General features: G+C 56.5%; 49 protein-coding genes and 1 riboswitch (1 of these 50 running past the window's edge). Of the genes, 34 read left to right on the forward strand and 15 right to left on the reverse strand.

Annotated elements, in window-relative coordinates:
- Window positions 1-443 precede the first annotated feature (443 nt).
- The 8 genes from HMPREF3143_RS17065 to HMPREF3143_RS17095 all read left to right on the forward strand — a co-directional run bounded on the left by HMPREF3143_RS17065 (window position 444) and on the right by HMPREF3143_RS17095 (window position 5,727).
- Window positions 444-824, forward strand: a complete 381-nt coding sequence (locus HMPREF3143_RS17065; protein ID WP_070533785.1) for a hypothetical protein — start codon at window positions 444-446, stop codon at window positions 822-824.
- Window positions 824-1,048 carry a hypothetical protein gene (locus tag HMPREF3143_RS17070; RefSeq protein WP_070533788.1) on the forward strand — a complete coding sequence of 75 codons (225 nt, stop codon included), beginning with the start codon at window positions 824-826 and terminating at the stop codon, window positions 1,046-1,048. Before HMPREF3143_RS17065 ends, HMPREF3143_RS17070 begins: the two co-directional genes overlap by 1 nt.
- Window positions 1,041-1,373 carry a hypothetical protein gene (locus tag HMPREF3143_RS17075; RefSeq protein ID WP_070533790.1) on the forward strand — a complete coding sequence of 111 codons (333 nt, stop codon included), beginning with the start codon at window positions 1,041-1,043 and terminating at the stop codon, window positions 1,371-1,373. Before HMPREF3143_RS17070 ends, HMPREF3143_RS17075 begins: the two co-directional genes overlap by 8 nt.
- A 560-nt stretch (window positions 1,374-1,933) precedes the next feature.
- On the forward strand, window positions 1,934-2,149 hold the full coding sequence (locus tag HMPREF3143_RS25780; protein ID WP_127341375.1) for a hypothetical protein: 216 nt from the start codon (window positions 1,934-1,936) through the stop codon (window positions 2,147-2,149).
- A 2-nt stretch (window positions 2,150-2,151) separates the two neighbouring features.
- Window positions 2,152-2,529: a hypothetical protein gene (locus HMPREF3143_RS17080; RefSeq protein ID WP_070533792.1), complete on the forward strand. Its 378-nt coding sequence runs from the start codon at window positions 2,152-2,154 to the stop codon at window positions 2,527-2,529.
- Window positions 2,530-2,552: 23 nt separating this feature from the next.
- Window positions 2,553-3,590 carry a major capsid protein gene (locus HMPREF3143_RS17085; RefSeq protein WP_070533794.1) on the forward strand — a complete coding sequence of 346 codons (1,038 nt, stop codon included), beginning with the start codon at window positions 2,553-2,555 and terminating at the stop codon, window positions 3,588-3,590.
- A 78-nt stretch (window positions 3,591-3,668) separates the two neighbouring features.
- Window positions 3,669-3,866, forward strand: a complete 198-nt coding sequence (locus tag HMPREF3143_RS17090; protein ID WP_070533796.1) for a hypothetical protein — start codon at window positions 3,669-3,671, stop codon at window positions 3,864-3,866.
- Entirely contained in the window at window positions 3,859-5,727 is a 1,869-nt protein-coding gene (locus tag HMPREF3143_RS17095; protein ID WP_070533798.1) for a hypothetical protein, read from the forward strand. The genes HMPREF3143_RS17090 and HMPREF3143_RS17095 overlap by 8 nt, the downstream gene beginning before the upstream one ends.
- A gap of 42 nt (window positions 5,728-5,769) precedes the next feature.
- On the opposite strand, the gene HMPREF3143_RS17100 is transcribed toward HMPREF3143_RS17095, so the two are convergent.
- Window positions 5,770-6,441 (reverse strand): EAL domain-containing protein, encoded by a 672-nt coding sequence (locus HMPREF3143_RS17100; protein ID WP_070533799.1) that lies wholly within the window; start codon window positions 6,439-6,441, stop codon window positions 5,770-5,772.
- A 361-nt stretch (window positions 6,442-6,802) separates the two neighbouring features.
- Window positions 6,803-6,899, forward strand: a riboswitch (TPP riboswitch).
- Window positions 6,900-6,934: 35 nt separating this feature from the next.
- Between HMPREF3143_RS17100 and thiM the strand changes: the two genes are divergently transcribed.
- Genes thiM through HMPREF3143_RS17115 form a run of 3 tightly spaced genes read left to right on the forward strand, consistent with a single transcriptional unit; the run spans window position 6,935 to window position 9,291 of the window.
- Window positions 6,935-7,705 (forward strand): hydroxyethylthiazole kinase, encoded by a 771-nt coding sequence (gene thiM / locus HMPREF3143_RS17105; RefSeq protein ID WP_008500875.1) that lies wholly within the window; start codon window positions 6,935-6,937, stop codon window positions 7,703-7,705.
- On the forward strand, window positions 7,702-8,502 hold the full coding sequence (gene thiD, locus HMPREF3143_RS17110; RefSeq protein WP_070533802.1) for a bifunctional hydroxymethylpyrimidine kinase/phosphomethylpyrimidine kinase: 801 nt from the start codon (window positions 7,702-7,704) through the stop codon (window positions 8,500-8,502). Before thiM ends, thiD begins: the two co-directional genes overlap by 4 nt.
- A 42-nt stretch (window positions 8,503-8,544) precedes the next feature.
- Complete coding sequence (locus HMPREF3143_RS17115; RefSeq protein WP_008500873.1) at window positions 8,545-9,291, forward strand: GntR family transcriptional regulator; 747 nt, start codon at window positions 8,545-8,547, stop codon at window positions 9,289-9,291.
- Here the strand turns inward: HMPREF3143_RS17115 and HMPREF3143_RS17120 are convergent.
- The 3 genes from HMPREF3143_RS17120 to HMPREF3143_RS17130 are packed head-to-tail and all read right to left on the reverse strand — an operon-like array spanning window position 9,265 to window position 12,493.
- Window positions 9,265-10,218, reverse strand: coding sequence for a PfkB family carbohydrate kinase (locus HMPREF3143_RS17120; RefSeq protein ID WP_070533803.1), 954 nt, complete (start codon window positions 10,216-10,218; stop codon window positions 9,265-9,267). The two genes, HMPREF3143_RS17115 and HMPREF3143_RS17120, sit on opposite strands and share 27 nt — an antisense overlap.
- Window positions 10,215-11,219, reverse strand: coding sequence for an ADP-ribosylglycohydrolase family protein (locus tag HMPREF3143_RS17125; protein WP_070533805.1), 1,005 nt, complete (start codon window positions 11,217-11,219; stop codon window positions 10,215-10,217). The genes HMPREF3143_RS17120 and HMPREF3143_RS17125 overlap by 4 nt, the downstream gene beginning before the upstream one ends.
- The gene (locus HMPREF3143_RS17130) at window positions 11,216-12,493 is read right to left on the reverse strand and encodes a nucleoside permease (protein ID WP_032675182.1); all 1,278 of its coding nucleotides are present in this window, start codon (window positions 12,491-12,493) and stop codon (window positions 11,216-11,218) included. The genes HMPREF3143_RS17125 and HMPREF3143_RS17130 overlap by 4 nt, the downstream gene beginning before the upstream one ends.
- A 250-nt stretch (window positions 12,494-12,743) precedes the next feature.
- Here HMPREF3143_RS17130 and fbaB point away from each other — a divergent pair, with 250 nt between their 5' ends.
- Window positions 12,744-13,796 carry a class I fructose-bisphosphate aldolase gene (gene fbaB / locus HMPREF3143_RS17135; RefSeq protein ID WP_008500869.1) on the forward strand — a complete coding sequence of 351 codons (1,053 nt, stop codon included), beginning with the start codon at window positions 12,744-12,746 and terminating at the stop codon, window positions 13,794-13,796.
- Between the two features lie 53 nt (window positions 13,797-13,849).
- On the opposite strand, the gene yegS is transcribed toward fbaB, so the two are convergent.
- Entirely contained in the window at window positions 13,850-14,749 is a 900-nt protein-coding gene (gene yegS, locus HMPREF3143_RS17140) for a lipid kinase YegS (RefSeq protein WP_021241471.1), read from the reverse strand.
- Between the two features lie 141 nt (window positions 14,750-14,890).
- Here yegS and HMPREF3143_RS17145 point away from each other — a divergent pair, with 141 nt between their 5' ends.
- Window positions 14,891-15,400 (forward strand): 2-thiouracil desulfurase family protein, encoded by a 510-nt coding sequence (locus HMPREF3143_RS17145; RefSeq protein WP_070533807.1) that lies wholly within the window; start codon window positions 14,891-14,893, stop codon window positions 15,398-15,400.
- Between the two features lie 150 nt (window positions 15,401-15,550).
- Here the strand turns inward: HMPREF3143_RS17145 and yegQ are convergent, their stop codons facing one another.
- The 8 genes from yegQ to yegD form a co-directional block, all read right to left on the reverse strand.
- Window positions 15,551-16,912, reverse strand: coding sequence for a prephenate-dependent tRNA uridine(34) hydroxylase TrhP (yegQ, locus tag HMPREF3143_RS17150; protein WP_032652696.1), 1,362 nt, complete (start codon window positions 16,910-16,912; stop codon window positions 15,551-15,553).
- 168 nt (window positions 16,913-17,080) lie between these two features.
- Window positions 17,081-17,803, reverse strand: a complete 723-nt coding sequence (gene baeR / locus HMPREF3143_RS17155) for an envelope stress response regulator BaeR (RefSeq protein WP_044597928.1) — start codon at window positions 17,801-17,803, stop codon at window positions 17,081-17,083.
- Complete coding sequence (baeS, locus tag HMPREF3143_RS17160; RefSeq protein ID WP_070533808.1) at window positions 17,800-19,203, reverse strand: envelope stress sensor histidine kinase BaeS; 1,404 nt, start codon at window positions 19,201-19,203, stop codon at window positions 17,800-17,802. Before baeS ends, baeR begins: the two co-directional genes overlap by 4 nt.
- Complete coding sequence (locus HMPREF3143_RS17165; protein ID WP_070533812.1) at window positions 19,200-20,615, reverse strand: MFS transporter; 1,416 nt, start codon at window positions 20,613-20,615, stop codon at window positions 19,200-19,202. The genes baeS and HMPREF3143_RS17165 overlap by 4 nt, the downstream gene beginning before the upstream one ends.
- Complete coding sequence (gene mdtC / locus HMPREF3143_RS17170; RefSeq protein WP_070533814.1) at window positions 20,616-23,693, reverse strand: multidrug efflux RND transporter permease subunit MdtC; 3,078 nt, start codon at window positions 23,691-23,693, stop codon at window positions 20,616-20,618.
- Window positions 23,694-26,816: an MdtB/MuxB family multidrug efflux RND transporter permease subunit gene (locus tag HMPREF3143_RS17175; RefSeq protein ID WP_070533816.1), complete on the reverse strand. Its 3,123-nt coding sequence runs from the start codon at window positions 26,814-26,816 to the stop codon at window positions 23,694-23,696.
- Window positions 26,816-28,018, reverse strand: coding sequence for an MdtA/MuxA family multidrug efflux RND transporter periplasmic adaptor subunit (locus HMPREF3143_RS17180; RefSeq protein WP_070533818.1), 1,203 nt, complete (start codon window positions 28,016-28,018; stop codon window positions 26,816-26,818). Before HMPREF3143_RS17180 ends, HMPREF3143_RS17175 begins: the two co-directional genes overlap by 1 nt.
- Before the next feature lie 268 nt (window positions 28,019-28,286).
- Window positions 28,287-29,639, reverse strand: coding sequence for a molecular chaperone (gene yegD / locus HMPREF3143_RS17185; protein WP_070533820.1), 1,353 nt, complete (start codon window positions 29,637-29,639; stop codon window positions 28,287-28,289).
- Between the two features lie 130 nt (window positions 29,640-29,769).
- Here yegD and alkA point away from each other — a divergent pair, with 130 nt between their 5' ends.
- Complete coding sequence (gene alkA / locus HMPREF3143_RS17190; RefSeq protein WP_070533822.1) at window positions 29,770-30,648, forward strand: DNA-3-methyladenine glycosylase 2; 879 nt, start codon at window positions 29,770-29,772, stop codon at window positions 30,646-30,648.
- Here the strand turns inward: alkA and HMPREF3143_RS17195 are convergent.
- Window positions 30,607-33,936 (reverse strand): diguanylate cyclase, encoded by a 3,330-nt coding sequence (locus tag HMPREF3143_RS17195; protein ID WP_070533883.1) that lies wholly within the window; start codon window positions 33,934-33,936, stop codon window positions 30,607-30,609. The two genes, alkA and HMPREF3143_RS17195, sit on opposite strands and share 42 nt — an antisense overlap.
- Window positions 33,937-34,282: 346 nt before the next feature.
- On the opposite strand from HMPREF3143_RS17195, the gene udk reads away from it, so the two are divergent.
- From udk to asmA, 3 genes are all read left to right on the forward strand, one after another.
- Window positions 34,283-34,924 carry a uridine kinase gene (gene udk, locus HMPREF3143_RS17200; RefSeq protein ID WP_008500855.1) on the forward strand — a complete coding sequence of 214 codons (642 nt, stop codon included), beginning with the start codon at window positions 34,283-34,285 and terminating at the stop codon, window positions 34,922-34,924.
- Between the two features lie 91 nt (window positions 34,925-35,015).
- Window positions 35,016-35,597: a dCTP deaminase gene (gene dcd, locus HMPREF3143_RS17205; protein ID WP_008500854.1), complete on the forward strand. Its 582-nt coding sequence runs from the start codon at window positions 35,016-35,018 to the stop codon at window positions 35,595-35,597.
- Window positions 35,598-35,619: 22 nt separating this feature from the next.
- Entirely contained in the window at window positions 35,620-37,470 is a 1,851-nt protein-coding gene (gene asmA / locus HMPREF3143_RS17210; protein WP_070533824.1) for an outer membrane assembly protein AsmA, read from the forward strand.
- Between the two features lie 90 nt (window positions 37,471-37,560).
- Here asmA and HMPREF3143_RS17215 read toward each other — a convergent pair whose 3' ends face one another.
- Entirely contained in the window at window positions 37,561-39,144 is a 1,584-nt protein-coding gene (locus HMPREF3143_RS17215) for a TerC family protein (protein WP_008499412.1), read from the reverse strand.
- A gap of 684 nt (window positions 39,145-39,828) precedes the next feature.
- Here HMPREF3143_RS17215 and HMPREF3143_RS17220 point away from each other — a divergent pair.
- From HMPREF3143_RS17220 to wzxC, 17 genes are all read left to right on the forward strand, one after another.
- Window positions 39,829-40,968, forward strand: a complete 1,140-nt coding sequence (locus HMPREF3143_RS17220; protein WP_008499413.1) for a polysaccharide export protein — start codon at window positions 39,829-39,831, stop codon at window positions 40,966-40,968.
- Window positions 40,969-40,974: 6 nt separating this feature from the next.
- Window positions 40,975-41,418 carry a low molecular weight protein-tyrosine-phosphatase Wzb gene (gene wzb / locus HMPREF3143_RS17225; protein WP_021241460.1) on the forward strand — a complete coding sequence of 148 codons (444 nt, stop codon included), beginning with the start codon at window positions 40,975-40,977 and terminating at the stop codon, window positions 41,416-41,418.
- 2 nt (window positions 41,419-41,420) lie between these two features.
- Window positions 41,421-43,583, forward strand: coding sequence for a tyrosine-protein kinase Wzc (wzc, locus tag HMPREF3143_RS17230; protein ID WP_070533826.1), 2,163 nt, complete (start codon window positions 41,421-41,423; stop codon window positions 43,581-43,583).
- A gap of 65 nt (window positions 43,584-43,648) precedes the next feature.
- Window positions 43,649-44,491 carry a colanic acid biosynthesis glycosyltransferase WcaA gene (gene wcaA, locus HMPREF3143_RS17235; RefSeq protein WP_021241458.1) on the forward strand — a complete coding sequence of 281 codons (843 nt, stop codon included), beginning with the start codon at window positions 43,649-43,651 and terminating at the stop codon, window positions 44,489-44,491.
- The gene (gene wcaB / locus HMPREF3143_RS17240) at window positions 44,491-44,982 is read left to right on the forward strand and encodes a colanic acid biosynthesis acetyltransferase WcaB (RefSeq protein ID WP_008499417.1); all 492 of its coding nucleotides are present in this window, start codon (window positions 44,491-44,493) and stop codon (window positions 44,980-44,982) included. The genes wcaA and wcaB overlap by 1 nt, the downstream gene beginning before the upstream one ends.
- Window positions 44,979-46,196, forward strand: coding sequence for a colanic acid biosynthesis glycosyltransferase WcaC (gene wcaC, locus HMPREF3143_RS17245; RefSeq protein ID WP_045418611.1), 1,218 nt, complete (start codon window positions 44,979-44,981; stop codon window positions 46,194-46,196). The genes wcaB and wcaC overlap by 4 nt, the downstream gene beginning before the upstream one ends.
- On the forward strand, window positions 46,171-47,391 hold the full coding sequence (wcaD, locus tag HMPREF3143_RS17250; protein WP_008499419.1) for a colanic acid polymerase WcaD: 1,221 nt from the start codon (window positions 46,171-46,173) through the stop codon (window positions 47,389-47,391). Before wcaC ends, wcaD begins: the two co-directional genes overlap by 26 nt.
- A gap of 16 nt (window positions 47,392-47,407) precedes the next feature.
- Entirely contained in the window at window positions 47,408-48,154 is a 747-nt protein-coding gene (wcaE, locus tag HMPREF3143_RS17255) for a colanic acid biosynthesis glycosyltransferase WcaE (RefSeq protein WP_008499420.1), read from the forward strand.
- Between the two features lie 15 nt (window positions 48,155-48,169).
- Window positions 48,170-48,718 carry a colanic acid biosynthesis acetyltransferase WcaF gene (wcaF, locus tag HMPREF3143_RS17260; protein ID WP_008499422.1) on the forward strand — a complete coding sequence of 183 codons (549 nt, stop codon included), beginning with the start codon at window positions 48,170-48,172 and terminating at the stop codon, window positions 48,716-48,718.
- 24 nt (window positions 48,719-48,742) lie between these two features.
- Entirely contained in the window at window positions 48,743-49,864 is a 1,122-nt protein-coding gene (gene gmd / locus HMPREF3143_RS17265; RefSeq protein ID WP_003863514.1) for a GDP-mannose 4,6-dehydratase, read from the forward strand.
- Between the two features lie 2 nt (window positions 49,865-49,866).
- Complete coding sequence (locus HMPREF3143_RS17270) at window positions 49,867-50,832, forward strand: GDP-L-fucose synthase (RefSeq protein ID WP_013097874.1); 966 nt, start codon at window positions 49,867-49,869, stop codon at window positions 50,830-50,832.
- 2 nt (window positions 50,833-50,834) lie between these two features.
- Window positions 50,835-51,314 carry a GDP-mannose mannosyl hydrolase gene (locus HMPREF3143_RS17275; protein ID WP_008499425.1) on the forward strand — a complete coding sequence of 160 codons (480 nt, stop codon included), beginning with the start codon at window positions 50,835-50,837 and terminating at the stop codon, window positions 51,312-51,314.
- Window positions 51,311-52,534: a colanic acid biosynthesis fucosyltransferase WcaI gene (wcaI, locus tag HMPREF3143_RS17280; RefSeq protein WP_021241456.1), complete on the forward strand. Its 1,224-nt coding sequence runs from the start codon at window positions 51,311-51,313 to the stop codon at window positions 52,532-52,534. Before HMPREF3143_RS17275 ends, wcaI begins: the two co-directional genes overlap by 4 nt.
- A gap of 3 nt (window positions 52,535-52,537) precedes the next feature.
- Complete coding sequence (gene cpsB, locus HMPREF3143_RS17285; protein WP_008499427.1) at window positions 52,538-53,974, forward strand: mannose-1-phosphate guanyltransferase; 1,437 nt, start codon at window positions 52,538-52,540, stop codon at window positions 53,972-53,974.
- Window positions 53,975-54,085: 111 nt separating this feature from the next.
- Window positions 54,086-55,456, forward strand: a complete 1,371-nt coding sequence (gene cpsG, locus HMPREF3143_RS17290) for a colanic acid biosynthesis phosphomannomutase CpsG (protein WP_070533828.1) — start codon at window positions 54,086-54,088, stop codon at window positions 55,454-55,456.
- Window positions 55,457-55,502: 46 nt separating this feature from the next.
- Window positions 55,503-56,897 carry an undecaprenyl-phosphate glucose phosphotransferase gene (wcaJ, locus tag HMPREF3143_RS17295; protein WP_008499429.1) on the forward strand — a complete coding sequence of 465 codons (1,395 nt, stop codon included), beginning with the start codon at window positions 55,503-55,505 and terminating at the stop codon, window positions 56,895-56,897.
- Window position 56,898: 1 nt separating this feature from the next.
- Window positions 56,899-57,671, forward strand: partial view of a colanic acid undecaprenyl disphosphate flippase WzxC gene (gene wzxC, locus HMPREF3143_RS17300; RefSeq protein WP_039025004.1) — the 5' portion only. 706 nt of this gene lie beyond the right edge of the window; 773 of the gene's 1,479 nt are visible here — the first part of the coding sequence; it begins with the start codon at window positions 56,899-56,901; the stop codon falls past the right edge of the window.

Raw genomic sequence — 57,671 nt, forward strand, 5'->3', positions numbered from 1 at the left:
CTAACGCGGTGGCCAGTTTTTGTTGACCACTTCAAATGACGGTAAACGCCTACCAAAAAGAATTGAGGAGAGGTTAGAGGAACGCTTTGAACAACTTCACCCGCATCTTTATTCAAGATTCGACCCAATACCATTTTAACCAGGAGGATTATGAATAGCCTATACCTATTGAACGAAGATACAAAGTTTCAACTCGGATGCAACGAAGTATGCAGACGAATCTATAACCACCTTGCAAGACTCCACCGTGAGAATGGAACATTCCGTTCCAGCGTCAAAACCCTGGCGTCTGCCCTGGGCTACTCGGAAAGCGGGATCAGATATTGGCTTTCGCTCCTAAAAGACGCGAAGGTGATCACCATTACTCGCAGGGGCGGGTATTACGATTTTGACGTTAACCATAACGTTTCTTTCATCACCTCGAATCACTAAGACGAGGTGCAATGTCTAAGAAAGAACGGAACACGCTCACACGCATTGAGCGAGAGAACACCACCAGAGTTAAGCCTTCCCGCCTGTACGTAAAGTCTCTTGAAGAAATCCCTGGTGAACTAATAGAACACGTTGAAGAAGTGCATTCACAACCGCCCTCTGTGGAAGAGTGGGCTGCTTTGAATGATATCCTCACTTCCTGTCCTGGTGCGTATTACCGCCCACGTAAACGGAAGGTTTACACCTGGGATGATAGCCAGCTTAAAAAATGGCAGTGCCTCGGTTTCACCTCTTTACGTCATTACCTCACATTCAACGCAATGAATAACACCGTGGCGGGAGTCAGGGATTTTGATGAACTATTTAACATCGGAGACAGCAACACAGAATAATGCACACACAGACAACACAAACTAAAAGATTCGCGCAGCACGTTAAATGTTGCGAATGGTATTACGATGAAATCGAGAATGTCATCAATGATGCTTTTCTGACAGATGAAGAAAAAATAATGGCACTTGATGACCTTGAAAACAGAATCCTTACTCTCGCAGCGCCTTTCCTGGCTGCTGCAAATAAAATCAAAATGACAATGGAACAAATGAATAATGACTAAAATCGATATTGACCTAATGCTACAGGAATTTCACGACCAGCTACACATTCCGCTTCTTGAGGCAGTGAACGCCGTATATAAGGCAAGCCCTGAGAACGCGCCTGAGAGCCTCTCTGACGCTGTTAAAATGCTTCACCTGTCAGCGGTGGCGCTGGAAGGGATTATTCTCTCTGTAGAGCGCTCAGACAGTCTACGCGAGGATCAGGAACTGATAGGAGAGGTTACACAGTCGGCGCTGTCTCTGGAAGCGTGTAAGGATGAATTAAGCGACCTGCTCGCACAGCGTGATGAAAATAATTCTCAATGTGATAATGATTCCTATTGACATTCGTAACGAAATCGGTTATACTTAGATATGGGTGAGATAAAACTCATTCCTCTGCTTCATCTATAGATTCCCTGGTAGCTCCAGGTGAGGGGATGGCTACGAAATTAGCCCTCTTCTCTAAAATCGTTACTTCTCTCTTACGGTTTTGTTATGTGTCGTTTCACTTTCCTTGATATCGGTCTAACAAGGGGAGAGCGCTGCCCTGTTCCGGGATGATCCGGGGATAATCCGGCGCTCTCTTCCTTCCTCTGAGAACTCATTATTTTAGAGAAGAGCATTCCGCTCTTTAACTCTCATTCACTCCGTTAGGGTGGATGTAGTCAGACAAAACTAAGCGTCAATGATGTTTCTACGTTACGTCTGGCATTCTCCTATTGTTGTTTCCAGCAATGATATTGAGATTCCATTGATCACATCTGCCAGCGTGAAAGCAAATCACGTGATAGTGATCAGCGGGGTTTTCTCCTAAGATTATTCCCCCGCTATAATAGAGCCGACCGTAACAAGTTGGCTTTATTTTTATTTCGGTCATAACAAGATTAGTTAGGAGGAACGATATGTTCCTGATGAACTCTACTACGCATATTAACAAGCTGGCTGATGAAATAACATCTTATACAGATGATCAGCTTTCAGTTATTGCCAAATGTGCAGGGTGCTCAGTTGAAGAATTAAAATTTTCACAGCACACCATAACCAAAAATTTAAATACTCCTGTTAATCCTCTTGAAGGACTACAGGCACGATTAAAAACATTAGCTCAAGGAAAATAATAATGCAGTTTGGAACATTTCAAACCCTGAACGGGGATAACTCCCACGCTCGATACAAAGTGATCGCATATACAAGCGATGCCATTCTCCAGGACAAGCTGATCCGTGTGGAATCCGGTATTCCCGATTCTCTCATTGTTGGCGACCTCGTAACCGCAACAGGTGCAAAAGCTGTCACCCCTGGTGACATTGCTTACGTAGTGGTCGAGCCAGTCAAAGCAGGAAGCAAAGCCTTTATTGTGGCTTCCCCTGTACACGTCATTCTATCCCTTGCGGGGATCGAGTTTGGCGGTCTGGATGATTCATTAGCTCAGGCTCAGCTTGCAACGCTCGGCTTCACTTTCTCAGACTTCGACACTGTAGCGCTTCGCACTACGTAATAACCTCAAGGATAATAATAACAATGGCAAAAGATTTATTTAGCGGCGCTATTTACGAATCATTTACAAGCCCGTTCGTATTCAGTACCCAACTCAACACCATCATCACCAACCTCGGATTATTCCGAGAGGAACACCACGCAGTCAATACAATCGCGCTTGAAAAAATAACCGATGTAAAAAATCTGGTAGCGAAGGAAAATAGCCCATACGCTCAATCAGACTGGAACAGCGCACAGCGTCCAGAGTTTACTAACTCATTGTACACCATGAAATATTTCGGTGTTTTGAACAGCGTCACCAGTTTAGATCTGCAACAGTACGCCTCAAGAGGTGTTAGTGACACAGCCGATCAGGTGAGCATTGCTCTTAGTGATTTCTCCGATTCACAATACAGCATGGCTAATAACGCCGTTGAAGTGGATTTGGTTAACGCTTTGCTTGGTCTGCGTGTTGATAGCGAGTTTGCCGGACAGGGTGATCTTGATTTCCTCGCTGGCGGTAGTCGCACAGAATACACCCTTGACGTGAGCGGCACGGCGAACATCTTCGAGCAACTAAGCGAAATCACACGTATTCAGAATGTGGCGCTTGGTGATGGTCTGGCACAGCAGAAACAAGGGACAGTGATCCTGGCGGCTGGTAAGGCTGCTAAAGCCCTTCGTTATCACCCATCGGTGAAAGATTTCATGGTATACACACTGCCACTTCAAAGCGGTGAAAACTTCGCTACACGTACAGCGTCAGCAAATCCGGCCTATGAAGTTTGGACTCTGAACGGTGTTACGGTGATCGATCTCTCTGGTTACAGCCTCATCACTGACAAAATCGGTGTGGACGGTTTCGCCGTTATTCCTCGTATGTCTGACAGCGCCAACGCGCTTGTTCTACACACCGGAATCGGGGTGCGTCACCTGACGTTAGGTAAAGAGGCAGGGTTACATCACCAATACGTGATTGCAGATGCTAAATGGCAGTTCCCATCTATTGCAACGGAATCCAGCTTCCTACCGATCAATAATATTCCTACGGCTATTGTATTCGGATCTCTGTCTGAGTAATCCCGATTAAAGAGAAAACCACGAGAGGGGGAGGGCGTAGAAATACGCTTTCCCCTTTTTTTGTTTAAGAGGTAAATAATGGAACTAATCGTAAAGAGTGCCACATCAGGTACAGTGAAAATAGACGATGCTACTGAGTTATTAACATTAGCTCAGATCTGCAAGATTTACGGCGTGAGTTATAACGGAGTTCGTCAGCGTATGCACCAATACGGCGAATCCCCGTCAAAAGCTATCGACTTCTTTATTGAGAAACAAGGCGGTGGTAATGCTTGAGATTCACACAAGTTCTATCGTCAACACGGTACGTTTTCAAGTTTCGAAAGAGGACATTGCAGAGGCGAAGAAAGCCGCTGATGATCTTCAACGCCATTTTTCTAAGATTAAAGACCCGAAAATTCGGTTTCAGGCTCAAAAGCAGCGCAGACAAGCGATACGTGAAAAAGTGGCAGACGCAAAATCCGCCCCTTCTAAAACGCCTAATGATCTAAAACAGCAACAACGCCAGGCAGAAAAAGCAGGGAAAGCACAGGCGAGAGAATCGGCAAAAATTGCGAAGCGTAACGAGACAGCAGACCTGAAACGCAGATCATCCATTCTCCAGATGAAAGGCATTGCAGGCAAATACGGCCTTGATCCGGCGAAGCAATACCAGTTTGCCAAATTCGCTCACGAGCAGACTGAGCTTTTCCGTAATAACCAGATTAGTAGCGCGAAGTTAAACTATGAACTACGTGAAAGAATCACCCTTATGCGCCGTGAGGCGGCTCTTCAAGCGAAAGTGACGGCATCCACACAAGCACAGGCGGCAGCATTACGCCATGCTAAGAAAACCGACTATGCAGGAGCGGCGGCTGGTATCAAAGGAGGACATACTTTGATCGGAGGTGGTGCTGGCTTTATTGGCGCAACAGCGGCTTTAGCTGGCGGCGCTGGCATCCTGTCCCGTATCCGTGACAAAGGGAATGAAAATCTTGAGCTTGTCCGTATGTCGGAACGCACGAAATTGAACCCAAATGCAGTGAAATCGATTGTCTCCTGGGGGCAACAACACGGTGTTCAGAGCGCCAATGTGGACAAGATCACAGATGGCTTCGGGAAAGATACCCGCGAGAAAATCAGTGAAACCCTGATGAACAGCCAATTCGATCAGAAGAGCGGAAAATGGAAGGGCGGCAACGCCAACATCGAGGAAATACTTAACAAGTTTGGTTGGAACAAATCGCAGCTTTCTCCTTTCGAGGATAATCCCCTGGATCTCATTCAATCTACTGTTAACGAAGGGCAACGTCGCGGATATTCAGATGGGGAGATTGCTCACCTGCTGGAGAACATTTTCGATGATGGGGCGCACTATGTAGACCTGTTCAAGAATAATGGCGAGCAGTTTATTTCTACCCTGAAAAGCCTTATTGATAGCGGTCAGACGCTGAACAACGAGCAGATCAAGCAAACTTACGCTTACGGCGATCTGTCCGTTGCGATGGGTAACTTGATGAACGGCGTTGATAACAGCATTTTTACAGGCTTTATGAAAGGATTTGCTGATGGTGGTGATGAGCTGGTGAAAAATACAGAGGTAATCAATCAGAGTGCAGGGCTATTAGGTGAGGGATTAGGTAATCTGGCATCTCAGATGACAGGATTTGTTTCTGAAATCTCCGGTGTAGTGTCCGATCTGAATTCTGGGCTTCGCGCTCGTTTCCCTGAATGGTTTGCTGAAAAAGATAAACCAGCGGCTCAGGCTCTCTATGATGGTGCTGTTACAGGCTCTGCCAATGATGCTGCGCAGTGGATCGCTGATAAGACGGGCTTCGATACCCGTTCAGTGGCTCCGGCTATCAAAGATTGGCTGGGCTTAGGTAATCAGCAAGCGGGGACTGCGGCGAATCAATATAACCTTGCAGGTGATTCTCTGCGTGATTCTGCAATGTCACTCAGCAGCGGCAATGCACCAGCGTATAATCTGAATCCTACATTTAACCTGACGGTTGCACCGTCCGTACCACTGACGATCCAATCTGACACAGGCAGATTAGCCGACTATGTAGACTTCCAGGCGAGAGCCTCACAAGCCAGCTTCGCACAGTCGTTAACGCTTTCAATGAGTAGCGGTCAAAGTAGTATAGGCGGGTGATACATTAAAGGGGCGTAAGCCCCTTTTTTGATGTTTTCATCACTACAGCAATAAATCCACGTTTTTAAAGGGGACAGATTTAAAAAGATACCCCTGTAATCCCCAAATCCCCACCTCACGCAGTATTCCCAAATATTCTCGATTCTCAATCCCTTCGATAATAACTTTGCCGCAGTGTTTTTGAATGGAAGCAATCAGCGGGTAGAAGGTTGGTTTCTGCACCTGCTGATTAAAGAAGCAGCGATCTACCTTTACAACCTCAAAGTATCCTTCCATCAAACTAACAACATTCGCGTTTCCTGCGCCAAGGTCATCGAGCCATAGTCCATTCACACCCTGGCTCAGCGATTTTAACAAAGGGCTTTTTAATCCCTTATCCAAACCAGGGAAATGCTCAGAAAGCTCAAGTTTGACGAATGGCATAGATTCAAACGCTTTTATCAATATGTGATCGTGCCGAACGAGAAAAGCCATTTGTTGATCAATGTTTAGTGTGCAAAACAGATTATTCCTTTCAAACCACTTTTGTTTGCTGGCAATGAAACCGCATTGCTCGTACAGAAAGAGTCGCTTCCTATCCAAATCCCAGGATGAAATCACATACTCCGGATGATGTGAGCGCCCTTCACTGGAAATGAAACGAGTGAGAAGCTCAACCCCCAGTAATCTCTCGTCAATGCTCATTATTGGTTCTGCGATAAATTCAGTCTGCATGAGTCTTCTCCGTGAGTGTAACAGGCTGATAATGCTCCATTTATAAAAATTGATCAATAATAACGATCAATAAGCAATATATGATCGATAAAAACGATTGATATATCCATTTGATTTATATAAATAAAAATAAATACAGACTATTCCTAATTGCTGTGGCGGAGTGCTTTTCTGATGGTTTATGTCTTGTTGAGAGGGAAGCGATGCTTATGACCTTTTTTGCTATCTGGGGTGGGGGTCAAAATGGGGGTTAAATTAGGGGTTATGCTTATTTTCAAGTTGTAGATGCGATGACCGGAAAGGCGGGGCTTGCAACAGCAACCCACTTCCCCTAAGCTGGCAAAAAGTATAGAGATTCAATCTTCATGACTCGGGGTGCCCTTCTTTGTGAAGGCTGAGAAATACCCGTATTACCTGATCTGGATAATGCCAGCGTAGGGAAGTCAGATGCCTTCCCGGTCATCGCTTCTTCACGCAAGGCAGGAGCGAACCCATGCAGCCTGACCTGCTCGATTTACACGTTTTACACCACTTCCGAACCCGTTCTCCGCTGACCCACTGCATGACCAATGACGTCGTACAGACCTTTACGGCCAACGTTTTGCTGGCGCTTGGCGCATCCCCGGCGATGGTGATCGAGGCCGAAGAGGCCGAGCAGTTTGCCGCGATAGCCGATGCGCTGCTGGTTAACGTTGGCACGCTGACCGCGCCGCGCGCCCAGTCGATGCGTCGTGCTATTGAAAGTGCGGTAGCGGCAGGCAAACCCTGGACGCTGGACCCGGTTGCCGTGGGCGCCCTGGCGTTCCGCACCCGGTTTTGCCATCAAATCCTTGCCCTGAAACCGGCCGCCATTCGCGGCAATGCTTCCGAAATCCTTGCCCTCGCCGGGATGAGCGCGGGCGGGCGCGGCGTCGATACGACCGATACCGCCGCCAGCGCGGTGCCTGCTGCCCAGGCGCTGGCCCGGCAGATCAATACGATTGTGGTGGTCACCGGCGAGGTGGACTACATCACGGACGGGCAACGTACCCGAACGGTAACCGGCGGTGACCCGCTGATGACGCGCGTGGTGGGAACCGGGTGCGCGCTCTCTGCCGTTGTGGCGGCGAGCTGCTCGCTGCCGGGTGACCGGCTGGATAACATCGCCGCCGCCTGCGGATGGATGAAGCGGGCCGGAACGGTGGCCGTTGCGCACTCGCGCGGCCCGGGCAGTTTTGCCAGCGCGTTCCTCGACGCGCTCTACACGCTGGAGGAGCAGGCATGAAGCGGATTAACGCCCTGACCATTGCCGGCACCGATCCCAGCGGCGGCGCGGGTATCCAGGCAGACCTGAAAACCTTCTCGGCGCTGGGCGCGTACGGCTGCTCGGTCATCACCGCGCTGGTGGCGCAAAACACGTGCGGCGTGCAGTCGGTCTACCGCATCGAGCCAGATTTTGTTGCCGCGCAGCTGGATTCGGTGTTCAGCGACGTGCGTATTGATACCACCAAGATCGGCATGCTGGCCGAAACGGACATTGTGGAAGCGGTGGCCGAACGGCTTAAGCGCTATCAGGTGCAAAACGTGGTGCTGGATCCCGTCATGCTGGCAAAAAGCGGCGATCCGCTGCTCTCCGCCTCCGCCGTCGAGACGCTGCGCAATAAGCTGCTGCCGCAGGTAGCGCTCATCACGCCCAATCTGCCGGAAGCCGCCGCGCTGCTGGGCGCGCCACACGCGCAAACTGAACGGGAAATGAAAGAGCAGGGCAATGCGCTGCTGGCGATGGGCTGCGGGGGGGTGCTGATGAAGGGCGGGCATCTTGATGATCCGGAAAGTCCGGACTGGCTCTTCACCCGCGACGGCGAAGTACGCTTTACCGCGCCGCGCGTGCAGACCAAAAATACCCACGGCACGGGCTGTACGCTCTCGGCCGCGCTGGCGGCGCTGCGCCCACGTCATGAAAGCTGGGCCGATACGGTTAGCGAAGCAAAAGTCTGGCTCTCGGCGGCGCTGGCAAAAGCCGATACTCTGGAAGTCGGTCACGGTATTGGGCCGGTACACCATTTTCATGCATGGTGGTAAGCCAGTATACTGGCAGAATACATCACGCCTGAGAAAACAGAGATGGAACAAGCGCATACCCGGTTAATCGCTCAACTGAATGAACGGATCGCCGCGCCCGATAACACGCCGCTGTACCTGAAGTTTGCCGAAACGGTAAAAAACGCGGTGCGCAGCGGGGTGCTGGAGCACGGGAATATTTTGCCCGGCGAGCGCGATCTGAGCCAGTTGACCGGGGTGTCGCGCATTACCGTGCGTAAAGCGATGCAGGCGCTGGAAGAAGAGGGCGTGGTGACGCGCGCCCGTGGCTATGGCACGCAAATCAACAATATCTTCGAATATTCGCTTAAAGAGGCGCGCGGTTTTTCCCAGCAGGTAGTGCTGCGCGGCAAGAAGCCGAATACGCTCTGGGTCAACAAGCGGGTGGTGAAGTGTCCGGAAGAGGTGGCCAACCACCTGTCGATCTCCCCGGACAGCGAGGTCTTTTTGCTCAAGCGCATTCGCTATGTCGATGACGATGCGGTGTCGATTGAAGAGTCCTGGGTCCCCGTCGGGTTAATTCCCGACCCGGATGCGATTGGCATTTCGCTCTATGACTACTTCCGCAGTCAGAATATCTTCCCGCAGCGCACCCGCTCAAGGGTGAGCGCCCGCATGCCCGACAGCGAGTTTCAGGCGCACATTAAGATGGACGAAAAAATACCGGTGCTGGTGATCAAGCAGGTCGCGCTTGACCAGCAGCACCGGCCGATTGAGTACAGCATCAGCTACTGTCGCAGCGATCTATACGTCTTTGTGTGCGAGGAGTAGTGCCTCGCGCGTCGGGGCGCAATCCCCGCCTCGGTGGCTGACCACCCATGACGCCACGGCATTCCCCAGCAGAACGGCATCTGCCAGTGACCATCCCGCAGCCAGCCCGGCCAGCGTGCCGCCCGCGTGGCTGTCGCCTGCACCAATGGTATCCACAACCGTCGCCGGAAACGCCGGAACAACGCCCGAGGCGTCACCGTCATACCACGTAGCACCGTCTTTATCATGGCGCACGATCAGCGCGGCGCCAAAGCGCTGCTGCCACACTTCACCCAGGTTTTCAGCCTCCACACCCAGTCTTTCAGCCGCGAGCCCCGCTTCCTGACGATTGAGCGACACGATTGGCCTGCAGGCCATGATTCTCTCCATCAGCGCATCAGGAACATCCGCGATGCGTGGGCCGAAATCGATAAAGGCCGTCACGTCCTGTAATCCCTCCAGCCAGCCTGTCAGCAGCTCGCCGCACGGCGAGGCCAGCTGGTAGCCGGAGAGATAAACCAGGCTGTTTTGCGGAACGTGAAGCGCATCCAGCCAGCGCTGCTGCCACTGGTTTTCCACGCCGCTAAAGGACATAAAGGTGCGCTCGCCGTCAGGCTCTACCAGCGCCAGACACCAGCCGTTGTCGCCGGTTTCAGCCTCTACGGCGCTGTGCAGATCCTGCTTCGCCATGGCGTTGCGGATAATATCCGCCCACACGCCATGGCCGACGGGAAGGGCATTTTGCGCGGCGATCCCGAGGCGTTTCAGGGCGATGGCAATGTTCAGCGCGCAGCCGCCAATATTCACGCCCTGCTGCTTAAGTTCGATATCGCACCCGCGCCAGGGCAGGGCGTAGGCGTCGGCGATGACGTCAATCACCGCGGCGCCCAGCACCGTCACCGAGCGCGTGGCGTGCAGATTTTCGAGACGTTGGGCAAATGCCTTCATACGCCCTCCCTTTGCTCCCTGAAGTGCAGCAGTTTCTCGCAATAATGGCCGAAGTTGAGCTGGTTGACGGCGTCGAGTTCGGCTTTGAGCGCCGGATCAATCGCCTGCACGCCGTGGAGCGCGCCGCAGATGGCCGTCGCCATGGCGCCAATAGTGTCCGTATCACCGCCCAGATTGGCGCATAAGATGGCGCAGCGGTTCGGGTCGGTTCCTGCCAGTTCCACCATCGCAATGGCCGCCGGAACGGACTCAATGGTGCTGGTTCCCGCGCCAATCAGCTGATAAACCTGCTCGCTGGCGGACTCAATACCGTTGGCTTCCCGTACGGTCTTAAGCGCCAGCTCAATACGCGCCGCCAGCGACGCGCTGAAGGTGGTGGTTTTCATCTCCTGCGCATAGCGGGCGATCCCCGGCAGGGCATAAACGATGTTCTGCCAGCTTTCGCCGTCGATGGCGCGGGAAACCGCCCAGGCCATCACCACCGCGCCGGCAATCGCGAGGTCCGATTTATGGGTCGGGCTGGAGGCCTGCGCCACCTGTTCAACAAAGTGTTCCAGCCGCGTCGCCGGGAGCAGGCAGCCCAGCGGGGAGGCGCGCATCGCCGCCCCGTTGGTCACGCCGTTGTTTTCCAGCGCGCTGACCGGCTTCCCGTCACGAATCGCATTCAGCGCGATTTTGGAAGTGGGGCCAAGCACGTTCTTGTTGAACGCGTCGAAATCGAGCGCCCAGTTAAGGATATGCTTGCCGATAACGTCTGCGTTAATCTCCCCGTCGCACTCGATGATCGCATCGGCCAGGCACAGCGCCATTGAGGTATCGTCTGTAAACTCTGCCTGCCTGAAATAGCAGGCCGCGTTATTTTCTGCCGGGCCGGGTAAAAAGCGGTCGATCCAGCCGAAGTGCGCCTTGACGCGCTTTCTCGGCCACAGCTCCGACGGCATGCCCATCGCATCCCCTAACGCCTGCCCGTAAAGGGCACCGAGAATACGTTCTTGTTTCATTTAACTTCCCCTTGTGTCAGCGCGGCATCGCCATCAACCACCGCAATTGCAGCGATCTCTTTGTCCGATTCGCGGAAAAACAGCATAAACAGCACGGCAATCACGGCAATCATGATCGCGCCAAATGTCCACATTCCGGCCCAGTTGAAGGTCAGCCCCTTCACCGGCTCTTTGTAGGCGAACATTTTTTCCATCATCACGCCGCCCAGGCGGTAACCCAGCAGGCTACCAAAGCCCTGACAGCAGAGCGTAATCAGGCCCTGCGCGGCGGTGCGCATATGCACCGGCGCTTTTTTATCCACGTAGATATATGCGGTGACGTAGTAGAAGTCGTAGCTCACGCCGTGCAGCAGAATGCCGAGGAACAGCAGGGCGTAGGTGAAGTACTGTTCCGCACCGCCGTAAACGAAGAACCCGTAGCGGATGGCGGCGGTAATCAGACCCAGCAGCAAGACCTTCTTAATACCAAAGCGTTTGGTAAAGAACGGCAGCGCCAGCATAAAGAAGATTTCAGAGAACTGGCCGAGCGTCATCCAGCCGGTGGCGTTTTTCATCCCCACTTCAGTGAGATAGCCGTTGGCGAAAATGTAGTAGAAGGCCAGCGGCATGGCGAACAGGAACGAGCAGAAGAAGAACACGAGGAAGTTTCTGTCGCGCAGCAGGATCAGCGCGTCCAGCCCCAGCATCACTTTGAAGTCCAGCTTGCCGGTACTTTTCGGCGGCGTGTTCGGCAGGAAGAGGGCAAACACGCCGAGCAGGGCGGAGCTGGCGGCGGTCATCAGCAGGGGAATATTGGTATCGGAGATATCGCTATAGCCCAGCATCTGCGGCAGGAAGCCGCACGCCAGCCCGGAGGCGATCCAGCCGATCGTACCCATCACGCGGATGCGCGGAAAATCGGCCTCGACGTCGTCCACGTTCGCGAAGGCAATGCTGTTGGTCAGCGCGATGGTGGGCATATAGGTCAGGGAGTAAACCAGCAGCAGCGGGAAGAAGGTGCTGAACTGGGTTTGCTGTGCCGCGAAGTACATCAGAATCGCGCCGGCAAACATCAGCACCGCCAGTACTTTCTGTGCGGCGAAGAAGCGGTCCGTCAGCGATCCGACCAGAATTGGGGAGAGGATAGCGGCAATGGCGGTACAGGCATAAGACCAGCCGATTTCCCCGGCGGTAAAACCGCTTTTGCTCAGCCACAGCCACAGCGGCACAAACCACGCGCCCCAGATAAACCATTCAACAAACATCATGAATGACAGTTGGACTTTCGTTTTCATTTTTTAATCCTGCATGTCAGAGAGGGTACGCCTTTAACATACCATTCAATAATACCTTTTAAATACCTTTGTGGCGATTGTTTGATCAATGTAACAGTTTTGTTGTACACGAATCGAGCCAGCAGATTGTGCTGAAAAAAAATGCAAAGGGTGGAAAATCTGTTAAGTCGGTACCAGGCTTAGTCTGCCCATAAAAGATGGGACTGGATAAACGCACACCGACATGACGTCGAACTTACGGGAGTATCACATGACTGATATTGCGCAGTTGCTTGGCAAAGACGCCGACAGCCTTTTACAGCATCGTTGTATGACCATTCCAGCCGACCAGCTTTACCTGCCTGGTCATGACTACGTTGACCGGGTGATGGTCGATAACAACCGTCCGCCTGCCGTGCTAAGAAATATGCAGACGCTCTATAACACCGGGCGGCTCGGCGGCACCGGATATCTCTCTATTCTGCCGGTAGACCAGGGCGTTGAGCACTCGGCGGGCGCCTCCTTCGCGGCGAATCCGCTCTATTTCGATCCGAAGAACATTGTTGAGCTGGCGATTGAAGCGGGCTGTAACTGCGTGGCGTCCACCTACGGCGTGCTGGCCTCCGTCTCGCGTCGCTATGCCCACCGCATTCCGTTCCTCGTGAAGCTGAACCACAATGAAACCCTGAGCTACCCCACCGAATATGACCAGACGCTCTATGCCAGCGTCGAGCAGGCGTTCAATATGGGGGCGGTTGCCGTTGGGGCGACCATCTATTTCGGTTCAGAACAGTCTCGTCGTCAGATTGAAGAGATCTCTGCGGCGTTTGAGCGCGCGCACGAGCTGGGTATGGTGACCGTGCTGTGGGCGTACCTGCGCAACTCGGCGTTCAAAAAAGACGGCGTGGATTACCACGTGTCGGCTGACCTGACCGGCCAGGCGAACCATCTGGCGGCGACCATCGGCGCGGATATCGTGAAGCAGAAAATGGCCGAGAATAATGGCGGATATAAAGCAGTGAACTTTGGTTACACCGATGACCGCGTTTACAGCAAGCTGACCAGCGATAACCCGATCGACCTGGTGCGCTACCAGCTGGCGAACTGCTACATGGGCCGCGCAGGGCTGATTAACTCCGGCGGCGCGGCGGGCGGCGATACTGACCTGTCAGACGCGGTGCGTACTGCGGTTATCAACAAGCGCGCGGGCGGCATGGGGCTGATCCTGGGCCGTAAGGCGTTTAAGAAATCGATGGCTGACGGCGTGAAGCTGATCAATGCGGTGCAGGACGTTTATCTGGACAGCAAAGTCACGATTGCCTGACCTGAGGGCTAAGCGTAGGCCGGGTAAGGCGTAGCCGCCACCCGGCAATGCCATCAGCGCAAAAGCACACAGTCTGGCGGCAACCGACACTGCAGCGCGCCGGGCAACACCTCAATGCGGAACTGCGTCCCGCTGAGCGGTTCCCCGTCGAGGTTAAAGGTCATCCCGTGCGGAGCATTTACCTCAAACCATGCGGATTTCCCGTCAATGATATTCGGACTCTCTTCCGGCTGCGTCAGCGTGGTAAACAGCGCGGGCAGCAGGCCGTCACCCGTGAAAATCCGCAGCTGTAGCTGACCGTCATTGATCAGCGCCTCCGGGCACAGCTGCTGCCCGCCGCCGGCCTGACGCCCATTGCCAATGCCAATCACCAGCGCGTCGCCCTGCCACTGAAAATCCTCGCCGCGAATTTCGCAGCGGTCAGGCTTGAGGGTATCCATGCGCATCAGACCGTGGATCAGATACGACACGCCGCCCAGCGCCGCCTTGAGTTTTTCCGGCGTTTCGCTGGTGATGCGCGTGCCGAACCCGCCGGTGGCCATATTGATAAAGCAGGTTTTGTCATTCACCTGCGCAATATCTACCGCGGTCGCTTTACCGAGGATCGCCAGCTGAAGCGCTTTCTCTAACGCCTCGGGGATCCCGGCGCTGGTGGCAAAATCATTGGCGGTGCCGAGCGGTAAAATGCCCATCACCGGGCGGTCTGCCGGGGGCAGGTCGATCAGCGCTGACGCGATCTCATTGATGGTGCCATCGCCGCCGCCGGAAATGATGGTCTCAACGCCAAGCCCGAGGGCTTCATTGATATAGCGTGCCGCGTCGCCTTTTTCCCATGTCACTCTGACGTGGATGCGCGCGCCGTCGTCACGCAAACCCTGAATGGCCTGACGCAGCAGATCGTTGCCTGCACTTTTGCCGTTGAGAATCAATAAACTGTCTGGATAGGTTGCCATCCTCGCTGCTCCCTTTTTTAGCGTTAGTAAGAGTGTATAGCAGAGAGGGAAAAAGCGGGTAAGAACAGGATGAAAGGAACAAAACAGGCACAAAAGCGCGTTACACTTCAGCGATGAGATTAATGTAATCACAGGAAAGTGATGATGAATAAAATTTTGGTAAGCGCGTGCCTGATGGGCTTCAGGGTCCGTTATAACGGAAGTGAAAAAGCGCGAATGAACGAGCAACTCGCTCGCTGGCAACAGGAACAACGTCTGGTTATCCACTGCCCAGAGCTTGCAGCCGGGTTGCCTGTGCCTCGTCCACCGGCAGAGATTATGTCTGCTGATGGGAAAAACGTGATGCTCGGGCAAGCCAGAATTATGGAAAATACCGGGCAGGACGTGACCGCACATTATCAGCTTGCAGCCTGGCTCGCGCTACGCGCTGCTCAGGCGTCGGGGTGTAGCGCTGCATTGTTAACCGATGGCAGCCCAACGTGCGGCAGTGAGTTTATTTATGACGGATCGTTTCGCGGTATACAGAAAGCGGGGAGGGGGGTTGCTGCGTCGTTGCTCGCAGAGCATGGGATCGCCGTGTTCTCAGAGAAGCAAATCGACGAACTCATTGCCTGGATTGAGGAGAAAGAAGGCAAAAATAAGCCCGCGTAAGGGAGATTACGCAGGCTAAGGAGGTGGTTCCTGGTACAGCTAGCATTTATGGGTTATGTTTTTCAGCGGGGGATAATACCCGTATTGAACGAAGCGGTATGTGATCCGATTCTAAGAATTATCCCAGCGCGAAAAAATTTCCCTGATTGACTATTTGCCGTGTGGGTTTCGGGTGCTTTCACCGTTGAAGTTACGCATCAGCAGCGCGAACTTCAGCTCCACTTCTTCCGGAACCGGCAGCCAGACGGTATGGCCGTCACCCGGCGCCACGTCAATCGCTTCGCCTTTGCCGTTTTCCAGATGCTCCAGCGTAAAGTTCATGTTGCCCTGCGGGGTCATCAGCTCCAGGCTGTCGCCTTTGGTGAACTTGTTTTTCACCGCGACGGCCGCCAGCGCGCCTTTGCGCTCGCCGGTGAAGTCACCGACAAACTGCTGGCGCTCGGATACGGAGTAGCCGTGCTCGTAGTTCTGGTAGTCGTCGTGGGTATGACGGCGCAGGAAGCCTTCGGTATAGCCGCGATGCGCCAGGCCTTCCAGAGTTTCCAGCAGGCTGGTATCGAACGGTTTGCCGGCGGCCGCATCGTCGATGGCTTTGCGGTACACCTGCGCGGTACGCGCGCAGTAGTAATAGGATTTGGTGCGACCTTCAATCTTCAGGGAGTGCACGCCCATCTGGGTCAGGCGCTCGACGTGGGCGATGGCGCGCAGATCTTTCGAGTTCATGATGTAGGTGCCGTGCTCGTCTTCAAAGGCGGTCATGTACTCGCCCGGACGTTTGGCTTCTTCAATCATGAACACGCTGTCGGTTGGCGCGCCGATGCCCAGCGTTGGCTCAACGTTGGTCACCGGGATCGGCTCATGCTTGTGGACGATGTTGCCGATGTCATCCTCTTTGCCTTCCTGGACGTTGTATTCCCAGCGGCAGGCGTTGGTGCAGGTGCCCTGGTTCGGGTCGCGCTTGTTGATGTAGCCAGAAAGCAGGCAACGGCCGGAATAGGCCATGCACAGCGCGCCGTGAACGAAGATTTCGATTTCCATATCCGGCACCTGGGTGCGGATCTCTTCGATCTCTTCCAGCGAAAGCTCGCGAGACAGGATGACGCGGGTCAGCCCCATCTGCTTCCAGAACTTCACCGTTGCCCAGTTGACGGCGTTAGCCTGTACGGAGAGGTGGATATCCATCTCCGGGAAGTTCTCCCGAACCAGCATGATTAAACCCGGGTCCGACATGATCAGCGCGTCCGGCCCCATATCCACCACCGGCTTCAGGTCACGGATGAACGTTTTCAGCTTGGCGTTGTGCGGCGCGATGTTGACCACCACGTAGAATTTTTTACCCAGAGCGTGCGCCTCGTTGATGCCGAGCTGCAGGTTCTCGTGGTTGAATTCGTTATTACGTACGCGCAGCGAGTAGCGCGGCTGGCCCGCATACACGGCGTCGGCGCCATAGGCGAAAGCGTAACGCATATTTTGCAGCGTTCCCGCCGGGGAAAGGAGTTCCGGTTTAAACATGTTTGTTCTCGTTCTGATGACAGGTCAGATCCGCGTGCACCAGGTGCAGCGGTAAGGGGAGATCCCCCACTTTAAGGGCGGGCATTGTAGCGCTGCGGGGCAGGGAGGTAAAGTTATTGTGCCGGGCGGCGGCTTCGCCTTACCCGGCCTGGATTGACCCTCTGCTGGCTAGGCAATCCTGCACGCATCCGCTTCCCAGCGATACCCCACACCATACACCGCGCGAATAAACGACTGCTCGGCGTCCAGCGCCTCCAGCTTGCGGCGCAGGTTTTTGATATGGCTGTCGATGGTGCGGTCGGTCACCACGCGGTAATCGTCATACAGGTGGTTCAGCAGCTGTTCGCGGGAGAAGACTTTGCCCGGCTCGTGGGAGAGGGTTTTCAGCAGGCGGAACTCCGCAGGCGTCAGGTCCAGCAGCTTGCTGCGCCAGCTCGCCTGGAAGCGGCTTTCGTCGACAATCAGCGGGCTTTCGGCGTCCAGCACCTGAAGCTCGCGCTGCGGCCTGCAGCGGCGCAGAATGGTTTTTACGCGGGCGACCACCTCGCGCGGGCTGTAGGGCTTGCAGATGTAGTCGTCCGCGCCGATTTCGAGCCCCAGCAGGCGGTCAATCTCTTCAATTTTGGCGGTGACCATGACGATCGGTACGTCGGAGAAGCGGCGAATTTCCCGGCACAGGGTCAGGCCATCAACGCCAGGCAGCATTAAATCCAGCAGGATCAGATCCGGCGGAGTCTGGCGCACGTAGGGCAGCACTTGGTCGCCGTGGCCGATCAGTGACGGGGCATAGCTGGCCGCGCGTAAATAGTCGATCAGCAGCTGTCCCAGCTTGGGTTCGTCTTCGACGATCAAAATGCGCGGCGTGTTTTCGTCAATCGGTAACTCGGTCATACTTCTCTCGATAAATCCCGTTCCAGAGGTAACTCTACTGTAATGCTAACCCCGCCAAAAGGCGAATGGGCGGCGCGGATCGTGCCATTATGCGCCTCGACGATGTTAACGCAAATCGCCAGCCCCAGACCGGATCCGCCGCTGGCGCGATTGCGGGAGCCTTCGGTACGATAAAAACGTTCAAACAGTTTTTCCAGCTGCGCGTCCTGCACGCCCGGTGCGGAATCCGCGAAGGTGAGGGCGAAGCGCCCGTTGTCCTGCCTGCCGGAGATATGCAGCCCGCCGCCGCTGTCGGTGTAGCGCAGGCTGTTTTCCAGCAGGTTGTTGAACAGCTGCATCAGCCGATCTTTGTCGCCAAACACCACCGCGCTGTCCGGCAGGGAGAGGTCGATTTTCAGGTTGCGGCTGGCAAAGCGCTCGCGGAAGGCACCGCTCGCCACTTCCAGCACGTTAATGACGTCTACGGGCGCCTTCTGGTAGGCCAGCGCGCCTTCGTCGGACATGGAGAGCTGGTGGAGATCGTCCACCAGCTTGGTGAGCGTGCCCACCTCCGCCTGCAGGGAAGCCACCGATTCGGGCGTAAACTGGCGCACGCCGTCCTGAATGGCTTCGAGCTCGCCGCGCAGCACCGCCAGCGGCGTACGCAGCTCGTGTGAAATGTCGGCCATAAAGTCGCGGCGCATCTGCTGGTTCTTCTCCAGGGTGCTGGCGAGCTGGTTAAAGTCCTGCGCCAGCTTGCCCAGTTCGTCCTGGCTGCGGGTATCGACGCGGGTGGTGAAATCCCCGGCGGCCAGCTTGTGCGTGCCCTCCACCAGCCGTTTCACTGGGGCGAGCAGACCGCGCGCCAGCGGGAAGGTGGCGAGCGCGGCGAGCAGCGTGGAGAGGGCGACAATCAGCCAGCTGGTCCGGCGCTGCTGGCGGTCAAAGTTGATGTCGGTGTTGCGCGTCAGGCGCTCCACCGCCGAGGCGATCACCCAGCCTACGGTCGCGTTATTCACTTTAATCGCCCGACGGGTGCCGTCCGGCGGTATCGGCGCGCGCGGGCCAACCAGGGGGCGCATGTCCTGGTCGATCACCCAGAACTGGGTGCGCCAGCCGTGCGGCGGCATGCCCGGGCCCGGACGGTCGTCACCGGTATCGTGCTCCAGCGAGCGGAGGATCTGGAAAATAAAGCGGTCGTTATTGCGCAGAAAACGCCAGTTGCCGTGCTGGGCGTACTGTTCACTCAGCGCATCGCTTAAGCCCTGCAAACGCTGCTCATTGCCATGCTTGATGTAATCAATAAAGCCGCGCTCAAAGCTGACCCGCACCGCCCAGTGCATGGTGATCAGCAAAACGATACAGGTGGCAAAAATCGCCAGAAAGAGCTTGCCGGTAATACCCGGACGCCAGAATTTCATGAGCCACTCCTTTTGCCGCGCCTAATCACGACGTTCTTGCTGGTATCATCCGGCACGCGGGCGAAGATGAACGCGGGCAGGGCGATGATGACCGCCATGCTGAGGTAGGTATACATAAAGACCTGATGCGCCACCGGCGTGTCGACGCTGAGATGGTGCTGGCCGTACATGCCGAGCAGCAACCCCGCGATCGTCACGCCCACGCTCATGGAGAGCTGCATAATCATCGACAGCAGGCTGTTGCCGCTGCTCGCCAGATCGTCCGGCAGGTCCTTCAGCGTCAGGGTATTCATCGACGAGAAGCGCATGGAGTTGATGATCCCCTGGCAGAACAGCACCAGCGGCAGGACGTAGTACCAGCCCATCAGCGCCACGGCCATAAACAGCAGGCTGACCAGCGCCAGCCCCAGCGTGGCGGTCACCAGCACGTGACGGTAGCCAAAGCGGTTCACCACCTGCACCACCATACGCTTCATCCCCATGCTGCCCAGCACCATTGGGATCATCATCAGGCCCGCGTGGAATGGCGAAAAGCCCATGCCAATTTGCAGAAAAACGGGCGTCATAAACGGCAGCATGCCGCTGCCGACGCGTCCGGCAAAGCTGCCGAACAGCCCGAGACGGTAGGTAGGGTTTTTAAACAAGTTCAGGCTGAACAGCGCCTGGTCATTGCCGCGAGCATGCCACAAATACCCTGCAATGGTGGAAATGCCGATAACCACCAGCAACCCGAGCATCAGGGTGGAAATCCCCAGCCCCTTTTGCCCGTCGAGTGCCAGGGTAAGCGTGGCCATGCCCGCCGCCAGCAGAATAAAGCCGAAGAAATCAAAGCGCCGGGTCTGCATTTTGTAGTTCGGCATCAGCGTCAGGGTGGCGATGGCGCCGATGATGCCAACAGGAAGATTGATTAAGAAGATCCAGTGCCAGGAGGCGTACTCCACCAACATACCGCCCAGCGCAGGCCCAAGCAGCGGCCCCACCTGGCCGGGCAGGGTGACAAAGGTCATCGCCGCCATGTACTGCTCGCGCGGCACAATCTTCATCACCGTTAGTCGCCCGACGGGCACCATCATCGCCCCACCTACGCCCTGCAGCACGCGCGCCATGACCAGCTGGTCGAGGGTGTTGGCCTGCGCGCAAAACAGCGAGCCGGTGGTAAACAGCACGATGGCGGTGAAGAAGATATTCCGCACGCCGACCTTATCGGCCAGCCAGCCGCTGGCGGGCAGCATCACGGCAACCGTCAGCACGTAGGAGACAATCACCATGTGCATATGCAGCGGGCTTTCCCCGAGGCTTTTCGCCATGGAGGGGAGGGCGGTATTGACGATGGTCGTATCCAGCGACTGCATAAAGAAGCCGAAGGCGACTATCCATAATTGCCAGCGAACGTTGCTGGGAAGCTCTGTCATTTACCCGTTTACCGTTTCTCTGTTTTTACGTGAAAAGCGCAGCCGCAGGCGGTCGAAGAAGAGATAGACCACCGGCGTGGTGTACAGCGTCAGCAGCTGGCTCATCACCAGGCCGCCGACAATGGTGATCCCCAGCGGCTGGCGCAGCTCTGAGCCGTCGCCGCCCGAGATCACCAGCGGCAGCGCGCCAAACAGCGCCGCCAGTGTGGTCATCATGATCGGACGGAAGCGCAGCAGGCAGGCCTGGAAGATGGCCTCTTCCGGCGAGAGGTTGCCGTTGCGCTGGGCGTCCAGCGCGAAGTCCACCATCATGATGGCGTTTTTCTTCACGATGCCGATCAGCAGCATGATCCCGATGAGCGCGATAAGGCTGAACGGCGCGCCGAACAGCTCCAGGGCCAGCAGTGCCCCCACGCCCGCGGACGGCAGCGTCGAAAGGATGGTCAGCGGGTGCACGTAGCTTTCATACAGCACGCCCAGCACAATATAGACCGTAGCGATGGCGGCCAGAATTAAAATCACCTGCGAGTTCATCGTCTCCTGGAATACCTGCGCGGTCCCGGCAAAGCTGCCGCGCACGGTGGACGGTACGCCAAGCTGGGTCATCGCGCGGTTGATTGCGTCGCTGGCCTCAGACAGTGACGAACCGGCGGGCAGGTTAAAGGAGATGGTCGACGCCGCCGACAGCCCCTGATGGTTCACCGACAGCGGCGCGTTGGCAGGCTGCCAGCTGGCAAAGTACGAGAGCGGAATCGCCTTGCCGTCGTTGTTGATGACAAACATTTTGTCCAGGGCGCTGATGTCCTGGGTGTAGCGCGGGTCAACCTCCATCACCACCTTGTACTGGTTCATCGGCTGGTAGATGGTGGAGATCTCGCGCTGGCCGAAGGCGTTGTTCAGCAGGCTGTTGGCGGCTTCAACGTTAATGCCCAGCCGCGACATGGTTTCGCGGTCGTAGGTCAGGGCCATCTCGGCACCGTTGTCCTGCTGATCGGAGTTCACGTCCGCCAGTTGGGGCAGGGTGGCCAGCGCCTTGCGGATCTTCGGCTCCCACTCGCGCAGGGCGGCTAAATCATCCGAGAGCAACGTGTACTGATAGCTGGCGTTCGCCTGTCGCCCGCCGACGCGGATATCCTGAACGGCCATCAAAAACAGGTTGGCTCCGGGCTCTTTGGCGAGCTTCACCCGCAGGCGGTCAATCACCTGCTGGGCGGTTTCGTTGCGCTCGCCGCGCGGTTTCAGGGTAATAAACATCATCCCGCTGTTGACGCGCGACCCGCCGGTAAAGCCGGTAACGTTATCCACGGCTTTGTCTTCACGAATGATCTTCATAAAGTCCTGCAGCTTGCCGCGCATCGCCTGGAAGGAAATGCTCTGGTCCGCCTGAATGCCGCCCATCAGCACGCCGGTATCCTGCTCCGGGAAAAAGGTTTTCGGGATGGAAATATACAGCCACACGTTGAGCACGATGGTGCCCATCAGCACCAGGCCGACAAGACGCGTATGGTTCAGCACCCACTTCAGCGATTTACCATAGCCTTCCTGCAGTGCCATCAGGAAACGGCCAAAGCCTTTGCGGCGCGGCTGAGAATGGGGTTTGCTGCGCTTGAGCATCCAGCCGCACATCATTGGCGTCAGCGTTAAGGAGATGACCAGCGAAATGCCGATGGCGACGGAGAGAGTGACGGCAAACTCGCGCAGCAACCGGCCCGGCAGCCCGCCCATCAGCAGCAGCGGCAGAAAGACCGCCACCAGCGACAGGCTCATGGAGAGTACCGTAAAGCCCACCTCGCGCGTGCCCTGCAGCGCGGCCTGCAGCGGTTTCACGCCCGCTTCCAGATGGCGGGAAATGTTTTCCAGCACCACGATGGCGTCATCCACCACGAAGCCGGTGGCAATCGTCAGGGCCATCAGCGACAGGTTGTTGAGGCTAAACCCGCACAGATACATGGCGGCAAAGGTGCCGATCAGCGAGACCGGCACGGCCACCGCCGGGATCAGCGTCGCGCGGCCGGATCGCAGGAACAGGAAGACCACCAGGATCACCAGCGCGACGGAGATCACCAGCGTTTGCTCCACCTCTTCCAGCGAGGCGCGAATCGTCGGGGAGCGATCCTGAGCAATTTGCAGATCGATTGCTGCCGGGATGGTCTCCTGCAGCTCCGGGAGACGGGCGCGAATGCTGTTCACTGTCTCGATAATGTTCGCTTCCGGCAGCTTGCGGATCATCAGCAGAATCGCCGGCTTGGCGTTGGTCATCCCGGCGTTGCGTACGTCCTGCACCGAGTCGGTGACGCTAGCCACGTCGCTTAAGCGCACCGCCGCGCCGTTGTTGTAGTGAATAATGAGCGGCTGATATTCCGCCGCGGTTTTCAGCTCGTCGTTGGTGTGGATCTGCCAGCGGTGGCTGTTGTCCTCAATCGCCCCCTGCGGTTTGCGCACGTTGGCGTTGCTGATGGCGGAGCGCACGTCGTCCAGCGACACGCCCTGGTTGAACAGCGCCTGCGGGTTTAACCCCACGCGCACCGCGGGCAGGGAACTCCCGCCGACGCTCACGTCCCCGACGCCGTTAATTTGTGAGATGGTCTGCGCCAGCTGGGTGGACGCAAAGTCGTACAGCTGCCCCTGCGAGTACGTATCCGAGGTCAGCGTCAGGATCATGATCGGCGCATCGGACGGGTTGGCCTTGCGGTAGGTCGGGCGGCTCGGCATCCCGCTCGGCAGCAGGCTCTGTGCGGCGTTAATGGCCGCCTGCACGTCGCGCGCCGCGCCGTTGATATCCCGGTCGAAGCTGAATTCCAGAATAATGCGCGTGCTGCCCAGCGAGCTGCTGGAGGTCATCTCGTTGACCCCCGCAATCCGCCCGAGCGAACGCTCCAGCGGCGTGGCAACGGACGAGGCCATGGTTTCCGGCGAGGCGCCCGGCAGCGAGGCGCTGACCATGATCACCGGGAAATCCACCTGCGGCAGGGGGGCCACCGGCAGCAGCCGGAAGCCCAGCACGCCGCAGAGGGTAATGGCGAGCGAGATTAAAATCGTCGCCACCGGGCGATAAATGAAGAGGGCGAAAAACTTCACTTATGCCTCCTCTTCACGTTTCGGGAAGCGGCTTTTGGTCCACAGCGCCAGGCGGTCAAACAGCAGGTAGATCACCGGCGTGGTGAACAGGGTCAGCACCTGGCTCACCAGCAGACCGCCGACCATGCCGATACCCAGCGGACGGCGCAGCTCCGCGCCGACGCCCGTGCTGAGCATCAGCGGCAGCGCGCCCAGCAGGGCGGCCAGCGTGGTCATCAGGATGGGGCGAAAACGCAGCAGGCAGGCCTGGAAAATCGCATCGCGCGGCGACATGCCCTGCTCGCGCTCGGCGGCCAGGGCGAAGTCGATCATCATGATGGCGTTTTTCTTCACGATCCCGATGAGCAGGATGATACCGATGATGGCAATCACGTCCAGCTCGCTGCCTGCCAGCATTAATGCCAGCAGTGCCCCCACGCCCGCCGTCGGCAGGGTAGAGAGGATGGTGATCGGGTGGATAAAGCTTTCGTACAGCACGCCGAGCACGATGTACATCGCCACGACCGCCGCCACGATCAGCCAGATGGTGTTGCCCAGCGCGGCCTGGAACGCCAGGGTGCTGCCCTGGAACTGGGTCTGAATATCAGCCGGGAAGCTTACCGCTTTTTCCGCCGCCTGAATGGCCTCCACCGCTTCACCCAGAGAGTAATTGTCCGGCACGTTAAAGGAGATGGTGGTGGACGGGAACTGATCCAGATGGTTAATCGACAGCGGGGTATAGCGCTCCTCCACCGTGGCAATCGCGCTCAGCGGCACAATGCCGCCGTCTTTGCTGGTCAGGCGCACCGAGTCCAGCCCCGCCAGGCCGGGCGTGTTGTCGGTGTTGTGCTCCAGCACCACGCGATACTGGTTCGCCTGGGTATAGATGGTGGAGATCAGACGCTGACCGAAGGCGTTGTACAGGGCGTTATCCACGTCCGCCATGGTGATGCCCAGACGGCTGGCGGCGTCGCGGTTGACGTTCACATACGCCGCCAGCCCTTTGTCCTGCCAGTCGCTGCTGACGTCGGCCAGCTGCGGCAGGGTGTTAAGCTTATTCACCAGCTGCGGCACCCAGGTGCTGAGGGCATCCAGCGTGGTGGCCTGCAGCGTGAACTGGTACTGCGTGCGGCTGACCTGGGTATCGATGGTCAAATCCTGAATCGGCTGCAGGTATAGCTCAACGCCCGGCACGCGGGCGACGGCGCTTTGCAGCCGCTCAATGACGGCGTTGACGCGATCGTCACGCTCATCCAGCGGCTTGAGGTTGATCTGCAGACGCGCGCTGTTGAGCGACGGATTGGTGCCGTCCACGCCGACGTAAGCGGTCAGGCTCTCTACCGCCGGATCCTTCATGATGATGTCAGATACCTGCTGCTGGCGCTGCGCCATATTGGCAAAAGAGACCGACTGTGGGGCCTGAAGCGTGCCCTGAATAATGCCGTTGTCCTGGATCGGGAAGAAGCCTTTCGGAATGAAAATCCACAGCATCACGCTGAGCGCTAGCGTGCCGAGCGCCACGCCGAGCGTGGCCCAAGGGTGGTTGAGGACTTTCGCCAGCACGCGACCGTAGGCGGCAATAATGCGCTCGAACATGCGCTCGGAGGCGCGCGAGAAGCGGTTTTGCTTGCGCAGGGACTCATGGCTCAGCATCCGGGCGCACATCATCGGCGTCAGGGTCAGCGACACCACGGCGGAGATCAGAATGGCGACCGCCAGCGTCACGGCAAACTCGCGGAACAGACGCCCGACGATATCGCCCATAAACAGCAGCGGGATCAGCACCGCAATCAACGAGAAGGTCAGCGAGATAATGGTAAAGCCGATTTCCCCTGCGCCCTTCAGCGCGGCGGCCAGCGGTTTTTCGCCTTTCTCGATATAGCGCGAGATGTTCTCGATGACGACGATGGCATCGTCCACCACGAACCCGGTGGCGATGGTGAGCGCCATCAGCGTCAGGTTGTTGATCGAAAAATCGAGGAACACCATCACCGCAAAGGTGCCGACCAGCGAGAGCGGTACGGCGACGGCGGGAATAATGGTCGCCTGAACGTTGCGCAGGAACAGATAAATGATCATCACCACCAGCGCAATCGCCAGCATCAGCTCGAACTGGGTGTCGGTGACCGACGCGCGAATGTTGGTGGTACGGTCGGAAAGCACCTTCACGCTGACCGACTTCGGCAGGCTTTCGATCAGCTGCGGCAGCATGGTGCGGATGCTGTCGGCGGTTTCGATGATGTTTGCGCCCGGCTGGCGCTGCACGTTCATCACGATCGCCTGCTGCTTGTTGGCCCAGGCTCCCAGCCAGCTGTTCTCCGCGCCTTGTTCTACGGTTGCCACGTCGCCCAGACGCACCGGCGCGCCGTTCTGGTAGGCGATAATCAGCTGACGATATTCGTCGGCGGACTGCATCTGGTCGTTCGCCGAGAGCGTGACGGCGCGGGTTGGGCCGTCCAGCGAGCCCTTCGCCGAGTTGACGTTGGCATTGCTGATGGCGCTGCGGATGGTTTCGCTGGTGAGCCCCAGCGCAGCGATGGCCTGCGCGTTAAGCTTAACGCGCACCGCCGGACGCTGTCCGCCCGCCAGGGTGACGAGGCCGACGCCGGAGACCTGAGAAATTTTCTGCGCCACGCGCGTTTCGACCATGTCTTCGACCTGGGTCATTGGCATGGCGGAGGACGTGACGGCCAGCGTCATGATCGGCGGATCCGCCGGGTTCACCTTGCTGTAGACCGGCGGGTTAGGCAGGTCTGACGGCAGCAGGTTGGTGGCGGCGTTGATGGCGGCCTGCACCTCCTGCTCGGCGACGTCCAGCGACAGCGTCAGCTGGAACTGCAGCGTCACGACGGACGCCCCACCGGAACTCTGGGAGGACATCTGTTTTAGCCCCGACATCTGGCCGAACTGGCGCTCCAGCGGGGCGGTGATGGCGGACGTCACGACATCCGGGCTGGCGCCGGGATAGAGCGTCACCACCTGAATGGTGGGATAGTCCACCTCCGGCAGCGCCGAGACGGGCAGAAAGCGATAGCCGATAATCCCGGCGAGCAGGATCGCCACCATCAGCAGCGTGGTGGCGACAGGACGGAGGATAAACAGGCGTGACGGCCCACCTGTGGAGCCTGGCGGCAGCACCTGCATCAGGAGGTCGCTCCCTGTTTCGCCGGTTCCACCACTTCCACTTTGGCCCCTTCGGTCAGACGGTCAATGCCGTCGGTGACCACGCGGTCGCCTGCGGAAAGCCCGGCGCTGATGACCACCGTCTGGCTGTCCTGAATCCCGGTTTTCACCAGATGCTTGCTGACCTTATTGTCGCTGTTAAGCACCCAGACAAAGTTACCTTCGTTACCCATCTGCAGCGCAGCGGTGGGGATCACCACCGCGTTTTCTTCGGTCGCCACCAGCATGCGCGCATTGACGAACTGGTTCGGGAAGAGGGCATCGTCCTGGTTATTAAAGCGCGCCTTCAGCTTGATGGTGCCGGTGGTGGTGTCGATCTGGTTATCCAGACTGAGCAGGGACCCTTCACTCAGCTTCTGCGTGTTGGTGCGGTCCCAGGCTTCCACCACCAGGCCTTTACCGGCTTTTTGCGCCTGCATGACGGTCGCGATATCGCTTTCCGGCAGGGTAAAGACTAAATCAATCGGGTGGGTCTGGGTGATCACCACGATGCCCGTGGTGTCGCCGCTGGAGATTTGGTTGCCGATATCGACCTGCTTCAGGCCGACGCGTCCGTCAATCGGCGCGGTGATGCGGCTCCAGTCCAGCTGCAGCTGGGCGCTGGCCACCGCGGCTTCGTCCGCTTTGATCGTGCCCTGCGTTTCACTGACCAGCGACTGCTGGGTATCCAGCTCCTGACGGGACACCAGGTTTGTTTTCACCAGCTGCTGGTAGCGGGCTAAATCGCGCCGGGCGTTGGCGAGGGTCGCGTTGTCTTTCGCGAGCTGTCCCTGCGCCTGGGCAAGGGCGACCTTAAACTGGCTCGGGTCGATTTCCGCCAGCAGATCGCCCGCTTTGACCTGCTGACCTTCCTGGAAGTGGATCGCGATGAGCTGGCCGTCGACGCGGCTGCGCACCGTGGCGGTGTTGGCAGCGGTGATGGTCCCGAGACCGGTGAGATAGCGAGGAACGGCTTTATTCACCGCCGTCGCCGCCTGAACCGGCGCCAGCGCGCCGCCGCGCATGCCGTGACGACCTCCACCCGTTGGGCGCTGGGTCTGGCTTGTGGCGCCGGCCGGTGCGGCGGTGTTCGCGGATTGACTGTGCCAGTACCAGGCGGCGGCAAGGGCCACCACAATGATGCCAGCGGCGATTGCCCAGCGGGATTTGTTACTGCCTTTCATCGTTATACGTTCTCATCCTGAATACTTCGGGGAATGATACTAGTTTAGTCAGGCAATACAGCGGAAAAATGGAGGAAATATGGAAGACTGTCGGGAATTGTCTGAGTGTTGCCGGGTGACGCTTCGCTTACCCGGCCTACAAGGTAAATGCGAACGGCAACGGATGTTGCCGTTTTTGGTGTTTTGTGGGAGAGGGCACCAGACCGCACTACAACAACACACGTTTTGTAGGCCGGGTAAGGCGAAGCCGCCACCCGGCACAACCGCACTAGCTAAACATCACCTGCGCCCAGCGCGCCAGCCCTGCGGTAACGGAGCCAAAGTCATCGCCACCCGCGATAGGTATTCCCGGCAGCTGTTCGGCCAGCGCTTTCTTGATCAGCGGTGAACGAGCGCTACCGCCGGTCAGGTAAATCACGTCCGGCTTCTCTTTGCCGTTCTCCAGCGCGAGCTGCACCTGTTCCAAAATGCGCTGTAGCGGCTGTGCGAGCGCCGTCTCCAGCCCGTCCTGCGAAATGGCGGTGGCCAGTTCGTCACTGATAAACGGCAGGGAGACCGCATGTTCAGCGCGGTCGGACAGGGCAATTTTGCTCTCTTCCGCCGTACGCACCACGCGGTAGCTCAGACGCTGACGCCACACTTTATAGAGCAGGGCGACCTTTTCGCCGTCCTGGGCATCGCGCACCAGATCGTTAAGGAAGCGGCCGTTGGCGGTGCTGTAAAAATCACTCTGCGCAGGCACGTCGTTGATGGCTATCGCGTTCCACCACGGCAGGATCGGCAGGGCGATGCCTTTTTCGGTTTGCCCCCCCATGCCGAGCAGCGGCATCAGGCTCTTGAAGGCCAGGGCGATATCCAGATCGTTACCGCCCACGCGGCAGCCGCTGTGCCCGAGCAGGCTGTTTTCACGATCGCGACGGTGATGCCACTGCGGCCCCATCAGCAGCAGCGAGCAGTCCGTCGTGCCCCCGCCGATATCCACGACCAGTACGCGCTTCTCTTCCGTCAGCGTGGCTTCGAAGTCCAGCCCTGCGGCAACCGGCTCATACTGGAATACCACGTCGCGGAAGCCGGCACGGTGCGCCGCGCGCTCCAGGATCCCCTGCGCCTGCTGGTTGGCCTCGTCGCCGCCCAGCCCCTGGAAGTTGATCGGGCGGCCAATCACCGCCTGGGTAATCGCATCGGAGACCTGCGTCTGCGCCTGCTGGCGAATATGCAGCATCATCGCGCACACCAGGTCTTCGAACAGCGCGACCTGCTGTGGCTTCAGGCCGCTGGCGCCGAGGAAGGATTTTGGCGACTTAACGAAATAGACCTCTTCGGGGTCTTCAATGTAGTGCCCGAGCGAGGAGAGGCCGAACTGCACGCTGGAGGGCGTAACGTCGATATCTTCCTCGCGGTTAAAGCTGACCGCCCGGCGCAGCAGCGCCTGGGTCTCCGCCGCCGTGGCCGGAACCTGATGGTGGCGGAACAGCCATTCGCTCACGGCTTCACGCGTCGGTGCGCAGAGCATTGACGGCAGCAGCGTGCTCTCTTTTTCCATCTTCAGGAGCCGTGGCTGCCCGTCTTGCATAATCGCAACCGAGCAGTTTGCCGTACCGTAGTCAAATCCAATAAACACGATGAATCCCCATGCCGGTGAGAAGGGGCGAGACTTTAACGAAATGTCTGCATGGCGACAACAGGAATATGAAAGCAAGGCAAAACAGGGTCTTTACGTTTATGCTGATAACACTAAAAAAGGAGCAACGATGTATACCCTCACCTGGCTTCCCCCTTATGACTGGCAGTGGATGTTTGGTTTTCTTGGCGCGCGCGCGGTAACGGGTATTGAAACCGTCACCAACGATTACTATGAGCGCAGTTTTGCCTGCGAGGGGCATCAGGGGATTTTCCGCGTGACGCCGGATATCGCCAGCCATACGCTGAGCGTGACGCTCAGCCCGGGGTTAATTCCGGTTGCGCAGGCCTGTCTTGAACGCATCGAACGCCTGTTCGATCTCCGCTGTAACCCGCAGCAAATAGCAGAAACGCTGGGCGAACTCGGTGCTGCAAGGCCAGGCTTGCGTTTACCGGGGGCGGTGGATGCGTACGAGCAGGGCGTCCGGGCGATCCTCGGGCAGCTGGTGAGCGTGGCGATGGCGGCGAAGCTGGCGTCACGCGTGGTGGCGCTCTGTGGCGAACCGGTGGCGGATTGTCCGGGCTATCTCTGCTTCCCCACGCCCCAGGCGCTGGCGGCAGCGGACCCGCTGGCGCTGAAGGCGTTGGGTATGCCGCTAAAGCGCGCGGAGTCGCTGATTCATCTGGCGCAGTCGGTTATCGACGGAACGTTTCCGCTTTCCCCGCCCGCGAATACAGAAGAGGGGATGAAGGCGTTACAGCAGCGGCCGGGGATAGGGCGCTGGACGGCAAATTATCTGGCCCTGCGCGGCTGGCAGGCGAAAGATGTGTTTCTGCCGGATGATTACCTGATTAAACAGCGCTTCGCCGGAATGACGCCCGCGCAAATTCGTCGTTATGCCGAACGCTGGAAGCCGTGGCGCTCCTACGCGCTGCTGCACATCTGGTATACCGACGGCTGGGCACCGTCAGTTGATGGCGAAATAGCTGGTGTTGAGCAGAAGATCTAATGGCTGCGGCTCGGCGATGGTGTCACCAAAGATAAAATCGATGCCGATGCCGGAGAGCGTATCCATCATGATGGGCTGGTTACAGGGGCCCGCGATAGTTTTCATTCCCACACGCTGGGCGTGGCCCTGAACAATGGTCACCATCATCTCATCCATCAGATTGCCATACACGTTGGTTACCACCTCTGCATCCAGCATCAGATAGTCGGCCATATTCGCGGTCAGGTGGGTAAAGACGTTCATGTCGCGTCCCACCTGGCTGAAGATCACGCGGCAGCCCGCCTGGCGAAGCTTTTGCAGACCCCTGTGTAGGTTCTTATCCGGGTTGCACACCACATCGGCAGAGATAACCAGATGCAGCAGGCGGCCCGGCATCGGGCTTTTATCCAGCAGGTCGAGCAGTTCATCGACCAGCGTCACGCTGGCTAAACCGGCCTCCGAGAGCGGCAGCGCCACGCCCATGCCTTTGCTGGCGATCTGGGTGGCATAGGTGCGGAAAAACTCGCTAAAGATCCGTCTGTCGAGGGCGTGCAGAAGCTCAGGCTCCGCCAGACCCGAGCGGAAGGCATGCTCTTCCTGAACTTCGCCCTGGCTGGTCCACAGGCGTAACGACAGCAGCCAGAAATTACTGCTCTCCGGGATGCGCGGGGAGGCGACGCTGCGGGCAATCATCATCAGATGATTGTCTTTAATCATGTGCCACTGTTCATCAAGCGACATCATGCTGCGCGTGTGATGATCCCGCTCCTGCTGGGGTTCATACACCGTCACCATGCCACGCCCGCTGTTTTTTGAGGCGTAACAGGCAATGTCCGCCTGCGACATGATCTCCGACGCCTGATGGTTATTTTCATCAATCAGCGTGATGCCGGCGCTGGCGCCGATCCGGTGCAGGCGGCCTTCCCACATAAAGTGATAGTCGTTGATGGCATGAATCAGGCGACCGGCGATATAGCGCGCGCTTTCCAGGTTGCAGTCCGGTAACAGTAACCCGAACTCGTCCCCGCCCAGACGCGCCAGCACGTCGCTGGAGCGGAGCATGGTCAACATCAGGGAAGCCAGTTCCCGCAGCAGGGCATCACCCGCGGCGTGGCCAGCCGTGTCGTTGACGGCTTTGAAGCGATCGAGGTCGATAAACACCAGGGCATGGCGCTGGCGCGTTTCGCGAACGGTCTGCAAGAGCCGTTTGAGATGGTTTTCGAAGCTGACCCGGTTTGCCAGATGGGTCAGGGCATCGTGGGAGGCGCTGTAGCTTAGCTGGCGCAGCATTTTGCGCGACTCGGTCACGTCCTGAATCACGATCACCGAGCCAATATTCTGTCCATCCAGCGTGCTGAGCGGCGTAATGCTGTAGTGGATATCATAATTGCCGCCGGTACGGCAGTTCAGCACCACATCCTGATCGATATCGGAACGGGACATATCGCCGCTGTGAATATTCTCCATCAGCGGCCCTTTTTCGCCGAAGGTAATGTGTAACACCTTCAGGATCGGCTGGCCGATAGCCTCGGTCTGGAGCCAGCCGCTCATTTTCTCCGCGACCGGGTTCATAAAGGTGACGTTCATGTTGATATCGGTGCACAGCACCGCTTCACCGATGGAGTCGAGGGTAATGTGCAGACGCTCTTTTTCCTGGAAGAGGGCCTCGTTAAGCTGCTTAACCTCGGTCATGTCCATGTTGATGCCGAGCAGCCGTTCAACTTCCCCCTGCTTATTGAGCACCCGGTTCGCCAGGGATCGAATATGACGCACGCCTTCCTTCACGCGGATGCGGAATTCCAGCTTAAACGGCAGACGGGAAATCAGGGAGTCCCGCAGCACCTGCTCAGCGTGGACGCGATCCTCCGGCAGCATCGTGTCGTGCCAGAGCTGCCAGGTGGGCTTGATGTGCGGCGGTATTTCATAGAGCTCAAACATCCGCTTATCCCAGCTGATAATGTCGGGTTCCAGATCCCACTCCCAGATGCCGATGCCCCCGGCTTCGTTAGCCAGCGTAATGCGCTCCATCAGGCGCTTATTGACCCACTCGGTCTGCTTCAGATCGTTAATGTCTTCAATCTGGGCAATAAAATAGAGCGGCGAGCCGTCGGCATGGCGCACCACGGAGACGGCAAGAAGCGCCCAGACCACTTCCCCGTCGCGGGTGTAATAGCGCTTTTCGAGGGAGTAGGTATTGATCTCGCCGTTGACCAGCTGTTCGAGCTGCTCGAGGTCGGTATTCAGATCTTCTGGCCAGGTGAGCTGCTGGAAGGTCAGCGACTGAAGCTCCGTCTGGCTGTAGCCGAGGAAATTGCACAGCGCCTTGTTAGCCTGAAGCCATTTGCCTTCAATGCTCACCAGCGCCATGCCGATGGCGGAATATTCCATCGCGTTACGAAAGCGCTCTTCGCTTTCGGTGATATGTTTGCGTTCGGCGCGGAAGGCGTACATCACCATGGTCATCACGTTAGCGGGCAGGAGCAGCATCAGGAACGGCAGCCAGGGGGCGTTCAGCATCGGCCCGGCGTGCTGGGTGGTCAGCGCCAGAGGATTGCGGGCAATCATCAGCGACACCACCATCACGGTGACCAGAAACACCATGAACGCTTCCATTCGCGGCAGGCGCACGGCGCTCCACATCAGCAGAACGATCACGCAGGTGAAGGGCCACGGCAGCCAGGTGATGGCTGCCCAACTGAGGGCTAACGTCACGGCCAGCGTGGTCAGCGTTTCCAGCAGCAATCGCGGGTCACGGTGGCGCAGCAGATAATGCGGCTTAAATAACAGCCCCAGTGGCACCAGCGCCAGTGCGCCAATGGCTTCTGACAACACCCAGACGAAGAAATTACGCAGGGGCTCAGAGCCGGGTGCCAGCAGAGACACCAGAATGCCGCCCATCAGTGGCGGCACCAGCGCGCTGCCGATGGCCACGCGGATCCAGTCATTCAGATTCTGCAGCGGGTTGTACCACGGGAGCCATTTACGCAGGAACAGCGCGCCGATAACGGCCTCAATGACGTTGACCGTAGGGTAGATGAGGCTGACCGAACCCCAGGAGAACAGCATCCATGAGGCCAGAATATTGCCGAACGAACAGGCCAGGGCAATGCCCGGCCACATTTTTCCGGCATGGCGGTAAAACGCCACCATCATAATGGCGGTGGGAAACCAGAGCGGGGCCAGCAGGGTGCCGAAGCGGGTGAGCTCCAGCGAAAATAAGGTAAAGATAAAGGTGACCAGGCCCAGACAGACAAGTCGTAATAAAGGATGTGGGGTGGTCACCAAAACCCGCTGGTATTGTTTATTCATTACCGCTTTATCCAGAGACGCCATGCCGTCAGGGAAGAAGATGTCCGAACGCGTGAATTTGATAATTTGGTTTATGCTAGTACAAACAATTTACAATTCATATGGTGACCGCTCAGAATTTGACAACACAGACTTATTAAATACTTACTCCGTGAAAAAAATCGGGTAAGCGGCGAAAAAATGCGCACTTAAATTTCATTCAGGGAATAACTCGTCACTTTTCGGTCAGTCTCGCAGAACCTGAGTATTCGACTGGTATCACGCCCGCGAAATCCCTATAATTGCCGCGTTTGACGCTCCGGCGTCGTCCTTCCTTTACATCCAGGTTAATCAGGTCGCTAAATTTATGACTGATAAGTCTCATCAGTGCGTCATTATAGGCATCGCCGGCGCATCGGCTTCAGGTAAAAGTCTAATTGCCAGTACGCTTTATCGCGAACTGCGTGAACAAGTAGGTGATGAGCATATCGGCGTCATTCCCGAAGACAGCTATTACAAAGATCAATCCCATCTGTCGATGGAAGAGCGCGTTAAAACGAACTATGACCACCCAAATGCGATGGATCACAGCCTGCTGTTCCAGCATTTAGAAGCGCTTAAGAGCGGCCAGGCGATCGAACTGCCCGTTTACAGTTACGTAGAACATACCCGCACCCAGGAAACGATCCGCATCGAGCCGAAAAAGGTCATTATCCTTGAAGGCATCCTGCTGCTGACCGACGCCCGCCTGCGTGAATCCATGAACTTCTCGATTTTCGTCGATACCCCGCTGGATATTTGCCTGATGCGCCGCATCAAGCGTGACGTTAATGAACGCGGCCGCTCAATGGACTCCGTGATGGCGCAATACCAGAAAACGGTCCGCCCGATGTTCCTGCAGTTTATTGAGCCCTCCAAACAATACGCCGATATCATCGTGCCGCGCGGGGGTAAAAACCGCATCGCGATCGATATCTTAAAAGCGAAAATCAGCCAGTTTTTTGAATAAGCCGCGTGAATTGTGTACCGTTCAGAGATAACCTGGTTTTACCCTGAGCGCTTACCGGCTCAGGGTACGATGCATGAAAGGAGAAAAAGGCATGCGTCTTTGTGATCGCGATATTGAAGCCTGGCTGGATGAAGGCCGTTTGTCTATTACCCCACGTCCACCTGTTGAGCGTATCAATGGGGTGACCGTCGATGTCCGGTTGGGGAATAAATTCCGCACCTTTAGCGGCCATACCGCACCGTTCATTGACCTCAGCGGACCGAAGGACGAAGTCAGCGCCGCGCTCGATCGCGTGATGAGTGACGAAATCGTAATCGAAGATGGCGAAGCCTTTTATCTGCATCCGGGTGAACTGGCGCTGGCGGTAACGTTTGAATCCGTCACCCTGCCTGCGGACCTCGTCGGCTGGCTTGACGGCCGTTCTTCGCTGGCGCGACTGGGACTGATGGTACACGTGACCGCGCACCGTATCGATCCAGGCTGGTCGGGCCGTATTGTGCTGGAATTCTTCAATGCCGGTAAATTGCCGCTGGCGCTTCGTCCGGGGATGATGATCGGCGCGTTAAGTTTTGAACCGCTGTCAGGCCCGGCAGACAGGCCGTATAACCGCCGTCAGGACGCAAAATATCGCGACCAGCAGGGTGCGGTTGCCAGCCGTATTGATAAAGACTGATCGTTAGTCCATTGAGGATGCCATGAGAAGAGTTCTGACAACGCTGATGATTTTGCTGGTGGTGCTGGTGGCTGGCCTTTCGGCGTTGGTTCTGCTGGTTAACCCTAACGACTTCCGCGCGTATATGGTGCGGCAGGTTGAGGCACGCAGTGGTTATCAACTGAAGCTGGACGGGCCGCTGCGCTGGCACGTCTGGCCGCAGCTCAGCATTCTCTCTGGCCGCATGTCGCTCACGGCGCCGGGGGCGTCCCAGCCGCTGGTGTCCGCAGACAACATGCGCCTTGATGTGGCGCTGATCCCGCTCATTTCCCATCAGCTGCTGGTGAATCAGGTGATGCTGAAAGGCGCGGTGATTCAGCTCACCCCACAAACTGAAGCTGTCCGTGATGCCAACGCGCCGGTGGCACCGCGTGAAAATACCCTGCCTGATGAACCGTCTGATACTGGCTGGTCCTTTGATATTGGCAAACTGAAAGTGGCCGATAGCGTGCTGGTTTTCCAGCATGAGCACGAAGAGCTGGTCACCGTTCGCAACATTAATCTGCAGATGGAACAGGATGAGCACCATCTTGCATCGGTGGAATTCAGCGGGCGCGTGAACCGCGATCAGCGGGATCTGACGCTGTCGTTGAATGCTAATGTAAATGCGTCAGACTATCCGCATCAGCTCACGGCGAACATCCAGCAGCTTAACTGGCAGCTGACGGGGGCCAATCTGCCCACCCAGGGGATCGCCGGTCAGGGGACGCTGCAGGCCGTGTGGCGTGAGGAACAAAAACAGCTGGAGCTGGATAATCTCAACCTGCAGGCAAATGACAGTAGCCTGAAGGGACAGGCGAGCGTCACCTTTGAAGAGAAGCCGAAGTGGGTGCTGAATCTGCAATTTGACAAGCTCAACCTGGAAAACCTGTTGCCACCTCTGCCAGCCAGCGCCACGGACAGCGAGGCGACGCAGACGGGGCAAAGCCAGGCACCGGTATCACGTCCGGTTATTTCGTCGAATCTCGATCAACCTGACTATAACGCTCTGCGCGGATTCACGGCGGATATTCTGCTGAAAGCCACCAGCCTGCGCTGGCGCGGCATGGACTTTACCGACGTGAGCAGCCAGATGTTTAACCATAACGGTTTGCTGGTGATCTCCGAACTGAGCGGCAAGATGGGCGCAGGACACCTCTCACTGCCCGGCACGCTGGATGTCCGTAAAGACGTTGCCAGCGCCGAATTCCAGCCGCGTCTCGATAACGTTGAGATAGGCACCATCCTGACCGCGTTTAACTACCCGATCTCTCTGACGGGGCAGTTGACGCTGGCGGGGGATTTCTCCGGCACGAAAATTGATGCCGATGCTTTCCGCCGCGAGTGGCAAGGGCAGGCGCATCTTGATCTGAAAAACTCCCGTATGGAAGGGCTTAACTTCCAGCAGCTGGTGCAGCAGGCGGTAGAGCGCAGCAGCGATGTGAAGGCCCAGGAGAACTACGACAGTGCCACGCGCCTCGACAGCTTCACCACGGACCTGACGCTGAACAACGGACAACTCTCTCTCGACGGAATGCAGGGTACCTCTTCACTCTTATCAGTAACGGGCGAGGGTAAGCTGGATCTGGTCAAAGAGACGGCGGACACGCGCTTTAACGTGCGGGTACTTTCCGGCTGGCAGGGGGAAAGCAAGCTCATCGACTTCCTGAAACAGACGCCGGTCCCGCTGACCGTATACGGCAAATGGCAGGCCCTGAATTACAGTCTGCAGGTGGATCAGATCCTGCGTAAGCATCTGCAGGATGAAGCGAAACGTCGACTCAGCGGCTGGGCGGATCGTAATAAAGATTCACAGGACGGCAAGGATGTGAAGAAGCTGCTGGATAAGCTTTGATGCCTGTTGCGCCGGGTGGCGGCTTCGCCTTACCCGGCCTACAAAAACCGAATACCGCAGGCCGGGTGAGCGAAACGCCACCCGGCTTTTTCACACCTCAAAATCCAGTTCTTCCTCTTCCCGCAGCGGTATCAGCTGAACCTTCTGCACGCGATGGTTTTCAATCTGGAGCGTTTTAAGCCGATAGTCGCCGACCTGAACCTCTTCCCCCGGCTGTGGGATACGCTGCAAATACTCCATCAGCAGACCGGCAATGGTGTGGTATTCCCGTTTATCATCCAGCGGCAGCGGCACATACTGCACCAGGTCTTCCAGCGGCATATGGCCGTTAGCCGTCCACGAGCCGTCGGCGTTTTTCTGAATGTCGTGGCGGGCGTCAATCTCATCCACCTCGTTTGGCAGATTACCGGCAATGGTTTCCATCACGTCGCTGAGCGTGACCAGCCCTTCCACCGAACCAAACTCATCCACCACAAAGGCAAAGTGGGTGCGCGCGTTACGGAATTGCTCAAGGGCGGAAAGCAACGGCAGCCCCTCCGGGAAGACCAGCGGCTGGCGAACCAGAGCGCGGAGATTGAGCGGCTCACCGTGGAGCTGCTGCTGGAGCAGATCAATGACGTGTACCACGCCCAATAGCTCCTCTTCCGCTTCCCCGCCGGTCACCACCACGCGGGTGTGCTGGTTTTTATCCAGCAGGGCGCGAATGTGCGCTTCCGGGGCCGTCAGGTCAATATGCTCAATGTCATGCCGCGACGTCATAATGCTGCTGACCGTACGCTGGTTCAGATTGAGCACTCGCTCAATCATCCGTCGTTCCTGCGGGTCAAAGATCTGCCCGTCGCTGTGGTCGGCCAGCATGGCGGAGGATTCGGCGTCCAGCTCCGCATCCTCTTTCTTGCCGCTTAACAGACGCATGACCGTGTCGGCTGTGCGCTGACGCAGAGTCTGATTGGCGGAAAGGAAGCGACGGCGGTTGAATATCGCCAGCTGGTTAAGCGCTTCAATCATGACGGAGAACCCGATGGCGGCATACAGGTAGCCTTTCGGAATATGGAAGCCAAAACCGTCGGCCACCAGGCTGAAGCCAATCATCAGCAGGAAGCTCAGGCAAAGGATAACGATGGTCGGGTGACTGTTCACGAAGCGGGTCAGTGCCTTGCTGGCCATGACCATCAGCGTGATGGCAATAATGACCGCGGCCATCATCACCGCAAGGTGGTCCACCATCCCGACGGCGGTGATCACCGAGTCCAGGGAGAAGACCGCATCCAGCACCACGATTTGCGCGACCACCGGCCAGAATTTTGCTCCGCGGCGCTGGGTCGGGTTCTCGCTGTCTTTGCCTTCCAGCCGCTCGTTGAGCTCCACGGTGGCTTTGAACAGCAGGAATAGCCCGCCGAAAAGCATGATCAGATCGCGGGCACTAAAGCTCAGACCGTGAATGGAGAACAGAGGCTGAGTGAGCGTGACCAGCCAGGAAATAGAGGCCAGCAGCAGTAAGCGCATCACCATCGCCAGCAGCAGCCCCGTTACGCGCGCGCGATCGCGCTGGGAAGGGGGCAGTTTTTCAGCGAGGATGGCGATAAAAACCAGATTATCAATCCCGAGCACCAGCTCGATGACAACCAGCGTAACCAGCCCGGCCCAGATTGAGGGATCGGCAATCCATTCCATAGTAGTAGCAATACCTTCTGTAATATGACTAATGACACAATTCGATCATGGATAAAGCTGTGGGAAAATGCAATGTCAGTATGAGATTTCTCTCAATAATCATTAAATTAAAACTGGCGGGTATAATAGTTTTAATTTATCCAGAAAATCTGTATTTATCCGAAATAACAAAATTAAGAAATATCGCATTAAAAGATGGTCAATCATAACGCTGTCAACATAAAGAAATTCTTAAAAATAAAGTGCATTTCTAAATAAATTCTTAAAAGTTGACGTTCGGAACCCGTTTTCTTGCCTGTTTTGGGATTAACTGTTACAAGATTATTAGCCTAAAAAAGGATATCTCCCGTTAAGGATTGATGTTTTTTTTGGGCGATTAACGAAATAGTGCCTGCGTATTTTGAATGCTTCATTTATTTCACCAGCAAAAAATTCTTGCGGTTTTTTGCCTGTAATTCATTGTGTTATAGCGTATTGGTAGCTGGAAGCCAAGGGCGGTAGCGTGCCTGAATGTGTGTGGGTGGGCCATGATTACGTTGTCAACAGTGACTGGCCAAATAGCGTTTTTTTTAGGAATGATGCCACTTATATTTTTATTTAATTAGCTACATTCTTAATGCATTTTAGATTCACACGTATTTAAATTGCACAGGATAATTACTCTGCCAAAGTGATAAATAATCAATGATGAACTCCAAAATGAAATTGATGCCATTATTGGTGTCTGTGACCTTGATGAGCGGTTGCACGGTCTTTCCCGGAAGCAATATGTCTACAATGGGCAAGGATGTGATCAAGCAACAGGATGCCGATTTTGATCTCGACAAAATGGTGAATGTTTATCCACTTACGCCTCGTCTGGTCGAACAATTACGCCCACGTCCAAACGTTGCCCAGCCAAATATGTCACTGGACCAGGAAATTGCTTCCTACCAGTATCGCGTAGGGCCTGGAGACGTCATTAACGTGACCGTCTGGGATCACCCCGAACTGACCACGCCAGCGGGCCAGTACCGTAGCTCAAGCGACACCGGTAACTGGGTGCAGTCAGATGGCACCATGTTCTATCCCTACATTGGTAAAGTCCATGTAGCAGGGAAAACGCTTGCCGAGATCCGCAGTGATATTACCGGCCGCTTAGCGCAGTACATCGCCGATCCGCAGGTGGACGTTAATATCGCCGCATTCCGCTCGCAAAAAGCCTATATCTCCGGCCAGGTGAACAAATCTGGTCAGCAGGCCATCACCAACGTTCCTCTGACCGTGCTGGACGCCATTAACGCCGCAGGCGGGTTAACCGACGGCGCCGACTGGCGCAACGTGGTACTGACCCACAACGGGAAAGAGCAGCGCATTTCGCTGCAGGCGCTGATGCAAAACGGCGATCTGACCCAGAACCGCCTGCTTTATCCGGGCGACATCCTCTATGTACCACGCAATGACGATCTTAAAGTCTTCGTGATGGGTGAAGTGAAGAAACAGAGCACCCTCAAGATGGACTTCAGCGGTATGACGCTGACCGAAGCGCTGGGCAATGCTGAGGGTATCGATCTGACGACCTCTAACGCGACCGGTATCTTCGTGATCCGTCCGCTGAAAGGTGAGGGCAGCGCGAAAGGCAAGATTGCCAACATCTACCAGCTGGATATGTCCGATGCGACCTCTCTGGTGATGGCGACGGAGTTCCGTCTCCAGCCATACGACGTGGTGTATGTCACTACCGCACCGGTTGCCCGCTGGAACCGTCTGATCAACCAGTTGCTGCCAACCATCAGTGGCGTTCGCTACATGACGGATACGGCGCGCGACATTCATACCTGGTAATCCGCGATGTTTAACAAAATTCTGGTGGTATGCGTGGGGAACATTTGCCGTTCCCCTACGGCTGAACGGTTGTTGAAACACTACCAGCCCGAACTGACCGTTGATTCGGCAGGGCTGGGTGCACTGGTCGGTAAAGGTGCCGATGAGCGCGCAATGAGCGTGGCGCGGGACCATCACCTCTCTCTCGACGGGCATGTTGCCCGCCAGGTCACTGGCCGCATGTGCCGTGAGTATGACCTGATTCTGGCGATGGAAAAACGCCATATTCAAGCGCTGTGCGATATCGCTCCGGAGATGCGCGGTAAGGTGATGCTGTTTGGACACTGGGACAATGAGCGTGAAATTCCCGATCCATATCGCAAAAGCCATGAGGCTTTCGAGGCGGTTTACACCTTACTTGACCAGTCTGCCCAACAGTGGGCGCAGGCACTGAAAGCTCAGCAGGGATAACAATGACAGAAAAAACAAAACCTTCTGCCGCCCCGACTTCGGGCAGTGATGAAATTGATATTGGGCGCCTGGTTGGCACGGTTATCGAGGCAAAGTGGTGGGTGCTGGGCATTACCGCCGTGTTTGCCGCGGCGGCCTTCGTCTATACGCTGTTCGCCACCCCTATCTACAGCGCCGATGCGCTGGTGCAGATCGAGCAGAATACCGGTAACTCGCTGGTGCAGGACATTGGCTCCGCGCTGGCGAACAAGCCGCCGGCCTCTGACGCTGAAATCCAGCTCATCCAGTCACGTCTGGTGCTGGGTAAAACGGTTCACGACCTTGGGCTCGATATCTCCGTCACCAAAAATACCTTCCCAATCTTTGGTGCGGGCTGGGATCGGCTGATGGGCAGAAGCAACGACACGGTGAAGGTCACTGACTTCGTGCTGCCTAAAGGGGCAGCCGATCAGACCTTTACCCTGACGGTGCTTGGCCCGAAACAGTATCAGTTGACCAGCGACGCGGGCTTTAGCGCGCGCGGTGAAGTCGGACAGATGCTGAGCAAAGACGGCGTCAGCATGATGGTCAGTGCGATCAACGCCCAGGAGGGCGGGGAGTTTACCGTCACCAAATTCTCAACGCTGGGGATGATCAACAACCTGCAAAACAACCTGACCGTCACCGAAAACGGTAAGGACACCGGCGTGCTGAGCATGACCTTTACCGGGGAGGATAAGGATCAGATCCGCGACATCCTGAACAGCATTACCCGCAACTACCTTGAGCAGAACGTTGAGCGTAAGTCGGCTGAAGCGGCGAAAAGCCTGGCGTTCCTGTCGAAACAGCTCCCGGAAGTGCGCGCCCGCCTGGATGATGCCGAGAACAAGCTGAACGCCTACCGCCAGGATAAAGACTCTGTCGACCTGCCGCTGGAGGCGAAATCGGTCCTCGATTCGATGGTCAACATTGACGCTCAGCTCAACGAGCTGACCTTCAAAGAGGCGGAGATCTCCAAGCTTTACACCAAACGTCACCCGGCTTACCGCACGCTGCTGGAGAAACGCCGCACGCTGGAAGAGGAGAAGGCGAAGCTCAATGACCGTGTGACCGCGATGCCGAAAACGCAGCAGGAGATCGTGCGTCTGACCCGCGACGTGGAGTCAGGACAGCAGGTTTACATGCAGCTGCTGAACAAGCAGCAGGAGCTGAAAATCACCGAGGCAAGCACCGTGGGTGACGTGCGCATCGTCGACCCGGCGATTACCCAGCCTGGCGTGCTGAAGCCGAAGAAAGCGCTGATCATTCTCGGCAGCATTATTCTCGGCCTGATGCTCTCCATCGTTGGCGTGCTGCTGCGTTCGCTGTTCAACCGTGGTATCGAAAGCCCGCAGGTGCTGGAAGAGAACGGTATCAACGTCTATGCCAGCATTCCGCTGTCTGAGTGGCAAAAATCCCGTGACAGCGTGAAAACCATCAAAGGCGTTAAGCGTTACAAACAAAGCCAGCTGCTGGCGGTGGGTAACCCAACCGACCTGGCGATTGAAGCGATACGCAGCCTGCGTACCAGTCTGCACTTCGCCATGATGCAGGCTAAAAACAACGTCCTGATGCTGACCGGTGTTAGCCCGTCAATCGGTAAAACTTTCGTCTGCGCCAACCTGGCGGCGGTCGTTAGCCAGACCAACAAGCGCGTGCTGCTGATCGACTGCGATATGCGTAAGGGCTACACCCACGAGCTGCTGGGCACCAACAACGTCAACGGTCTGTCAGAGATCCTGCTTGGCAAAGGTGACATCAGCCAGAGCGCAAAACCGACTACCGTGCCGAAATTTGACCTGATCCCACGTGGTCAGGTACCGCCTAACCCGTCCGAGCTGCTGATGAGCGAACGCTTTACCGAGCTGGTGGAGTGGGCGAGCAAAAACTACGACCTGGTGCTGATCGATACGCCGCCGATTCTGGCCGTGACCGACGCTGCCGTTGTGGGTCGCCATGCGGGTACCACCCTGATGGTGGCGCGTTACGCGGTGAACACCCTGAAAGAGGTGGAAACCAGCCTGAGCCGCTTCGAGCAGAACGGGATTGAGGTGAAAGGGGTGATCCTGAACTCCATCTTCCGCCGCGCGACCGGGTACCAGGATTACGGGTATTACGAGTACGAATATAAGTCTGACAGCAAATAACAATCCCCCTCACCCTAACCCTCTCCCGAGGGGAGAGGGGCGGGGTGAGGGATCAGGGGAAGATCATGACCACACAACGCCCTTTAGTTTCAATCTATATGCCGACATGGAATCGTCAGCAGCTGGCGATCCGCGCAATCAAGTCGGTGTTACGTCAGGATTACGATAACTGGGAGCTGATCATCGTTGATGACTGCTCTTCCTCGTATGAACAGCTGCAAAAATTCGTGACTGACCTCAACGACCCGCGGGTGGTCTATACCCACAACGAGATTAACTCTGGCGCCTGTGCTGTACGTAATCAGGCGATTATGCAGGCCAAAGGGCAGTATCTGACCGGCATCGACGACGATGACGAATGGACGCCGAACCGCCTGTCTATTTTCCTGTCGCATAAAGAGCAGCTGGTCACGCACGCGTTCCTGTATGCCAACGACTATGTCTGTCAGGGCGAGGTGTACTCGCAGCCTGCCAGCCTGCCGCTCTATCCGAAATCACCGTACTCTCGACGCCTGTTTTACAAGCGCAACATCATTGGTAACCAGGTCTTCACCTGGGCGTGGCGCTTCAAGGAGTGCCTGTTCGATACCGAACTGAAGGCCGCGCAGGATTACGATATCTTTCTGCGGATGGTGGTGGAGTATGGCGAGCCGTGGAAAGTGGAAGAGGCCACGCAGATCCTGCACATCAACCACGGGGAGATGCAGATCACCTCGTCGCCGAAGAAGTTCTCGGGCTACTTCCATTTTTACCGCAAGCACAAGGACAAGTTTGACCGTGCCAGCCGTAAGTATCAGCTCTTTACCCTCTATCAGATCCGCAATAAGCGCATGAACTGGCGCACGCTGCTGACGCTGTTGTCCATACGTAACGGCAAGCGCCTGGCTGATGGACTTCGGGGGAAATAATGTTTCTGGAAGATTGCCGCGCTAACAGCTGGAGCCTGCGCCCTTGCTGCATGGTTCTGGCGTACCGCATCGCGCATTTTTGCTCGGTGTGGCGTAAGAAAAATATCCTTAACAACATCTGGGCGGCCCCCGTGCTGGTGCTGTACCGCATCATTACCGAATGCTTTTTTGGCTATGAAATTCAGGCCGCTGCCACCATTGGCCGTCGCTTTACCATCCATCACGGCTATGCGGTGGTGATCAACAAGTTCGTGGTCGCCGGGGATGATTTCACCATCCGCCATGGGGTGACCATTGGCAACCGTGGGCCAGACAGCCTGGCCTGCCCGGTCATTGGCAATAACGTCGAGCTGGGCGCGAACGTGGTGATCATTGGCGACATTACGATTGGTAACAACGTCACGATTGGTGCGGGCAGCGTGGTGCTGGACACCATTCCGGATAACGCGCTGGTGGTGGGAGAGAAAGCCCGCGTGAAGGTGATTAAATGAATATTCTGCAATTTAACGTACGCCTCGCAGAAGGCGGAGCGGCAGGGGTGGCGCTGGATCTGCACCAGCGCGCGCTGCAAAAAGGACTTCAGTCTCGATTTATTTATGGCTATGGCAAGGGCGGCAAGAAAAGCGTCAGTCACGATAACTTCCCGCAGGTGCATAAGCACACGCCGCGCCTGACCTCGATTGCCAACATTGCGTTGTTCCGTCTGTTTAACCGCGATCTGTTTGGCAACCTGAATACGCTTTATCGCACGGTGACCCGCACCACCGGCCCGGTTGTGCTGCATTTTCACGTGCTGCACAGCTACTGGCTGAATCTGGAAGAGGTGGTGGCGTTTTGTCAGAAGGTGCAGGCCCACAAGCCCGACACCCGCTTCGTCTGGACGCTGCACGATCACTGGAGCGTAACCGGCCGTTGCGCGTTTACCGACGGCTGCGAAGGCTGGAAAAACAACTGCCAGAAATGCCCGACGCTGAGCAACTATCCGCCGGTGAAGGTGGATCGCGCGCACAAGCTGGTGGCCGGAAAGCGCCAGCTTTTCCGCGACATGCTCTCGCTCGGCTGTACGTTTATCTCCCCGAGCCAGCACGTGGCCGATGCCTTCAACAGTCTGTACGGGGCAGGGCGCTGCCAGATTATTAACAACGGCATCGACGTGGCGACGGAAGCCATTCTCGCCGACCTGACGCCGGTGGCGCAAACCACGGGCAAACCGAAAATCGCTATCGTTGCGCATGACCTGCGTTACGACGGGAAAACCAACCAGCAGCTGGTGCGCGACATGATGGCGCTGGGTGACAAAATTGAGCTTCACACCTTCGGCAAATTTTCACCGTTCGAAGGGGCTAACGTGGTGAACCACGGGTTTGAAACCGATAAGCGCAAGCTGATGAGCGCGCTGAATGAAATGGATGCGCTGGTGTTCAGCTCCCGCGTGGATAACTACCCGCTGATCCTCTGTGAAGCGCTCTCCATCGGCGTGCCGGTGATTGCCACCCACAGCGATGCAGCACGTGAGGTGCTGGAAAAATCCGGCGGGAAAACTTTTGCGGAGCCGGAGGTTCTGCCGCTGGTGCAATTGCCGAAGGCGCAGATCGCTCAGGCCGTTTTTGGCACCGACCTGGAATCGTTCCGCAACCGCAGCCGCAAGGCCTACAGTGGACAACAGATGCTGGAGGAGTATGTCTCGTTCTATCAGAATCTGTAGTTATCTGCTGCTGCCGCTGATTTACCTGCTGGTCAACGTTAAGATTGCCCAGCTCGGCGAAAGCTTCCCGATAACTATCGTCACCTTCTTGCCCGTTCTGCTTCTGCTGTATGTCGATAAAATCAACCTGAAGAAGCTGATGATTGCCTTAGGGTTGGGTACGGGTCTGACGCTGTTTAACTATATCTTCGGCCAGTCGCTGGATGCCAGTAAATACGTCACCTCGACCATGCTGTTTGTTTATATTGTCATTATTATCGGCATGGTCTGGAGTATTCGCTTTAAAACGATTTCTCCGCATAATTATCGGAAAATCCTCAGGTTCTTTTATATTGCCGTTGCGTTAATTGTTATGCTTGCTGCTATGGAGATGGCGCAAATTATTCTCACCGGCGGCAGCAGCCTGATGGAGATAATTTCGAAATATCTCATTTACAGCAACAGCTATGTATTGAACTTCATCAAGTTCGGCGGGAAGCGTACCACGGCCCTCTATTTTGAACCGGCGTTTTTCGCTTTGGCGTTAATCTCAATTTGGCTCAGCATCAAACAGTTTGGTATCAAAACGCCTAAGACCGATGCTATGATTCTTGCAGGAATCGTTCTGTCTGGATCGTTCTCAGGGGTAATGACATTTATCCTGTTTTACCTGCTGGAATGGGCGTTTCAGTACCTGAACAAAGATGCGATTAAGAAAAAACTGCCGCTGGCGATTATCTCCCTGACGGTATTTATGGTGGGCGTGATATTTGCCTTCCCCTACATCTCAGAACGTCTGGGTGATTTGGGAACGGAAGGATCCTCGTCCTATTATCGCATCATTGGACCACTGGTGATGGTGGGTTATTCCTTAACCCATATTGATGGTGTAGTAAGATTCGGCTCACTTTACGAATATGTTGCATCATTCGGAATCTTTAACGGTGCGGATGTCGGTAAAACCATAGACAATGGTCTGTATCTGTTAATTATTTATTTTTCGTGGTTCGCCGTACTGTTGACGCTGTGGTATCTGTTTAAAGTTTTCAAAATGATGATTAACGCGTTTGGTGATAACCAGAACTTTCGCGTGCAACTTTATCTGTTTACGCCGGTGTCGCTGTTTTTTACCGGGTCAATATTTAGCCCGGAATATGCTTTCTTGATTGTCTGTCCGTTTATTCTGCGCAAAGCGCTTAATATTACGCACGTATGACGAAATGAGGTGATTTATGTTTCTTAGCGTCATTACTGTCGCTTTTCGTAATTACGAAGGGGTGGTAAAAACCTGGCGCTCGCTGCGCAACCTGGCGCGCGATCCAAGCCTCACCTTTGAGTGGATTGTGGTCGACGGCGGCTCGAACGATGGCACGGCAGAGTTTCTGGAAAAACTCAACGGTGAGTTCAACTTACGCTACATCAGCGAGAAAGATAAAGGCATCTACGATGCTATGAACAAAGGCATTAACATGGCGCAAGGCCGTTATGCCATCTTCCTGAATTCGGGTGATATCTTCCATGACGACGTGGCGCTGTTTGCCCGCCAGCTGGCGCGCCAGAAAGAAGACGCCATGTATATTGGCGATGCGCTGCTTGATTTTGGCGACGGACATAAAGTGTGCCGCAGCGCGAAGCCGGGCTGGTATATCTACCACAGCTTACCGGCCAGCCATCAGGCCATTTTCTTCCCGGTAAAAGGTCTGAAAAAACAGCCTTACGATTTGCAGTATAAAGTATCATCCGATTATGCACTGGCCGCCAGTCTGTATAAGTCAGGTTACCCGTTCCGCCGAATTAAAGGGCTGGTATCTGAGTTTTCAATGGGGGGGGTGTCAACCTCGAATAATCTGGAGTTGTGCCAGGATGCCAAAAACGTGCAGCGTAAAATATTACGCGTGCCGGGATTCTGGGCGGAATTATCTTATTTTTTACGCGTGCGCACCACGAGTAAAACGAAAGCCTTATATAACAAAGCCTGAATATAAGGAAACGTAATGCAGGATCTGAACGGTTTCTCCGTACCGAAAGGTTTTCGGGGGGCGGGCGGTATTAAAGTGCAGCTATGGTGGGCCGTTCAGGCCACCCTATTTGCCTGGTCACCGCAAATACTGTACCGCTGGCGAGCATTTTTATTGCGTCTGTTTGGCGCAAAAATAGGAAAAAACGTAGTCATTCGTCCTTCGGTGAAAATTACCTATCCCTGGAAATTAACGCTTGGGGATTACGCCTGGGTAGGGGATGACGCGGTGTTATATACCCTGGGCGAGATTACGATTGGCGCGAATTCGGTAGTTTCACAGAAATGTTATTTGTGCACCGGCAGCCACGACTTTATGAGTCAGCATTTTGATATTACCGCTTCGCCTATTGTGATCGGTGAAAAATGCTGGCTGGCAACGGATGTTTTTGTTGCACCGGGTGTTTCTGTTGGCGATGGCACGGTAGTCGGTGCCCGCAGCAGCGTTTTTAAATCGCTACCGGCAAATAAAATTTGTCGTGGCAACCCCGCAGTGGTGATACGCGAACGCGTTGAAACTGATTAAATTCATAAGTAGAGGAATATAAACATGTCTAAAGTCGCTCTCATCACCGGCGTTACCGGGCAGGATGGTTCTTACCTGGCAGAGTTACTGCTGGAAAAAGGTTATGAAGTACACGGTATTAAACGTCGTGCGTCTTCATTTAACACCGAACGTGTCGATCATATTTATCAGGATCCTCACGCGGCGAACCCGAAATTCCACCTGCACTACGGCGACCTGACCGATACCTCCAACCTGACCCGTATCCTGCAGGAAGTGCAGCCGGATGAAGTGTACAACCTGGGCGCGATGAGCCACGTTGCGGTCTCCTTCGAGTCTCCGGAATACACCGCTGACGTGGACGCCATGGGTACCCTGCGTCTGCTGGAAGCGATCCGCTTCCTGGGTCTTGAGAAGAAAACCCGTTTCTACCAGGCATCCACCTCTGAGCTGTACGGCCTGGTGCAGGAAATCCCACAGAAAGAGACCACGCCGTTCTACCCACGTTCTCCGTATGCGGTAGCGAAACTGTACGCCTACTGGATCACCGTGAACTACCGTGAATCCTACGGCATGTACGCCTGTAACGGCATTCTGTTCAACCACGAATCTCCACGTCGCGGCGAAACCTTCGTGACCCGCAAAATCACCCGCGCTATCGCCAACATTGCGCAGGGTCTGGAATCGTGCCTGCACCTCGGCAACATGGACTCCCTGCGTGACTGGGGCCATGCCAAAGACTACGTGAAAATGCAGTGGATGATGCTGCAGCAGGAACAGCCAGAAGACTTCGTGATCGCCACCGGCGTGCAGTACTCCGTTCGTCAGTTCGTTGAAATGGCTGCCGCTCAATTGGGCATCAAGCTGCGCTTCGAAGGCACCGGCGTGGAAGAGAAGGGCATCGTGGTTTCCGTGACCGGCCATGACGCACCGGGCGTGAAGCCAGGCGACGTGATTGTGCAGGTTGACCCACGCTACTTCCGTCCTGCTGAAGTGGAAACCCTGCTGGGCGACCCAACCAAAGCGCACGAGAAGCTGGGCTGGAAACCAGAAACCACTCTGCAGGAGATGGTTTCCGAGATGGTAGCCAAAGATCTTGAAGCAGCGAAAAAACACTCCCTGCTCAAGTCTCATGGCTACGAGGTTGCCATCGCGCTGGAGTCCTGAGAATGACAAAACAACGTATTTTTGTCGCCGGTCATCGCGGAATGGTGGGTTCCGCGATTGTTCGCCAGCTCGAACAGCGCGGTGACGTCGAAGTGGTTGTCCGCACGCGCGACGAGTTGAACCTGCTCGACAGCCGTGCGGTACAGGACTTCTTTGCGAACGAACGTATTGACCAGGTGTATCTGGCGGCGGCGAAGGTGGGCGGCATTGTTGCCAACAACACCTACCCGGCGGATTTCATCTACGAAAACATGATGATTGAGAGCAACATCATTCACGCGGCGCATCTGCACAACGTGAACAAGCTGCTGTTCCTCGGCTCATCCTGTATTTACCCGAAAATGGCAAAACAACCGATCGCCGAAAGCGAGCTGCTGCAGGGCACGCTTGAAGCCACCAACGAGCCGTACGCGATTGCCAAAATTGCCGGGATCAAGCTGTGCGAGTCCTACAACCGTCAGTACAACCGAGACTATCGCTCGGTGATGCCGACCAACCTGTACGGACCGCACGACAACTTCCACCCGAGCAATTCGCACGTGATCCCGGCGCTGCTGCGCCGCTTCCACGAGGCGACCGCCGAGAACGCGCCGGATGTGGTGGTGTGGGGCAGCGGTACGCCGATGCGCGAATTCCTGCACGTGGACGACATGGCTGCGGCCAGCATTCACGTGATGGAGCTGGATCGCGAGGTGTGGCAGGAGAACACCGAGCCGATGCTGTCGCACATCAACGTGGGCACCGGCGTGGACTGCACCATTCGCGAGCTGGCGCAGACCATCGCGCAGGTGGTGGGCTACAAAGGCCGCGTGGTGTTTGACGCCACGAAACCGGACGGCACGCCGCGCAAACTGCTGGACGTGACCCGTCTGCATCAGCTGGGCTGGTATCACGAGGTGTCACTGGAGCAGGGGCTGGCCAGCACCTATCAGTGGTTCCTGGAAAACCAGCATCGCTTCCGGGGGTAACGATGTTTTTAAGTCAGGAAGATTTTGCCACGGTAGTGCGTTCCACTCCGCTCATCTCGATTGATTTGATCGTGGAGAACGAACGCGGCGAGTTCTTGCTGGGGAAACGAACCAACCGTCCTGCACAGGGCTTCTGGTTCGTGCCCGGCGGGCGCGTGCAAAAGGATGAGACGCTGACCGATGCGTTTGAGCGTCTCACTCTGGCGGAACTGGGCCTGCAGTTGCCGATGGCAGCGGGCCAGTTTTACGGGGTCTGGCAGCACTTCTATGACGATAACTTTTCGGGTACCGGGTTCTCCACGCACTACATCGTGCTGGGGTTCCGCCTGAAGGTGAGTGAGGCAGACCTGCGTCTGCCTGATTCTCAGCATGACGACTACCGCTGGCAGACGCCAGAGGCGCTGCTGGCGAGCGACAATGTGCATGACAACAGCCGTGCCTATTTCCTCGCTGAACGTCAGTCCGGGGTGCCGGGCTTATGAAGATCCTCGTATACGGAATCAACTACTCGCCGGAATTAACCGGTATCGGGAAATACACCGGCGAGATGGTCGAGTGGATGGCGAGCCAGGGACATGACGTGCGGGTCATTACCGCGCCGCCGTACTACCCGGAGTGGAAAGTAGGGGAGCGCTACTCAAGCTGGCGCTACCGTCGCGAAGAGGGTGCAGCGACCGTCTGGCGCTGCCCGCTGTATGTGCCTAAGCAGCCCTCGACGCTGAAGCGCTTGATTCATCTCGGCAGCTTTGCCCTGAGCAGCTTCTTCCCGCTGATGGCGCAGCGTCGCTGGAAGCCGGATCGCATTATCGGCGTGGTGCCGACGCTGTTTTGCACGCCGGGCATGCGCCTGCTGGGCAAACTCTCCGGCGCGCGCACCCTGCTGCACATTCAGGATTATGAAGTGGACGCCATGCTGGGCCTGGGGATGGCAGGGAAAAGCAAAGGCGGCAAGGTGGCGAAGCTCGCCAGCGCGTTTGAGCGCAGTGGCTTACACAACGTGGACTACGTCTCAACGATCTCGCGCTCCATGATGAACAAAGCGCAGGAGAAAGGCGTCCCGGCGGAGAAGGTGATCTTCTTCCCGAACTGGTCCGAAGTGGCGCGTTTTCGCGACGTGACTGAGCAAGACGCTCAGGCGCTGCGCGCGCAGCTCGGTTTGCCTGAAGATCAAAAAATCATTCTTTACTCAGGCAATATCGGCGAAAAGCAGGGGCTGGAGAGCGTGATCGAGGCGGCTCAACTGCTGAACGAACATCCATGGATGTTTGTGATTGTCGGGCAGGGCGGTGGAAAAGCGCGGCTGGAAAAAATGGTAAGCGAACGCGGCCTGACCAACGTGAAATTCTTCCCGCTTCAGTCTTACGAGGCATTGCCTGCGCTGCTGAAGATGGGCGACTGCCATCTGGTGGTGCAAAAGCGCGGCGCGGCGGACGCGGTGCTGCCGTCCAAGCTGACCAACATTCTGGCCGTGGGCGGTAACGCGGTGATTACGGCCGAAGCCGAAACTGAATTAGGCCAGCTGTGTGACAGCTATCCGGGGATTGCGGTGTGCGTAGAGCCGGAATCGGTTCCGGCGCTGGTCACTGGCATTGAACAGGCACTCGCCATGCCAAAAGTGAACACGGTGGCACGTGAATATGCCGAACGCACGCTCGAGAAAGAGAACGTGCTGAGCCAATTTATTGCAGATATACGGGGATAAATCATGAGTCAAACCACTTTGTATCCGGTTGTGATGGCTGGTGGCTCTGGTAGCCGGTTGTGGCCGCTGTCCCGCGTGCTCTATCCAAAACAGTTCCTCTGCCTGAAAGGGGATCTCACCATGCTGCAGACGACGGTAAACCGTCTCCACGGCGTGGAGTGTGAAAGCCCGGTGGTGATCTGTAACGAACAGCACCGCTTTATTGTTGCCGAGCAGCTGCGCCAGCTGAACAAACTCACAGAAAATATCATCCTGGAGCCTGCCGGACGCAATACCGCACCGGCTATCGCCCTGGCGGCGCTGGCGGCAAAACGCAGTAGCCCGGACTGTGACCCGCTGATGCTGGTGCTGGCGGCAGACCACGTGATCCAGCAGGAAGAGGCCTTCCGCGACGCGGTGCGTGCGGCCATTCCTTACGCTGAGCGCGGCAAGCTGGTGACCTTCGGCATCGTGCCGGATCTGCCGGAAACCGGCTACGGCTACATCCGTCGCGGCAACGTGACGCCGGGTGAAGGCGACAGCGTGGCGTTTGACGTGGCGCAGTTCGTTGAAAAACCGAATCTGGAAACCGCGCAGGCGTATGTCGCCAGCGGGGAATATTACTGGAACAGCGGGATGTTCCTGTTCCGCGCCGGACGCTATCTGGAAGAGCTGCGCAAATATCGCCCGGATATTCTGAGCGCCTGCGAGAAAGCGATGGCGGTTGTGGATCCGGATCTCGACTTCATCCGCGTGGATGAAGAGGCCTTCCTCGCCTGTCCGGAAGAGTCCATTGACTATGCGGTAATGGAACGCACGGCTGACGCCGTCGTGGTACCGATGGATGCGGGCTGGAGCGATGTTGGATCCTGGTCCTCCCTGTGGGAGATCAGCGCCCATACCCCGGAGGGTAACGTCCATCACGGCGATGTTATTAGCCACAAAACGGAAAACAGCTACGTCTACGCCGAGTCCGGCCTGGTCACCACGGTTGGGGTAAAAGATCTTGTTGTGGTCCAGACCAAAGACGCCGTGCTGATTGCCGACCGTAACGCCGTGCAGGACGTTAAAAAAGTGGTGGAGAAGATCAAGGCGGATGGCCGTCACGAGCACCACATTCATCGCGAAGTCTACCGTCCGTGGGGCAAATATGACTCCATTGACGCCGGTGACCGCTATCAGGTGAAACGCATCACCGTGAAGCCGGGCGAGGGGCTGTCGGTGCAGATGCACCATCACCGCGCCGAGCACTGGGTGGTGGTCGCGGGTACCGCCAAAGTCACCATCGACGGTGAAGTGAAACTGCTGGGCGAAAACGAGTCCATCTATATTCCGCTGGGGGCGACGCACTGTCTGGAGAACCCGGGGAAAATTCCTCTCGACTTAATTGAGGTGCGCTCCGGCTCGTATCTGGAAGAGGACGATATCGTGCGCTTCCAGGACCGCTACGGGCGAGTGTAGCTCTCTGCATCATGCCCGGTGGCGCTGCGCTTACCGGGCCTACGAATGACAAAAAAATTAATTTGGCCATTTAGTGGTCAGGACCGACTGTTGCCTGAAAAAGGGGTCATCATGGATAAATTAACCTGTTTTAAAGCCTACGATATTCGCGGCAAGCTGGGCGAAGAGCTGAATGAAGACATTGCGTGGCGCATTGGCCGCGCGTACGGCGAATACTTAAAACCGCAGACCATCGTGCTGGGCGGTGACGTGCGTCTGACCAGTGAATCCCTCAAGCTGGCGCTGGCGAAAGGGCTGCAGGACGCGGGCGTGGACGTGCTGGACATCGGTCTTTTCGGAACCGAAGAGATTTACTTTGCCACCTTCCACCTGGGCGTGGACGGCGGTATTGAAGTGACGGCCAGCCACAATCCGATGGATTACAACGGCATGAAGCTGGTGCGCAAGGGCGCCCGTCCTATCAGCGGCGACACCGGCCTGCGTGATGTGCAGCGTCTGGCGGAAGCCAACGATTTCCCGCCGGTGAACGAGGCGAAGCGCGGCAGCTACAAAAAAATCAACCTGCAGAAAGAGTACATCGACCACCTGCTGGGCTACATCAACGTGGCAAACCTGAAGCCGCTGAAGCTGGTGATTAACTCCGGCAACGGCGCGGCTGGCCCGGTTGTCGATGCCCTTGAAGCGCGCTTTAAAGCACTGAACGTGCCGGTGACCTTCGTCAAAGTGCACAACACCCCGGACGGCAACTTCCCGAACGGCATTCCTAACCCGCTGCTGCCGGAGTGCCGCGACGACACCCGCAACGCGGTGATTGAACACGGCGCGGACATGGGTATCGCCTTTGACGGCGATTTTGACCGCTGCTTCCTGTTCGACGAGAAAGGGCAGTTCATCGAGGGCTACTACATTGTCGGCCTGCTGGCGGAAGCGTTCCTCGAGAAAAACCCTGGCGCGAAGATCATTCATGACCCGCGCCTCTCCTGGAACACCGTCGACGTGGTTTCTGCCGCAGGCGGCACGCCGGTGATGTCCAAAACCGGTCACGCCTTCATCAAAGAGCGCATGCGCGAAGAAGACGCCATCTACGGCGGCGAGATGAGCGCCCACCACTACTTCCGTGACTTTGCCTACTGCGACAGCGGGATGATCCCGTGGCTGCTGGTGACTGAACTGCTGTGCCTGAAGGGAAAAACCCTGGGCGAGCTGGTGCGCGACCGTATGGCGGCGTTCCCGGCGAGCGGAGAGATCAACAGCAAGCTGGCACAGCCTGCCGAGGCGATTGCCCGCGTGGAGCAGCACTTTGCCATCCACGCGCTGGAAATTGACCGTACCGACGGCATCAGCATGGCGTTCCCGCAGTGGCGCTTTAACCTGCGCTCGTCCAATACCGAGCCGGTGGTGCGCCTGAACGTGGAGTCCCGCGCTGACACCGCGCTCATGGAAGCCCGAACGAAGGACATTCTGGCGCTGTTGAATCAGTAATAACTGCCCCTCCCGGTGGGAGGGGGAACCGAATACAGGAACAACGATGACGAATCTAAAAAAACGCGAACGAGCGAGAACGAATGCATCGTTAATCTCTATGGTGCAGCGTTTTTCTGATATCACCATCATGGTCGGTGGATTGTGGGCGGTGTGTCGGATCAGCGGGCTGCCGTTCTTATATATGCATCTGCTGATGGCCCTGATTGCGCTGGTCGTGTTTCAAATGATCGGCGGTATGACCGATTTCTACCGCTCGTGGCGCGGCGTCAAAATGACCACTGAACTGATGCTGCTGCTGCAGAACTGGACCCTGAGCCTGATCTTCAGCGCAGGCCTGGTGGCATTTAGCCATGATTTTGATAATCGCCTCGTGACCTATCTGAGCTGGTATCTGTTGACCAGCGTCGGCATGGTGGTGTGCCGTTCCCTGATCCGCTTTGGCGCGGGTTGGCTGCGCAACCGGGGCTATAACCGTCGCTTCGTGGCGGTGGCAGGCGATCTGCCGGTTGGGAAAGTGCTGCTCGACAGCTTCCGCAAAGAGCCGTGGTTAGGCTTTGAAGTGGTCGGGATTTATCACGACGCAAAGCCTGGCGGCGTGCCTGCCGACTGGGCGGGCAACTACGATCAGCTGATTGACGATGCCAAAGCCGGCAAAATTCACAACGTCTACATCGCCATGCAGATGAAAGACGAATCCCGCATTAAGCAGCTGATGCGCGAGCTGGCGGATACCACCTGTTCAGTGATCCTGATCCCGGATGTGTTTACCTTCAACATTCTTCACTCCCGTATTGAAGAGGTGAACGGGGTGCCGGTCGTACCGCTGTACGACACGCCGCTGTCCGGTATTAACCGCGTGCTGAAGCGTCTGGAAGATATCGTGCTCTCTTCGCTGATTTTGCTGCTCATCTCCCCGGTGCTGTGCTGCATTGCCCTCGCGGTGAAGCTGAGCTCGCCAGGACCGGTTATCTTCCGTCAGACCCGCTACGGCATGGACGGTAAGCCGATTATGGTGTGGAAATTCCGCTCTATGAAGGTGATGGAGAACGACAAGGTGGTGACCCAGGCCACGCAGAACGATCCGCGCGTCACCCGCGTGGGGAACTTCCTGCGCCGCACCTCGCTGGACGAGCTGCCGCAGTTTATCAACGTCTTTACCGGCGGGATGTCGATTGTTGGCCCGCGTCCGCACGCGGTGGCGCATAACGAGCAGTACCGCTCGCTGATTGAAGGCTACATGCTGCGCCATAAGGTGAAGCCGGGCATCACCGGCTGGGCGCAAATCAACGGCTGGCGCGGCGAAACCGACACGCTGGAAAAAATGGAAAAACGCATCGAGTTCGATCTGGAGTACATTCGCGAGTGGAGCCTCTGGTTCGATATCAAGATTGTTTTTCTGACCATTTTCAAAGGTTTCGTGAACAAAGCGGCGTACTAAGATGAGCTTACGTGAAAAAACCATCAGCGGCGCCAAGTGGTCAGCGATGGCGACCATCGTCATCATTGGCCTCGGCCTGGTGCAGATGACGGTGCTGGCGCGCATTATCGATAATCACCAGTTCGGCCTGCTGACCGTCTCGCTGGTGATCATTGCGCTGGCCGATACGCTGTCTGACTTTGGTATCGCCAACTCGATTATCCAGCGCAAAGAGATCAGCCATCTTGAGCTGACCACGCTCTACTGGCTGAACGTGGGGCTGGGGATTTTCGTGTTTGTGCTGGTGTTCCTGCTGAGCGATACCATCGCCAGCGTGCTGCACAACCCGGATCTCGCCCCGCTGATGCGTACGCTGTCGTTTGCGTTCGTGGTGATCCCCCACGGGCAACAGTTCCGCGCGCTGATGCAGAAAGAGCTGGAGTTCAACAAGATCGGCATGATCGAGACCAGCGCCGTGCTGGCGGGCTTTACCTTTACCGTCGTGAGCGCCCATTTCTGGCCGCTGGCGATGACCGCCATCCTCGGTTACCTGGTGAACTCTGCCGTGCGCACGCTGCTGTTCGGCTACTTTGGGCGTAAAATTTACCGCCCGGGACTGCATTTCTCTCTTGCGTCCGTCTCGTCCAACCTGCGCTTTGGCGCGTGGCTGACGGCGGACAGCATTATCAACTACGTGAACACCAACCTTTCGACGCTGGTGCTGGCACGTATTCTCGGCGCGAGCGTGGCGGGGGGCTACAACCTGGCCTACAACGTCGCGGTGGTGCCGCCGAT

It is taken from the genome of Enterobacter sp. HMSC16D10, assembly GCF_001807145.1.
In the GTDB taxonomy this organism is placed as follows: domain Bacteria; phylum Pseudomonadota; class Gammaproteobacteria; order Enterobacterales; family Enterobacteriaceae; genus Enterobacter; species Enterobacter roggenkampii.

What these genes read in the sequence shown, in the direction of transcription:
- yegS (WP_021241471.1), bottom strand. Translation starts at nt 14,749, where the DNA reads ATGGCAACCTATCCAGACAGTTTATTGATTCTCAACGGCAAAAGTGCA.
- HMPREF3143_RS17120 (WP_070533803.1), bottom strand. Translation starts at nt 10,218, where the DNA reads ATGAAGGCATTTGCCCAACGTCTCGAAAATCTGCACGCCACGCGCTCG.
- HMPREF3143_RS17215 (WP_008499412.1), bottom strand. Translation starts at nt 39,144, where the DNA reads ATGGAATGGATTGCCGATCCCTCAATCTGGGCCGGGCTGGTTACGCTG.
- thiD (WP_070533802.1), top strand. Translation starts at nt 7,702, where the DNA reads ATGAAGCGGATTAACGCCCTGACCATTGCCGGCACCGATCCCAGCGGC.
- thiM (WP_008500875.1), top strand. Translation starts at nt 6,935, where the DNA reads ATGCAGCCTGACCTGCTCGATTTACACGTTTTACACCACTTCCGAACC.
- HMPREF3143_RS17070 (WP_070533788.1), top strand. Translation starts at nt 824, where the DNA reads ATGCACACACAGACAACACAAACTAAAAGATTCGCGCAGCACGTTAAA.
- HMPREF3143_RS25780 (WP_127341375.1), top strand. Translation starts at nt 1,934, where the DNA reads ATGTTCCTGATGAACTCTACTACGCATATTAACAAGCTGGCTGATGAA.
- wcaI (WP_021241456.1), top strand. Translation starts at nt 51,311, where the DNA reads ATGAAGATCCTCGTATACGGAATCAACTACTCGCCGGAATTAACCGGT.
- HMPREF3143_RS17195 (WP_070533883.1), bottom strand. Translation starts at nt 33,936, where the DNA reads ATGAATAAACAATACCAGCGGGTTTTGGTGACCACCCCACATCCTTTA.
- dcd (WP_008500854.1), top strand. Translation starts at nt 35,016, where the DNA reads ATGCGTCTTTGTGATCGCGATATTGAAGCCTGGCTGGATGAAGGCCGT.
- HMPREF3143_RS17125 (WP_070533805.1), bottom strand. Translation starts at nt 11,219, where the DNA reads ATGAAACAAGAACGTATTCTCGGTGCCCTTTACGGGCAGGCGTTAGGG.
- HMPREF3143_RS17180 (WP_070533818.1), bottom strand. Translation starts at nt 28,018, where the DNA reads ATGAAAGGCAGTAACAAATCCCGCTGGGCAATCGCCGCTGGCATCATT.
- wcaE (WP_008499420.1), top strand. Translation starts at nt 47,408, where the DNA reads ATGTTTCTTAGCGTCATTACTGTCGCTTTTCGTAATTACGAAGGGGTG.
- alkA (WP_070533822.1), top strand. Translation starts at nt 29,770, where the DNA reads ATGTATACCCTCACCTGGCTTCCCCCTTATGACTGGCAGTGGATGTTT.
- cpsG (WP_070533828.1), top strand. Translation starts at nt 54,086, where the DNA reads ATGGATAAATTAACCTGTTTTAAAGCCTACGATATTCGCGGCAAGCTG.
- wcaA (WP_021241458.1), top strand. Translation starts at nt 43,649, where the DNA reads ATGACCACACAACGCCCTTTAGTTTCAATCTATATGCCGACATGGAAT.
- HMPREF3143_RS17095 (WP_070533798.1), top strand. Translation starts at nt 3,859, where the DNA reads ATGCTTGAGATTCACACAAGTTCTATCGTCAACACGGTACGTTTTCAA.
- baeS (WP_070533808.1), bottom strand. Translation starts at nt 19,203, where the DNA reads ATGAAATTCTGGCGTCCGGGTATTACCGGCAAGCTCTTTCTGGCGATT.
- HMPREF3143_RS17085 (WP_070533794.1), top strand. Translation starts at nt 2,553, where the DNA reads ATGGCAAAAGATTTATTTAGCGGCGCTATTTACGAATCATTTACAAGC.
- HMPREF3143_RS17270 (WP_013097874.1), top strand. Translation starts at nt 49,867, where the DNA reads ATGACAAAACAACGTATTTTTGTCGCCGGTCATCGCGGAATGGTGGGT.
- wcaJ (WP_008499429.1), top strand. Translation starts at nt 55,503, where the DNA reads ATGACGAATCTAAAAAAACGCGAACGAGCGAGAACGAATGCATCGTTA.
- gmd (WP_003863514.1), top strand. Translation starts at nt 48,743, where the DNA reads ATGTCTAAAGTCGCTCTCATCACCGGCGTTACCGGGCAGGATGGTTCT.
- fbaB (WP_008500869.1), top strand. Translation starts at nt 12,744, where the DNA reads ATGACTGATATTGCGCAGTTGCTTGGCAAAGACGCCGACAGCCTTTTA.
- cpsB (WP_008499427.1), top strand. Translation starts at nt 52,538, where the DNA reads ATGAGTCAAACCACTTTGTATCCGGTTGTGATGGCTGGTGGCTCTGGT.
- wcaB (WP_008499417.1), top strand. Translation starts at nt 44,491, where the DNA reads ATGTTTCTGGAAGATTGCCGCGCTAACAGCTGGAGCCTGCGCCCTTGC.
- wzb (WP_021241460.1), top strand. Translation starts at nt 40,975, where the DNA reads ATGTTTAACAAAATTCTGGTGGTATGCGTGGGGAACATTTGCCGTTCC.
- wcaF (WP_008499422.1), top strand. Translation starts at nt 48,170, where the DNA reads ATGCAGGATCTGAACGGTTTCTCCGTACCGAAAGGTTTTCGGGGGGCG.
- HMPREF3143_RS17080 (WP_070533792.1), top strand. Translation starts at nt 2,152, where the DNA reads ATGCAGTTTGGAACATTTCAAACCCTGAACGGGGATAACTCCCACGCT.
- HMPREF3143_RS17100 (WP_070533799.1), bottom strand. Translation starts at nt 6,441, where the DNA reads ATGCAGACTGAATTTATCGCAGAACCAATAATGAGCATTGACGAGAGA.
- HMPREF3143_RS17165 (WP_070533812.1), bottom strand. Translation starts at nt 20,615, where the DNA reads ATGACAGAGCTTCCCAGCAACGTTCGCTGGCAATTATGGATAGTCGCC.
- HMPREF3143_RS17220 (WP_008499413.1), top strand. Translation starts at nt 39,829, where the DNA reads ATGATGAACTCCAAAATGAAATTGATGCCATTATTGGTGTCTGTGACC.
- HMPREF3143_RS17175 (WP_070533816.1), bottom strand. Translation starts at nt 26,816, where the DNA reads ATGCAGGTGCTGCCGCCAGGCTCCACAGGTGGGCCGTCACGCCTGTTT.
- HMPREF3143_RS17275 (WP_008499425.1), top strand. Translation starts at nt 50,835, where the DNA reads ATGTTTTTAAGTCAGGAAGATTTTGCCACGGTAGTGCGTTCCACTCCG.
- wcaC (WP_045418611.1), top strand. Translation starts at nt 44,979, where the DNA reads ATGAATATTCTGCAATTTAACGTACGCCTCGCAGAAGGCGGAGCGGCA.
- HMPREF3143_RS17075 (WP_070533790.1), top strand. Translation starts at nt 1,041, where the DNA reads ATGACTAAAATCGATATTGACCTAATGCTACAGGAATTTCACGACCAG.
- HMPREF3143_RS17090 (WP_070533796.1), top strand. Translation starts at nt 3,669, where the DNA reads ATGGAACTAATCGTAAAGAGTGCCACATCAGGTACAGTGAAAATAGAC.
- HMPREF3143_RS17145 (WP_070533807.1), top strand. Translation starts at nt 14,891, where the DNA reads ATGATGAATAAAATTTTGGTAAGCGCGTGCCTGATGGGCTTCAGGGTC.
- udk (WP_008500855.1), top strand. Translation starts at nt 34,283, where the DNA reads ATGACTGATAAGTCTCATCAGTGCGTCATTATAGGCATCGCCGGCGCA.
- asmA (WP_070533824.1), top strand. Translation starts at nt 35,620, where the DNA reads ATGAGAAGAGTTCTGACAACGCTGATGATTTTGCTGGTGGTGCTGGTG.
- HMPREF3143_RS17065 (WP_070533785.1), top strand. Translation starts at nt 444, where the DNA reads ATGTCTAAGAAAGAACGGAACACGCTCACACGCATTGAGCGAGAGAAC.
- yegQ (WP_032652696.1), bottom strand. Translation starts at nt 16,912, where the DNA reads ATGTTTAAACCGGAACTCCTTTCCCCGGCGGGAACGCTGCAAAATATG.
- HMPREF3143_RS17115 (WP_008500873.1), top strand. Translation starts at nt 8,545, where the DNA reads ATGGAACAAGCGCATACCCGGTTAATCGCTCAACTGAATGAACGGATC.
- HMPREF3143_RS17130 (WP_032675182.1), bottom strand. Translation starts at nt 12,493, where the DNA reads ATGAAAACGAAAGTCCAACTGTCATTCATGATGTTTGTTGAATGGTTT.
- baeR (WP_044597928.1), bottom strand. Translation starts at nt 17,803, where the DNA reads ATGACCGAGTTACCGATTGACGAAAACACGCCGCGCATTTTGATCGTC.
- wcaD (WP_008499419.1), top strand. Translation starts at nt 46,171, where the DNA reads ATGTCTCGTTCTATCAGAATCTGTAGTTATCTGCTGCTGCCGCTGATT.
- wzc (WP_070533826.1), top strand. Translation starts at nt 41,421, where the DNA reads ATGACAGAAAAAACAAAACCTTCTGCCGCCCCGACTTCGGGCAGTGAT.